Source organism: Vibrio aestuarianus, assembly GCF_028858425.1.
Taxonomy (GTDB): Bacteria; Pseudomonadota; Gammaproteobacteria; order Enterobacterales; family Vibrionaceae; genus Vibrio; species Vibrio aestuarianus.
On sequence record NZ_JAKNYQ010000002.1, the window covers coordinates 173014 to 230684 of the forward strand.

52 protein-coding genes (2 of these 52 only partly in view) are annotated in these 57671 nt (G+C 42.7%); 27 read left to right on the top strand and 25 right to left on the bottom strand.

Annotated elements, in window-relative coordinates:
• From MCT08_RS14460 to deoD, 3 genes are all read right to left on the bottom strand, one after another.
• Window positions 1-834, bottom strand: the 5' portion of a protein-coding gene (locus MCT08_RS14460; RefSeq protein ID WP_053311650.1) for a hypothetical protein. It extends 654 nt beyond the left edge of the window; only the first 834 of its 1488 coding nucleotides appear in the window; its start codon is at window positions 832-834; its stop codon lies beyond the left edge, outside the window.
• A 151-nt stretch (window positions 835-985) separates the two neighbouring features.
• A complete protein-coding gene (locus MCT08_RS14465) occupies window positions 986-2455 on the bottom strand; it encodes a lactate dehydrogenase (protein WP_053311651.1) in 1470 nt (489 codons plus the stop codon).
• A gap of 65 nt (window positions 2456-2520) precedes the next feature.
• Entirely contained in the window at window positions 2521-3231 is a 711-nt protein-coding gene (gene deoD, locus MCT08_RS14470; protein ID WP_053311652.1) for a purine-nucleoside phosphorylase, read from the bottom strand.
• Window positions 3232-3550: 319 nt separating this feature from the next.
• On the opposite strand from deoD, the gene MCT08_RS14475 reads away from it, so the two are divergent.
• The 4 genes from MCT08_RS14475 to MCT08_RS14490 are packed head-to-tail and all read left to right on the top strand — an operon-like array spanning window position 3551 to window position 7664.
• Window positions 3551-4504, top strand: a complete 954-nt coding sequence (locus MCT08_RS14475) for a YbgA family protein (protein ID WP_053311653.1) — start codon at window positions 3551-3553, stop codon at window positions 4502-4504.
• A gap of 3 nt (window positions 4505-4507) precedes the next feature.
• Complete coding sequence (locus MCT08_RS14480) at window positions 4508-5308, top strand: MerR family transcriptional regulator (RefSeq protein WP_053311654.1); 801 nt, start codon at window positions 4508-4510, stop codon at window positions 5306-5308.
• Between the two features lie 17 nt (window positions 5309-5325).
• Window positions 5326-6738, top strand: a complete 1413-nt coding sequence (gene phrB / locus MCT08_RS14485; RefSeq protein ID WP_274678731.1) for a deoxyribodipyrimidine photo-lyase — start codon at window positions 5326-5328, stop codon at window positions 6736-6738.
• 5 nt (window positions 6739-6743) lie between these two features.
• Window positions 6744-7664: a L,D-transpeptidase family protein gene (locus MCT08_RS14490; protein WP_274678732.1), complete on the top strand. Its 921-nt coding sequence runs from the start codon at window positions 6744-6746 to the stop codon at window positions 7662-7664.
• A gap of 172 nt (window positions 7665-7836) precedes the next feature.
• On the opposite strand, the gene MCT08_RS14495 is transcribed toward MCT08_RS14490, so the two are convergent.
• Window positions 7837-8103: an Lpp/OprI family alanine-zipper lipoprotein gene (locus MCT08_RS14495; protein WP_053311657.1), complete on the bottom strand. Its 267-nt coding sequence runs from the start codon at window positions 8101-8103 to the stop codon at window positions 7837-7839.
• 372 nt (window positions 8104-8475) lie between these two features.
• Here MCT08_RS14495 and MCT08_RS14500 point away from each other — a divergent pair, with 372 nt between their 5' ends.
• The 6 genes from MCT08_RS14500 to pstB all read left to right on the top strand — a co-directional run bounded on the left by MCT08_RS14500 (window position 8476) and on the right by pstB (window position 14295).
• The gene (locus MCT08_RS14500; RefSeq protein ID WP_168524438.1) at window positions 8476-9822 is read left to right on the top strand and encodes a DEAD/DEAH box helicase; all 1347 of its coding nucleotides are present in this window, start codon (window positions 8476-8478) and stop codon (window positions 9820-9822) included.
• Between the two features lie 168 nt (window positions 9823-9990).
• Entirely contained in the window at window positions 9991-10428 is a 438-nt protein-coding gene (gene tnpA / locus MCT08_RS14505; protein WP_168521467.1) for an IS200/IS605 family transposase, read from the top strand.
• Between the two features lie 361 nt (window positions 10429-10789).
• Window positions 10790-11611 carry a phosphate ABC transporter substrate-binding protein gene (locus MCT08_RS14510; RefSeq protein WP_168524439.1) on the top strand — a complete coding sequence of 274 codons (822 nt, stop codon included), beginning with the start codon at window positions 10790-10792 and terminating at the stop codon, window positions 11609-11611.
• A gap of 90 nt (window positions 11612-11701) precedes the next feature.
• Window positions 11702-12634 (top strand): phosphate ABC transporter permease subunit PstC, encoded by a 933-nt coding sequence (gene pstC / locus MCT08_RS14515; RefSeq protein ID WP_053311660.1) that lies wholly within the window; start codon window positions 11702-11704, stop codon window positions 12632-12634.
• Between the two features lie 5 nt (window positions 12635-12639).
• Window positions 12640-13503, top strand: a complete 864-nt coding sequence (gene pstA, locus MCT08_RS14520) for a phosphate ABC transporter permease PstA (RefSeq protein ID WP_053311734.1) — start codon at window positions 12640-12642, stop codon at window positions 13501-13503.
• Window positions 13504-13545: 42 nt separating this feature from the next.
• On the top strand, window positions 13546-14295 hold the full coding sequence (gene pstB / locus MCT08_RS14525) for a phosphate ABC transporter ATP-binding protein PstB (protein WP_053311661.1): 750 nt from the start codon (window positions 13546-13548) through the stop codon (window positions 14293-14295).
• A 50-nt stretch (window positions 14296-14345) separates the two neighbouring features.
• Here the strand turns inward: pstB and MCT08_RS14530 are convergent, their stop codons facing one another.
• From MCT08_RS14530 to MCT08_RS14545, 4 genes are all read right to left on the bottom strand, one after another.
• The gene (locus tag MCT08_RS14530) at window positions 14346-15446 is read right to left on the bottom strand and encodes a GGDEF domain-containing protein (protein ID WP_274679072.1); all 1101 of its coding nucleotides are present in this window, start codon (window positions 15444-15446) and stop codon (window positions 14346-14348) included.
• The gene (locus MCT08_RS14535) at window positions 15446-15910 is read right to left on the bottom strand and encodes a putative pterin-binding protein (RefSeq protein WP_171375549.1); all 465 of its coding nucleotides are present in this window, start codon (window positions 15908-15910) and stop codon (window positions 15446-15448) included. Before MCT08_RS14535 ends, MCT08_RS14530 begins: the two co-directional genes overlap by 1 nt.
• 191 nt (window positions 15911-16101) lie before the next feature.
• Window positions 16102-17478 (bottom strand): YjiH family protein, encoded by a 1377-nt coding sequence (locus MCT08_RS14540; protein ID WP_053311663.1) that lies wholly within the window; start codon window positions 17476-17478, stop codon window positions 16102-16104.
• Between the two features lie 210 nt (window positions 17479-17688).
• A complete protein-coding gene (locus MCT08_RS14545) occupies window positions 17689-18375 on the bottom strand; it encodes a YoaK family protein (RefSeq protein ID WP_053311664.1) in 687 nt (228 codons plus the stop codon).
• A gap of 311 nt (window positions 18376-18686) precedes the next feature.
• On the opposite strand from MCT08_RS14545, the gene MCT08_RS14550 reads away from it, so the two are divergent.
• The gene (locus tag MCT08_RS14550; protein WP_053311665.1) at window positions 18687-18986 is read left to right on the top strand and encodes an isoamylase early set domain-containing protein; all 300 of its coding nucleotides are present in this window, start codon (window positions 18687-18689) and stop codon (window positions 18984-18986) included.
• Window positions 18987-19174: 188 nt separating this feature from the next.
• On the top strand, window positions 19175-20485 hold the full coding sequence (gene shyA, locus MCT08_RS14555) for a peptidoglycan DD-endopeptidase ShyA (RefSeq protein WP_274678733.1): 1311 nt from the start codon (window positions 19175-19177) through the stop codon (window positions 20483-20485).
• 49 nt (window positions 20486-20534) lie between these two features.
• Here shyA and MCT08_RS14560 read toward each other — a convergent pair whose 3' ends face one another.
• Both MCT08_RS14560 and MCT08_RS14565 read right to left on the bottom strand, forming a co-directional pair.
• On the bottom strand, window positions 20535-22367 hold the full coding sequence (locus MCT08_RS14560) for a putative bifunctional diguanylate cyclase/phosphodiesterase (RefSeq protein WP_172533295.1): 1833 nt from the start codon (window positions 22365-22367) through the stop codon (window positions 20535-20537).
• 170 nt (window positions 22368-22537) lie between these two features.
• The gene (locus tag MCT08_RS14565) at window positions 22538-23425 is read right to left on the bottom strand and encodes a LysR family transcriptional regulator (RefSeq protein ID WP_274678734.1); all 888 of its coding nucleotides are present in this window, start codon (window positions 23423-23425) and stop codon (window positions 22538-22540) included.
• A gap of 134 nt (window positions 23426-23559) precedes the next feature.
• On the opposite strand from MCT08_RS14565, the gene MCT08_RS14570 reads away from it, so the two are divergent.
• From MCT08_RS14570 to MCT08_RS14580, 3 genes are all read left to right on the top strand, one after another.
• Window positions 23560-24756, top strand: coding sequence for a multidrug effflux MFS transporter (locus tag MCT08_RS14570; RefSeq protein WP_261918547.1), 1197 nt, complete (start codon window positions 23560-23562; stop codon window positions 24754-24756).
• Between the two features lie 76 nt (window positions 24757-24832).
• The gene (locus MCT08_RS14575; protein ID WP_053311670.1) at window positions 24833-25183 is read left to right on the top strand and encodes a hypothetical protein; all 351 of its coding nucleotides are present in this window, start codon (window positions 24833-24835) and stop codon (window positions 25181-25183) included.
• Window positions 25184-25286: 103 nt separating this feature from the next.
• Window positions 25287-25424 (top strand): hypothetical protein, encoded by a 138-nt coding sequence (locus tag MCT08_RS14580; protein WP_168524445.1) that lies wholly within the window; start codon window positions 25287-25289, stop codon window positions 25422-25424.
• A 106-nt stretch (window positions 25425-25530) separates the two neighbouring features.
• On the opposite strand, the gene MCT08_RS14585 is transcribed toward MCT08_RS14580, so the two are convergent.
• Both MCT08_RS14585 and MCT08_RS14590 read right to left on the bottom strand, forming a co-directional pair.
• On the bottom strand, window positions 25531-26151 hold the full coding sequence (locus tag MCT08_RS14585; RefSeq protein ID WP_171980648.1) for a glutaredoxin: 621 nt from the start codon (window positions 26149-26151) through the stop codon (window positions 25531-25533).
• 59 nt (window positions 26152-26210) lie between these two features.
• On the bottom strand, window positions 26211-27095 hold the full coding sequence (locus MCT08_RS14590; RefSeq protein WP_053311736.1) for a DMT family transporter: 885 nt from the start codon (window positions 27093-27095) through the stop codon (window positions 26211-26213).
• Between the two features lie 489 nt (window positions 27096-27584).
• Here MCT08_RS14590 and MCT08_RS14595 point away from each other — a divergent pair, with 489 nt between their 5' ends.
• The gene (locus tag MCT08_RS14595; RefSeq protein WP_274678735.1) at window positions 27585-28199 is read left to right on the top strand and encodes a fumarylacetoacetate hydrolase family protein; all 615 of its coding nucleotides are present in this window, start codon (window positions 27585-27587) and stop codon (window positions 28197-28199) included.
• 52 nt (window positions 28200-28251) lie between these two features.
• Here the strand turns inward: MCT08_RS14595 and MCT08_RS14600 are convergent, their stop codons facing one another.
• Both MCT08_RS14600 and MCT08_RS14605 read right to left on the bottom strand, forming a co-directional pair.
• Complete coding sequence (locus MCT08_RS14600; RefSeq protein ID WP_274678736.1) at window positions 28252-28572, bottom strand: AzlD domain-containing protein; 321 nt, start codon at window positions 28570-28572, stop codon at window positions 28252-28254.
• Window positions 28569-29300 (bottom strand): AzlC family ABC transporter permease, encoded by a 732-nt coding sequence (locus MCT08_RS14605; protein ID WP_274678737.1) that lies wholly within the window; start codon window positions 29298-29300, stop codon window positions 28569-28571. Before MCT08_RS14605 ends, MCT08_RS14600 begins: the two co-directional genes overlap by 4 nt.
• Before the next feature lie 229 nt (window positions 29301-29529).
• Between MCT08_RS14605 and MCT08_RS14610 the strand changes: the two genes are divergently transcribed.
• Window positions 29530-30165: a LysE family translocator gene (locus MCT08_RS14610; protein ID WP_274678738.1), complete on the top strand. Its 636-nt coding sequence runs from the start codon at window positions 29530-29532 to the stop codon at window positions 30163-30165.
• A 59-nt stretch (window positions 30166-30224) separates the two neighbouring features.
• Here MCT08_RS14610 and MCT08_RS14615 read toward each other — a convergent pair whose 3' ends face one another.
• The 5 genes from MCT08_RS14615 to MCT08_RS14635 all read right to left on the bottom strand — a co-directional run bounded on the left by MCT08_RS14615 (window position 30225) and on the right by MCT08_RS14635 (window position 35358).
• Window positions 30225-31928: a phospho-sugar mutase gene (locus MCT08_RS14615; RefSeq protein WP_274678739.1), complete on the bottom strand. Its 1704-nt coding sequence runs from the start codon at window positions 31926-31928 to the stop codon at window positions 30225-30227.
• Window positions 31929-32045: 117 nt separating this feature from the next.
• Window positions 32046-32927, bottom strand: coding sequence for an amino acid ABC transporter permease (locus MCT08_RS14620; protein WP_171980656.1), 882 nt, complete (start codon window positions 32925-32927; stop codon window positions 32046-32048).
• 48 nt (window positions 32928-32975) lie between these two features.
• Window positions 32976-33818 carry a transporter substrate-binding domain-containing protein gene (locus MCT08_RS14625; protein ID WP_172533288.1) on the bottom strand — a complete coding sequence of 281 codons (843 nt, stop codon included), beginning with the start codon at window positions 33816-33818 and terminating at the stop codon, window positions 32976-32978.
• A gap of 20 nt (window positions 33819-33838) precedes the next feature.
• On the bottom strand, window positions 33839-34639 hold the full coding sequence (locus MCT08_RS14630; protein ID WP_168780539.1) for an amino acid ABC transporter permease: 801 nt from the start codon (window positions 34637-34639) through the stop codon (window positions 33839-33841).
• The gene (locus MCT08_RS14635) at window positions 34639-35358 is read right to left on the bottom strand and encodes an amino acid ABC transporter ATP-binding protein (protein WP_274678740.1); all 720 of its coding nucleotides are present in this window, start codon (window positions 35356-35358) and stop codon (window positions 34639-34641) included. Before MCT08_RS14635 ends, MCT08_RS14630 begins: the two co-directional genes overlap by 1 nt.
• Window positions 35359-35657: 299 nt before the next feature.
• Between MCT08_RS14635 and aroG the strand changes: the two genes are divergently transcribed.
• A complete protein-coding gene (aroG, locus tag MCT08_RS14640; RefSeq protein ID WP_274678741.1) occupies window positions 35658-36710 on the top strand; it encodes a 3-deoxy-7-phosphoheptulonate synthase AroG in 1053 nt (350 codons plus the stop codon).
• Window positions 36711-36963: 253 nt separating this feature from the next.
• Here aroG and MCT08_RS14645 read toward each other — a convergent pair whose 3' ends face one another.
• From MCT08_RS14645 to MCT08_RS14660, 4 genes are all read right to left on the bottom strand, one after another.
• A complete protein-coding gene (locus tag MCT08_RS14645) occupies window positions 36964-38829 on the bottom strand; it encodes a coiled-coil domain-containing protein (RefSeq protein WP_274678742.1) in 1866 nt (621 codons plus the stop codon).
• A gap of 318 nt (window positions 38830-39147) precedes the next feature.
• Window positions 39148-40479 (bottom strand): MATE family efflux transporter, encoded by a 1332-nt coding sequence (locus MCT08_RS14650; protein WP_168780519.1) that lies wholly within the window; start codon window positions 40477-40479, stop codon window positions 39148-39150.
• Between the two features lie 20 nt (window positions 40480-40499).
• Window positions 40500-42428, bottom strand: coding sequence for a monovalent cation:proton antiporter-2 (CPA2) family protein (locus MCT08_RS14655; protein ID WP_274673134.1), 1929 nt, complete (start codon window positions 42426-42428; stop codon window positions 40500-40502).
• On the bottom strand, window positions 42425-43045 hold the full coding sequence (locus tag MCT08_RS14660; RefSeq protein ID WP_053311685.1) for an NAD(P)H-dependent oxidoreductase: 621 nt from the start codon (window positions 43043-43045) through the stop codon (window positions 42425-42427). Before MCT08_RS14660 ends, MCT08_RS14655 begins: the two co-directional genes overlap by 4 nt.
• A gap of 460 nt (window positions 43046-43505) precedes the next feature.
• On the opposite strand from MCT08_RS14660, the gene MCT08_RS14665 reads away from it, so the two are divergent.
• Complete coding sequence (locus tag MCT08_RS14665; RefSeq protein WP_053311686.1) at window positions 43506-44744, top strand: carbohydrate porin; 1239 nt, start codon at window positions 43506-43508, stop codon at window positions 44742-44744.
• A 133-nt stretch (window positions 44745-44877) separates the two neighbouring features.
• Here MCT08_RS14665 and MCT08_RS14670 read toward each other — a convergent pair whose 3' ends face one another.
• On the bottom strand, window positions 44878-46155 hold the full coding sequence (locus tag MCT08_RS14670; protein WP_274678743.1) for a cytosine deaminase: 1278 nt from the start codon (window positions 46153-46155) through the stop codon (window positions 44878-44880).
• Between the two features lie 9 nt (window positions 46156-46164).
• Entirely contained in the window at window positions 46165-47403 is a 1239-nt protein-coding gene (gene codB / locus MCT08_RS14675; protein WP_274678744.1) for a cytosine permease, read from the bottom strand.
• Window positions 47404-47878: 475 nt separating this feature from the next.
• Between codB and MCT08_RS14680 the strand changes: the two genes are divergently transcribed.
• The 8 genes from MCT08_RS14680 to MCT08_RS14715 all read left to right on the top strand — a co-directional run.
• Window positions 47879-48886 carry a LacI family DNA-binding transcriptional regulator gene (locus MCT08_RS14680; protein ID WP_171375540.1) on the top strand — a complete coding sequence of 336 codons (1008 nt, stop codon included), beginning with the start codon at window positions 47879-47881 and terminating at the stop codon, window positions 48884-48886.
• Between the two features lie 30 nt (window positions 48887-48916).
• On the top strand, window positions 48917-50161 hold the full coding sequence (locus tag MCT08_RS14685; RefSeq protein WP_176312295.1) for an ABC transporter substrate-binding protein: 1245 nt from the start codon (window positions 48917-48919) through the stop codon (window positions 50159-50161).
• A gap of 101 nt (window positions 50162-50262) precedes the next feature.
• Window positions 50263-51249, top strand: coding sequence for a carbohydrate ABC transporter permease (locus MCT08_RS14690; RefSeq protein ID WP_053311690.1), 987 nt, complete (start codon window positions 50263-50265; stop codon window positions 51247-51249).
• A gap of 4 nt (window positions 51250-51253) precedes the next feature.
• Window positions 51254-52120, top strand: a complete 867-nt coding sequence (locus MCT08_RS14695) for a carbohydrate ABC transporter permease (RefSeq protein WP_053311691.1) — start codon at window positions 51254-51256, stop codon at window positions 52118-52120.
• 78 nt (window positions 52121-52198) lie between these two features.
• Window positions 52199-53293, top strand: a complete 1095-nt coding sequence (locus MCT08_RS14700) for an ABC transporter ATP-binding protein (RefSeq protein WP_176313230.1) — start codon at window positions 52199-52201, stop codon at window positions 53291-53293.
• Between the two features lie 14 nt (window positions 53294-53307).
• Complete coding sequence (locus tag MCT08_RS14705; protein ID WP_274678745.1) at window positions 53308-55893, top strand: glycoside hydrolase family 3 protein; 2586 nt, start codon at window positions 53308-53310, stop codon at window positions 55891-55893.
• 56 nt (window positions 55894-55949) lie between these two features.
• Entirely contained in the window at window positions 55950-56966 is a 1017-nt protein-coding gene (locus MCT08_RS14710) for a substrate-binding domain-containing protein (protein WP_171822935.1), read from the top strand.
• A gap of 119 nt (window positions 56967-57085) precedes the next feature.
• Window positions 57086-57671: the 5' portion of a threonine aldolase family protein gene (locus MCT08_RS14715; RefSeq protein WP_274678746.1), read on the top strand. It continues 491 nt past the right edge of the window; only the first 586 of its 1077 coding nucleotides appear in the window; its start codon is at window positions 57086-57088; its stop codon lies off the right edge, out of view.

Sequence of the window (57671 nt, forward strand, 5' to 3'; positions counted from 1 at the left end):
AGAGGCTGACACTTCGGCTTGGATAAGAAGTTCTGTGGCTTGCTCGGGGTTTTTCCTAAGCAGTTCAAGGCGTGCTCTGCTGATAAACGAGTGAGCTTTCATCCACACCAGATTATGTTGTACGGCCAGTTCGTGCGCCTTGTAGGTGGCGTTTTCAGCATCTTCAATTCGCTCAAGACCAAGCATCGCTAGTCCACGAAAATCCCAGACTTCTGCTTGCCATGTTTTGTTCGAATTCCCTTTTAGAACTTCTTCGGCGCCATCAAGCACCGTTAACATATCAACATATTGGTTGAGTAAGTAGAGATCCCAAGCCCATAAAATTCGCGCTTTACCCTCAAGCCAGCCAATGCGCGCATTGTTCGCCACTTTTACGGCTAATTCATGAGTTGAACAGGCAAGCTTATATTCATTGGTGATGCGCCAGACATTACCCAGTCCAATCAAGCACTCAATTTGGATCTCAATTTCATCCACTAACGCTGATTGTTCTAGAGCGTTAATCCAATATTGTTGGGCGGTGTAGTACTTAGCTTGCCCCCATAAATTGAGAGCGTGAAGGTGAAGAATTTCAGGCAGGTGGTCATCAGTATCAAGGCTATTCTGCCTAACCAGCGCTTCTTTGATGTACTTTAAACCATTGCGATAGTCCATGGCATTCCAAGCGCAACGTGACATCACGATAAGAGATTGGATAACGCCTTCGGGAAAAATGATCTGTTGAGCACGCAATAAACATTGCTCCGCAACAATCAATACCTTCTCAGGCTCAGCTTCAATGCGGGCTTTAAGCTGTTCTAATTCTATCTCGAGAAGATACTGACTCTTATCCAAACTGGCTGATCCTTAAGAGTAAAAAGCTTTAATCACAGTTTCATTATATGAAGCTGTCACCAAATCGCACTATTTACTTATCGCAAATCTGTTACTTTAGCTACCGGCTCAGCAATAATTGGTGCTACTTCACAGTCTGTGATGGACAAATTTATGATAGCAGCTCTTTTAATGTGAGAGGATGTTTAGTCAGCCCCAGATTCTGTGCGGCAGTAAACCCATGTTTATCTTGGTAGCACAGATTGTGCCAAGCTCGGAATATATCCAGCATGGGTTGTAAGCCTCCGGGGCGAAGTTTACGCCTAGGCTCATTGATAAAGGTTTCGAACAGCAATTGGAATCGTTGCTGATAAAATTCAGTTTGTTTAATGGAAGCCTTAGATAGCCAAGCTTCTGGCTCGGGGGTGTCTCCGGCCAAATAGCAGACGCCTTTGGAGGCTGATGATTGATTGGTTATTGCCCAGCGGTCTCGCCACCACCCCATATGCACAATATCGATTTTGCCAAAGGGTATCCCATTCTGCCATTGGTGATCTTCTTCAACATACATTAAGTCAACATTTTGACGCTTTATTCTCGACAGACAAACACTCAATGCCGCAGATCGCAACACAGGATCTTGAGGCATATAAATAGATACGCGTTTATCTATGGCACACATGTCTAAAATGTGCAGAAAATGAGCATATGAAGTGTAGGGAGGGCGGATCAGTGCTCCTTTGGATGGATAGTTAAACACTGTCAAGTTTCCCATAGGGTCTTCGACATTGCCGCGCGCTAAAATAGTTTGATATTTTTGATCAATACGTTCTCGCAATAGTGGAGAAGGTTGCGGCGTCGGCATGTTAGCTTCAGATGAGTGCTCTCGAGATACAAACCGAGCTGGGTATTCATAAGGGTTGTGATCAAGCGAGCCCTCGGGCTCTTCTTTCGCTGAATAATTGACATGTTGGCAAAGGATATAACCGGAGTTTGCCTCGCCAGTGGCAAACCATAGCACCCCATTATTGCTGTTCGGTTGCAACGGGATGTAGTGAGATGCTAGCTCATAGTGGGTCGCATGGTTAACCCAGCGCGCATCGATCATCGCCAGTTTTCGACGACAACGGCTCGCAATGTGATCAACATGGTCGTAGAAGGTTTTGGGGTTAATAGCCAGCTTGCGGCAGATTTCACGAACCGAATAGCTCATGAAAAGTAAACCGAGTAGTGTCTCTTGGAAAGCCAGTTTTTTATTGGCTCCTGACCATTTATCGACGAAGGTTGAATGACACTCCTTGCAACGATAACGTTGACGGTCACCACTGTAGCCAAAGGCATGGTAGAGATGTTTATGGGTATGAACTGATAGGCCTGTATTGACACAGTCAGGGTTACGGCAGGCAGGCAAACCGTCGCTATGAAGTTGTCTTAAACGGTGTAACTCATTTAGCACTTCACGGTTGTTAAGTAAGGGGGGGAAAGCTCCACATTCACGACAAACCATCGTTGGACGTTTCGGGTTCACGTGTTGCAGGACATACCGTTCTGCTGCGCTCAAGCCAAAGTTGTCACACGCCAATGTTTTACAAAAGTTGAGTTGTAAACCATCTGCGTCCTTGGGTAGTTGGTCGTTAGACACGATCGCCCCCTCGGGGTAATTTAGGGCTGCCAAGTTGTCTTGGCAGCACAATACTGCAAATTAAATTAGATATTGATGGCGGTCTCTAGAGCGACTTTCATCATATCGTTGAATGAAGTTTGACGATCTTCTGAGCTTAATTTTTCACCACGAATGATATGGTCAGAAACCGTTAGAATGGTCAGTGCCTTTGCACCAAGATCAGCGGCTACGCCATAGATACCAGCCGCTTCCATATCAACGCCCAAAATGCCAAGTTTGTTCATTTTCTCGAACAAATCACCTTCAGGTGTGTAGAACAAATCAGCAGAGAATACGTTGCCAACTTTGACTGGAACCTTTTGCTCACGTGCTTGGTTTACTGCTGCTTCAAGAAGGCCATAGTCAGCAATCGCTGCAAAATCGTGGTTATTGAAACGGATACGGTTTACTTTTGAATCGGTAGAAGCACCCATGCCAATCACGATGTCCATCAGGTTGACGTCATCACGAACCGCGCCACAGCTACCAACACGAATAATGTTTTTTACACCATATTCAGAGATAAGCTCATGAACGTAAATAGAGCATGATGGAATACCCATACCATGGCCCATTACCGATACTTTTTTACCTTTATAAGTTCCTGTGTAACCAAACATATTACGTACATCACAGACTTGTTTAGCGTCATCTAGAAATGTTTCAGCGATGTATTTTGCACGTAGTGGATCGCCCGGCATTAGGACTGTTTCAGCGAAATCACCAGCTTGTGCATTAATGTGTGGGGTTGCCATAGTTATTACTCCAAGGTTTCTGAGTTAGTGCTCATCAGTGGTAATCAATGATATTACCAATTCTGTTGAATTTGTCATTTTTCGTTGAGGCAATACTAGCCTTACAAAATAAGGCTCCTTGAGAACTTGGTCACAAAATGGGTTCTTATCATCTTATTCAATCCCATTGATAACCAAAAATGTTGAAAGTGCTAAGGCAATCGATTTGAGTAAACGTTTTCTTTATTTGTACAATATTTTTTTTTGTATAGTTTAATTTTATTGTGCTATAAGTTATACAAGAAATGTTTTTGTATACCTATTATCTATGAGGGTGGCTATGAGTAATTCAGAAATTCGTATCGGTATCAGTGCTTGTGTACTTGGCGAGAATGTACGTTTTGATTCCGGTCACAAAGCAAGCGTATTTGTCACGCAAGAGCTGTCGAGTTATTTCTCTTTTGTACCAGTATGTCCAGAAGTGGGGATTGGCTTGAGTGTCCCGCGACCAACGATTCGTCTTGTCTCTAATGAAGAACGGGTTGCCCTGGTTGAAACCAAAGACGCGAGCAAAGACTATACCCAAAGTATGTATGAATTTTCAGAGCGAAAAGTTGATGAGCTTGAACCGATGAATTTATGTGGTTATATCGTCTGTGCAAAATCGCCGACTTGCGGTATGGAACGAGTAAAAGTGTACAAACATCAACGGGCTGACAAAGAAGGGGTTGGGCTATATACCGAGACTTTAATGCGCAAGATGCCGTGGTTACCCGTTGAAGAAGATGGACGCTTACATGACCCCGTGTTGAGAGAGAATTTCATCACTCGTGTTTATTGTTTGCATGACTTTTATCAATCGATGGGTGAACAGGCTACACCCGGCAAGGTTGTCGCATTTCATTCTCGCTACAAGCTCACTTTAATGGCGCATCACCCTGAGTCATACAAAGAGTTAGGTCGTTTAGTGGCCAATATTAAACAGTATCAACCTCAAGACTTTATTAATGAATACCGCTTGGGTTTGATGGAAGCGCTCAAAAACAGAGCCAGCCGCAAAAATAACACCAATGTTCTTATGCACCTTCAAGGTTATTTCAAACGTTCTTTAACTAAAGAACAAAAGGCGGAATTGGCACAAGTAATTGATGATTACCGCACGGGTCTGTTGCCGTTGTTAGCGCCACTGACTTTACTCAAGCATTACCTGAAAATGTACCCAGATGGATATCTAGAGCAGCAGCATTACTTTGAACCTTATCCGCAACAATTAAGACTACGTTATGGACTGTAAACGATGACAGCAAAACTTTACGCAATTAGAGAAGTTGCCGATATTACAGGGGTTAAGCCCGTTACGTTACGAGCGTGGCAGCGGCGCTATCACCTCATTCAGCCGAAACGAACCGAAAAAGGGCATCGTCTTTATTCTGAGGAGAACATCGCGACTATCCGAGTTATTCAAGGTTGGCTTGCGAAAGGCGTTTCTATTGGCAAAGTCAGTGCACTGCTTGAAGGAAGTGAAAATCTTCACCAAGATCTGCCGAGCGAGCAAGTTGAGCTACAAGAACAAGAAACCCTTTTGCAGGCATTAGTAGAACTCAATAAAGGTAAAGCCGAATCGACTATTGCGACGGTATTAAAAGAGTACCCGCTGGATATTGTTGAGCAGCAGTTTGTATTCCCAATGATCGATGCGCTTGAACGAGTAAAAGGCCCATTACGCACCTTACATAAAGGGTTGTTTCAATCACTAATGATCAGCAAATTAAGTTCAATTATTGAGTCAGAAAATAAAGCAGCGACTAAAGGTAAGTGCTTGTGTGTCAGTCTTGATCCTATGTCCAGTATTTTGGCTTGGTTGTGGTTTGTGAGTAAGTCTGAAGCGGGCTATAACGTGACGGTGTTAGACGGTGTTGAAGATATCACCGCTCTGGTTGGTCATGAGGCTTTACCCTCTTACCAACACATTGCAGTTTTCGCAAATCGCTCTTTGCCTGATCACCAAATCAACGCGTTAGAAAAATTACAGCAGCAGTTAGCTAATAAGCTATCTCTGTCTGAAGTGATCTGTCGTTTACACACTTCTCTTACGTAAAAGTTCAAGGATGTAGCATGAAACTAATATGGTTGCGGCGTGATTTGCGTGCCGTTGATAATACGGCGTTGAACTATGCCATCAATTCAGGTGAGCCTGTGATTGCAGTATTTGTCGCGACACCAACGCAGTGGCAAAAACATCATATGGCCCCTATGCAGGCAGATTTTATCTACCGCCGTTTATTTGAACTTCAACGCGAACTGGAAGTACTGAACATTCCGTTGCTTTATCGTGAAGTGGGCAACTATACGCAGGCGTCGCAAACTGTGGTTGATCTCGCACAGCAGCTAAACGTTGATGAGGTTGTGGTCAATCGGGATTACGAAATCAACGAATTGGCACGTGATTTAAGCGCGAGAACGTTATGCGGGCAAAGCGATATTAATTGGAGTGAATTTGATGATAAGTGCATTCTGGCTCCGCGTAGTGTTATTAATAAACAAGGCGAGCACTTCAAAGTATTTACTCCTTTTAAGCGTGCTTGGTTATCACAGGTGACAATTCCCCAAATTGTTTCAGCTAAGCCGGCTGCGCGTCATGCCAACCCAAAGCAATATGCCAAGGAGTTGTGGGGAGATCAGTGCGTATTTTCTTTTACGCGTATTAGCAGTGAGCACTGGGCTGTGGATTTTGATTCCATACGTGGGCAATTAAGACAATTTTGTCGTGATAGAGTCGAGAATTATCAGCAAGAGCGTGATTTCCCTGCTAGGGAGTCGACGAGTTCTCTTTCTCCCTACCTCGCGATTGGTGCTCTTTCTGCACGTCAATGTATGGCGAGATTATACGCTGAGTCGTACAGCGGTGTATTATCTGAAGGTGCTCAAACTTGGCTTAGTGAACTGGTATGGCGTGAATTTTATCAACATCTCATTGTGTTCAGACCGGATTTGTGTAAAAGCAAAGATTTCGTAGTGTGGGGACCACAGCTTGAATGGTGGGATGATCCCGCAGCATTTGAACGTTGGAAGTTGGGGCAAACCGGATTTCCAATCGTTGACGCAGCGATGCGCCAACTAAACCAAACTGGTTGGATGCACAACCGATTAAGAATGGTTGTTGCAAGCTTTTTAACCAAGGATTTACACATTGATTGGCGACTGGGTGAGCGCTACTTTATGCAAATGCTTGTTGATGGCGATTATGCAGCAAACAATGGTGGCTGGCAGTGGTGTGCTTCAACGGGATGCGATGGCCAACCTTACTTTCGGATTTTTAATCCAACCAGTCAAGGTGAGCGATTTGATCCACAAGGAGCGTTTATTCGTCACTGGGTGCCAGAACTTGCGTCGTTGAGCAATCAGCTTATTCATACTCCGTGGAAGTCACCTGCTGTCAACTCATTGTCATATCCAGCGCCAATGGTTGATCACAAAGTAGAAAGAGAGATAACCTTGAGACTTTATAAAGAAGCTAAGGATAACTGATCACCATGTTACGTAAGCTACTTATGTTTTGTTGCTGTTGGGGGTTAAACTCTGCGCTATTTGCTGCGTCTTATGACTTTCCTGCCGATGGCAGCAGTTTAGTTGGGCGCACTCAATACCATGTGGTTGAGAAAGGTGAAACGTTAGCTGAAATTGCCAAACAATACGATATTGGCTTTTTGTCTTTAATGGCTGCGAATAAAGGGGTTGATCCTTTCTTGCCACAGCAAGATTTTGTGTTAACCATTCCGTCACAAATTATTTTGCCACATGTCCCTTATGAAGGGATAGTGATCAACTTAGCTGAACTGCGTTTGTATTATTTTGAGCCTGACATTCGCAAGGTACACATTTTTCCTGTCGGTATTGGTCGAATTGGCCGTGATACACCAGAGATGGAAACCTCTATTAGTCAAAAACGCCCAAACCCAACATGGACGCCACCTCAATCGATACGCAAAGAATATCAAGAAAAAGGTATAGAGCTTCCTACCGTAGTACCAGCTGGTCCCGATAATCCCCTAGGTGAGTATGCACTACGTTTGGCATATGGTGCTGGTGACTACCTCATTCACGGCACCAATAAAGATTTTGGTATCGGTTTGCGGGTGAGTTCAGGGTGCATCCGTATGGATCCAAAGGATATTGAATGGCTTTTTAATCAAGTACAACGTGGTGAAAAAGTTCGAGTGATTGACGAACCAATAAAGGTGGCGTTAGAGCCCGATCGCAGTGTTTTTCTTGAAGCTCATGAACCATTAACCCGTAGCAATGGTAGTAAAAAGGCGTTAGTTATCCCACAAGAACTCAGTTGGTGGTTAGAGGAGTTTGGTCAGTCAGATGCAAAGGCAAGAGCAGTAATACTGGCACAAAATGGCGTGCCGGTTGAGATTGTAGCGCCAGATTTCTCTGAGGTTACCTATTAAAATATAGCAGCGGTGTTGGCTACGTTCGCTCACTCCAACCACATAGTTTATCTATGCTCATGGGGATGTACTCACTTGCTGTCTACCTGCAACTTCAAGTTGTTTGGGGTAGTAATAAGGCCTGCTTTGAGACAGGCCTTTTGATAACAATGTAATCACTTAGTCAACGTGATTATTTAGTGTATGACTGAGCAATGTTATCGATACGCTCATTAGCACGAGCCGCTTCTTCTTGCGCCGCTGCGGAAGCATCAGCAGCTTGGTTTACTTTAGAAGCGAGCATAGATTGTTCGCTCTGTAGTGCTGAGATTTGGTCACTTAGCTCACTAACTTTGTTAGTAAGTTCGTCCATTTTAGCCATTTCTTCTTCAGGGCCAGATGCACAACCAGCAAGTAGAAGTACAGAAGACGCTGCCGCTGCAATTAACATTTTGTTCATTATGAACTCCTTGTTTGTAAGATAATTACCTATAACGCCCTATACTTTTCTAAAACATCATATAGTGACGTATTCAATTGTAGACGCAATTTTAACGTTCACACAGTAGGTGAACGTCAAAATAATCCAAGAATTTCAATTTGGTGCTGGTTAATGAAAGCAATGTCTCATAATTAAGAGCGTTTTATCTATTTGATTGGCATTTAAATTATTGGAGCCCCCTTGCAACGGTTGCTGATTGAGTATCGTTGCTACGTTATCGGATGCTGATTATTTTTATGTGATCTCTATCTATTTAAGCACCTTTCGCGCTATCATATTGTGTTTTCATTTTGACCTCTTGCCCACAATATTGCGGCAATCATACAATTTTTGGAGAATCCTTTGCAGTTTAAAGATTTAGGCTTAGATAATCGTTTGTTGAAGACACTTAAACATTATGACTTTAAGCAGGCGACAGAGATCCAACAAAAAGCGATACCAGTCGCTATTATGGGTAAAGACTTGTTGGCATCCTCTAAGACTGGTTCAGGCAAAACGTTAGCCTTCGTTTTACCTATGCTGCATAAATCTCTGAAGACAAAAGCATTGTCTGCCAAAGACCCTAGAGCGCTTATTCTTGCACCTACTCGAGAGTTGGCCAAACAAGTTTATGGTGAACTGCGTACCATGTTGAGTGGTTTAAGCTATGAAGCTGCGCTAATTGTTGGTGGTGAAAACTTCAATGATCAAGTTAAAGCTTTGCGCCGTTATCCACGCTTTATCGTTGCGACTCCAGGACGCTTAGCCGACCACCTAGAGCATCGTTCTTTGCGTTTGGATGGTTTGGATACGCTGATCTTAGATGAAGCTGACCGCATGCTTGATCTCGGTTTTTCACCTGAGTTACGTCGCATTCACAATGCGGCCAACCATCGTCGTCGCCAAACATTAATGTTCTCTGCAACACTAGATCATGGCCAAGTTAATGATTTCGGTACTGAACTTCTCAAAGAGCCGAAGCGTATTTCAATTGGTGTTGCCAATGAAGAGCATAAAGATATCACCCAAAAGTTTTATCTGTGTGATCACTTAGATCATAAAGAAGCGTTGCTAGAGCGAGCGTTAGAAGAAGCGGAGTACCGTCAGGTGATTATCTTCACCGCGACGCGTGCTGACACCGATCGTCTAACTGAAAAACTGAACGAACAGAAACTGAAAGCCATCGCTTTAAGTGGTAACTTGAATCAAACGCAACGTAATACCATCATGAGCCAGTTTGAACGTGCTGTGTTCAAAATTTTGGTGACAACAGATGTGGCTTCGCGCGGGTTAGATATTGCTAACGTGACTCATGTTATCAACTTTGATATGCCAAAACACACAGAGGAATACGTGCACCGTGTTGGTCGTACGGGGCGTGCGGGCAATAAAGGTGATGCTATTTCATTAGTGGGTCCTAAAGATTGGGATAGCTTCAAACGTGTCGAAGCATTCTTACAACAAGATATTGAATTTTCAGTGTTTGAAGGACTTAAAGGTAAATTTACAGGTTTAAAACCGCGTAAACCTGCTTTCAAGAAAAATCATTCTGCGAAGAGTAAAACTGCGAAACCAAAAGCGAAGCAAACGGACAAGAAGCCGATTAAACGTGATAAAACATTTTATCAAAATGTGGCGGTCGGTGATGCGGTATTTGTACCGAAAAAGAAAGTGGCACCTAAAGTCGACGATGAGTAATTTGCCGTCAGCAATGTTTAAAAAACCGCCGTTGTGGCGGTTTTTTTGTTGTCATCCCTAAACCACCGCCTTGGGCGGTGGTGATTGAACCTTGGGGCTATTGCCCGAATGAGTGCCCATGCTAGAAGTAAACCTCTTATTCACCATAAGTAAGAGGAAACTAAAAACATGGGCGATTATAGAAGTTCATCACATGTATATTGGCGTTGTAAATACCACATAGTTTGGACACCGAAATACAGATTTAAGATCTTGAAAGGGAATGTAGGTAAAGAGCTTTATCGCTCAATCTATATTTTGTGCAATATGAAAGATTGTGAAGTCTTGGAATTAAATGTTCAGCCGGATCACATTCACTTGGTTGTGATAGTTCCACCAAAAGTTTCGATATCAACGTTGATGGGAGTATTGAAAGGGCGTTCAGCAATCCGCTTGTTTAACAAGTTCCCACATATAAGAAAGAAACTGTGGGGTAATCATTTTTGGGCAAGGGGATACTTTGTTGACACAGTTGGTGTGAATGAAGAAATCATCAGGCGTTACGTAAGGCACCAAGACAAGAAAGATCAAGAATATGAGGCGCAGTTAGAGTTGAAGATAAACTAGCAGCGCAGGGATGCCCCCTTATAGGGGGCTATAAACCAAAGCCGCCTTCTAAGAAGGCGGATTTTTACATTTTATGAATATGTTAGCTATCTACATCATTGAGTGTTTATCGCGGTGTTGTACTTGTTTTTTATGAGTTCTCTATCGTTGGTTTTGTTTTATCTTTTTGTTTTATAATAATTATTTTTTTCGTGGACTGATTGTAATCAGTCGAAACGCTCAATGTTATCCTTACCTTTAAGGAAATATTTCACTCTGTCATCTAGTTTTCAACTAAGTGAAACACAACTGTCATATTTAAGTCCTAAAGTGAGCTTCGTTCAAGACACAACGGCAATAAAGCCTCTTAAGGAAATTTGTGATGAAAAAGACAGTAATCGGTGCAATCGCTCTTCTAGGTGCATTAGCAGTTAACCCAGTTTTCGCAAAAGAAACAATTTCTGCAGTTGGTTCTAGTAGCGTTACTCCACTGATGGAAGTTTTCTCTGAAACATACATGAAGAAAAACTCGGACGTATTTATTGAAGTTCAAGGCCCTGGTTCTTCTGCAGGTATCAAAGCGGCAAAAAATGGCAGTGCTGACATCGGCATGTCTTCACGTAGCCTAAAAGAGTCAGAAAAAGATGCGTCACTGGTTGAAGAAGTTGTCGCTCGTGACGGTATCGCCGTCGTTGTTCACCCAAGCAACAAAGTGAAAGGCCTGACCGCAGAGCAAGTTTCTGAGATTTACAAAGGTGAAATCAGCAACTGGAAACAAGTTGGTGGTGAAGACAAGCCTATTGTCGCAATTACTCGTGATACGGCATCGGGTACTCGTGGTGCTTTCGAAGACATTATGTCACTGAAGAAAAAAATCTCAGGTAAAACTGTTTCGGCCATTTCTCAACGCGCACAAGTTGCCAATGGTAACGGTGGTTTGAAAACCATGGTGGCATCTAACCCTTACGCTATTGGCTACATCTCTTTAGGCACGGTAGATGGTTCCGTTCATGCGCTAGCGGTTGATGGAACACCGGCTTCTGTAGAAAATGTGAAGAACGGCTCTTATAAAGTCGCTCGTCCCTTCCTTGTGCTGTACAAAAAAGGCCAACCCTCTGCAGAAACACAAAAATTCTTAGATTGGATGCTTACAGCAGAAGCTCAGCAGTTGGTTGAAGGCCACCATTACATTTCAATCAACTAATTAAACTATATTTCTAAGTTTGCTCAGCCCGCTGATTAGGGCTGGGCCTTTTCTATCCACTTCGATTAGTCGAGTCGTGAGATTGATAATATGACCATCGCAACTAATAGTGAAAAGCTTATGAACAGAGTCTCTGCGCAAGCATCAAAACGCACATTACGTGCGAAAAAGCGTGTTGACTGGAAGGAACGAATCTTCCACGGCTTATTTTTAACCAGTGCCATTATCGGTATTGTTTCTCTTGCCATCATTGCTTATTTTATTTTCCGCGAAAGTATTCCAGCTTTCCAAGAAGTGGGTGTTACAGGCATTGTCCTCGGACAAGATTGGCTACCGCCAGCCCTCTATGGTGTAGCAACGATGATTGTTGCTTCAGTGGTATCAACGTTCGGCGCAGTTATTGTTGGTGTGCCGGTTGGTGTCCTGACCGCTATTTTTATCGCGGAGGTCGCTCCCAAGCGTCTTGCTGATATTATTCGTCCTGCGGTTGAATTATTAGCTGGTATTCCATCAGTGGTTTACGGCTTCTTTGGCCTTGTCATTATCGTTCCACTGATCCAAAACGTATTTCAAGTTCCTGCAGGTAATACTATTTTGGCCGGTATTATCGTACTCGGTGTGATGATTTTACCTACGGTGATTACGGTCTCTGAAACCTCTATTCGAGCGGTACCAAGAGCGTATAAAGAGGGGTCATTAGCCTTAGGTGCCTCAAGTATTTTTACTATATTTAAGTTACTCGTTCCGGCTGCTCGTTCAGGCATTATGACGGGTGTCATTTTAGGGATTGGTCGTGCTTTAGGTGAAACGATGGCGATTATTATGGTGATGGGTAACGCACCAGCGATGCCGGAAGGTATTTTAGATTCGGCTCGTACGCTAACTGCAAATATTGCGATTGAAATGTCATACGCCAGTGGTGTGCATGCCAATGCGTTATACGCAACGGGGGTAGTGTTACTGGTTTTCATCATGATGCTTAATGCAGCACTACTCTACTTAAACCGTGAGAAAGCGAGATAATGACGATGGATACAGTAAAACTAAAACGCGCTCGCCAGTTAAAAGACAACCTACTGCAATTTTGTATCTGGATGGCGGCTGCACTAACCGTCGGTTTTTTATTTTGGATCATTTGGTACATTCTTTCAAACGGGTTACAGCATGTAGACTGGAACTTTATATCGGATGATTACACGCGTACTGGTGAAGAACACGGTATTTTCCCGATGATCGTCTCAACCATATACATGGTTATTGCATCGATTTCCGTTGCTGCGCCACTGGGTATCATGACGGCAATTTATCTGACGGAATACGCTAAAGTTGGCAGCCGTCTTGTTAAAGTTATCCGCTTTTGTACCGAGTCTCTTGCGGGGATTCCATCTATTATCTTTGGTTTGTTCGGGATGACATTCTTTGTGGTTATCTTGGGTTTAGGGTTCTCAATTTTGTCGGGTGCGCTAACGCTGAGTATTTTGATCTTGCCAGTGATCATCCGTACCACCGAAGAAGCTCTAATGGCGGTACCGCAAACCTTTCGTGAAGGCTCATATGGGCTTGGAGCATCTAAGATTTACACCATCTGGCGTCTTATTTTGCCAAGTGCAATGCCAGGTATTCTAACTTCCGTCATCCTGAGTATTGGTCGTGTGATTGGTGAGTCTGCCCCTGTATTTCTAACCGCTGGTATGGTGGCTCGTGTTCCTGATTCATTGCTAGATTCAGGACGTACTTTAACGGTTCACCTTTATAAGCTGACGACTGAGCTATTCACCATAGAAGAATGGAACCAAGCCTACGGGACAGCAACAGTATTGATAGTGGTCGTGTTATTGATCAACACGGTAACGAAGCTGATCGCCAAGCGATTTAACACTGCTTCTTATTAAGCAACGTGCTTAACACGATTAACCGAATTTAGAGACAGCATAATGAACAAATTTAATATTGAAAATTTAGATCTTTTTTACGGTGAAAACCAAGCACTGAAAGCGATTAATTTGCCAATCCCTACACGTCAAGTCACCGCTTTGATTGGTCCTTCAGGTTGTGGTAAATCCACGCTATTGCGCTGTTTGAACCGCATGAACGACTTAATTGAAGGCGTCAAAATCACCGGTAAGTTGGCAATGGATGGTCAGGATATCTACGGCAATATTGATGTGTCTGATCTGCGTATCAAAGTTGGTATGGTCTTCCAAAAGCCAAACCCATTCCCGATGAGTATCTATGAAAATGTTGCTTATGGCCTTCGTGCTCAAGGAATCAAAGATAAAAAGCATATTGATGATGTTGTTGAGCGTTCGCTGCGTGGTGCTGCATTATGGGATGAAGTGAAAGATCGATTAAAGTCTCACGCTTTTGGCCTCTCTGGTGGTCAACAGCAACGTTTGTGTATAGCTCGTACGATTGCGATGGAACCAGATGTTATTTTAATGGATGAACCTACTTCAGCGCTGGATCCGATTGCGACGCATAAAATTGAAGAATTAATGGAAGAATTAAAGAAAAATTACACGATCGTTATTGTCACTCACTCCATGCAGCAAGCGCGTCGTATTTCAGACCGCACCGCTTTTTTCCTCATGGGAGAATTAGTTGAACACAATGACACACAAGTGATTTTCAATAATCCACAAGATGATAGAACCATGGGTTACGTTAATGGTGACTTTGGTTAATCGTCTATAAAGAACTCATTATAACTATAAAGCGATGGTAACTTTGCCCCTCATATTGAGGGGCTTTTTTGTAGAAACTTCATTGCATACATATTTTTGTCTGCAATATGTATTAACTGGTTAATATTGCTTGAATCTTTAGGGAAAGAAGCAATACCAATGCTGGTAGAAAGCCTACCCACAGTACCATTTTCAAGGAAAAAATCTTCGTGGAAGCATTCTTTGATATGACGCTGCATAATGCTCAATTCAGTCTCGTCTACGCTGTTGATAACGATAGCAAACTCATCGCCTCCCATGCGGAATACGGAATACTCGAAAGTGGGGATCGAATATTCCAAGCGAAAAGCGACTTGCTGCAACACGCTGTCACCTACTTTATGGCCATTTTGATCATTGATTTCTTTGAAGCCGTTTAAATCAAGCAGAAAGAGAGAAAAGGGCTGTTGTGATGAAATATGATTCAGCGCTTCAAACATGGCTAAGCGATTAGCAAGCCCAGTTAAAGGGTCGGTTAACGCTTGTTTTCTATGCGCTAAAGCCTCTTTATGAAAAATATAGCTGACCAAGCCAATACAACCGAATGTCAAAAACATCAGTAAAAACTGAATTTGGGTTAGCAAGCGGGCCTGTGCTTTTTGTTCCTGATAAAGGGGGCTTTGTAACCGAAAACTTTCGTTTACATAGCCAATAATTCGGTCATAAATGGCTCTAGCACGTATTTCAAATTGGGCTAATGTTGGTTGGTCTTTAGCGGCTAATAGGTAATTTTCTAGAATTTTAAAATCATCAAAATTGCTTTTAAAAAAGTGTTGTCCGTCATCTAAATTAATGAAACTGTCGCCTTCATTACTATTTAAGATTAAGTCAAAGCGGCTCCAAGTCAGCTCATACTGCAACCAAATATGATCCATTTTTTCTTTTGACTCTAAAGCGTAAGGCGCTGAAGCGATCAGCTCTGAATATTCTTTAGCCAGTTGGAAAAGATACCATGTTGTGTAATTTTTCTGTTCAGTATAAGAGCTGGCTAAAGTCCGAGTGGTCGAAAGTATGTACAAATTGGCAATGATTAAGGCCGCGGACAACACGATTAGCAGTGTTTTTGCCCGAGATAAGAAGGGATGTAAAATTTTATCATTTTCAGAGTTCATCATTTGCCGATAATCGTTATTTTTTCGAGTTGCCAAACCATATGTGTGTAATAGACCTCATTGTTGATTTGTGGATATTTATCCAAATTATAGACTAACCAAAACGGTCCCTTATTTCTGACTTTCATTTCGTAACCATTCATATAGTAAGCAATAATGGGCTCATAGCGGCTTAAGTCTTCAATTGATATATTGGCTGCATAATCGTTGATCGCGAAAAATGAAACTGAAGATACGTGTCCGACTTTCAGGTAGTTCAGTAAATCAACAATTTTAAAACCGGTAAAAGTATTGGCTTGTGGGTACCAAGGTAGCTGAGTCGTAAAGGTATCTTTAGGTAAAGCTTCTGCAAGTTCTGAGAGTGAGTATGTCACCACCTGTTTATTCGGCAGTGTGATTGTTAAGTGCGAAGCGTGAGCCAAAAAGCTAAAACACAAAAGTGGTAGGGTGGCTATCCATTTCATCATCAATGACCTAATTTATATTATCTTTATTATTGCTATATCCTCTAAAAGTATAAGGTGAGATTTTAATCAATGACATCACTTTTTATTTATATTTTTATTAATTCAATGAGTTCAAACTTTAGTTTAGATCAAAAAAATCCCCACATAAGTGAGGATTTTTCGATGGATGTACTGCAACTCAATCTAGATTAAAAAATCAGATGCGCGACACCAGCAATGACCGGTAAGGTAATAAGCGTGCGTAGAATGAAGATAATGAACAATTCCAATACGTTGACAGGAATGCGGCTACCAAGCATTAATGCACCTACTTCAGACATGTAGATCAACTGGGTAACAGACATTGCAGCGATAACAAAGCGTGTCATTTCATTATCAATAGAAGAAGCCAAAATCGCAGGGATAAACATATCGGCAAAACCTACGACAATCGTTTGTGATGCTTGAACCGCTTCTGGTACGCCTAATAATTCTAAGAATGGGATAAATGGTTGTCCTAAAATCGAGAATACAGACGTGTACTCAGCAATGACTAGCGCGATAGTTCCTAAGCCCATAACAACTGGAAGTACACCAAAAACCATGTCCATTGCGTTACGAATGCCTTCGCCAAATACAGACTTGGCTGATTTTACTTGGCTTGCTTTCGCTAATGCTAGTTCCATGCCCCATGAAAATGATGTGTGCCCACAGGGAACTGCATCGGCGTCTTTTTCTGGTTTGCTACCGTCAATATAAGTGTCTTTTTTCAAACTAAGTGGCGGCAGGCGAGGAATGATGATGGCTGCAACGAAACCAGCTAAACAGATCGTGCCATAAAAAGGTAAGAATAGGTGTTCCAGTTTTACCTGAGCAATTACAACCAGGCTAAAAGTGATAGACACCGCTGAGAAGGTGGTACCAACAATGGCAGCTTCACGTTGGGTATAGAATTTATTTTCGTATTGTTTACTGGTTAGCAAAATACCGACACTACCATCACCTAACCAAGAGGCCATACAGTCGATCGCACTGCGTCCTGGTAAGTTGAATATTGGACGCATTACTTTACTCAGCAAGCTACCAAACAGTTCTAATAAGCCGAAATTAAGTAGCAAAGGTAATAGTAAACCGGCAAAAATGAAGACTGAAAATAGTGTCGGCAATAGGCCTTCGAGTACCAGACCACCAGTGTTTTCTTCCCAGATTGCTTCAGGACCAATTTGGAAATAAGTCATAACCACCGCAATACCGCCGAACACGCGTACCGCCAGCCACAGTAAGGATGGGTTAAATAGGCTATCTAGGAAGGCACTTTTGGTTATAAATGTCGGTTTGAAAAGTTTGCATACAATCGATGCTACAGACATAAAGGCGATGATGATAGTAACCAATGGCACTAAATAGTCACCCAAAATAGCTTGAATAGACTTCGCTAGGACTGCGACAGGAATAGTTAGGTCACCCTCGTAGCTGATAGGTGCCATAAATAGAAATAGACCAATCAAAGAAGGGATGAAGAACATCCAAAAGTTGCCTTGCTTATTTTGCGTTGGCGATTCTAAAGTTTGAGCATTATCTTGCATTATGTTTCTCGTGTTACCGCTAGTCAATTTATGCCAACTCCCTGGCATATTAATTCACTAAACATCCCTATTTAAGCATTGTCGGCAAGAGTATCTAGCTTTGTTTTTCTTTGCAATACTATTCATTGTATTGGGCTAAATATTCATTATTTTAATGTTGTTGCATAGCTAGGAATTGGTTGTTTGTTTTGTTAATGTTACATTGTTTGATTAATTGTTGCCATTGGTTTTGGGTTTAATCACGCTTTTTATAAATAGATAAAACCAATAAACCAGTGCTAGAGCAAAGGCAAAGTAGGCGGGGATCAATAGTGCATTTAAGCTATAGACAGTATAGAAACGAGCGCCGAGTAGCCCTCCGAGTAAGAAGCCAAAAACAATAAACAAGAACAATTTTGCTTTTCTGTAATCGAAAGGCTGGCCGCGAAAACGCGCACCAATCATGATACCCAGGTCAGTAATAATCCCTGTCATATGTGTAGTGCGTACAATCGCACCGCTGAAGGTGGTGATCATCGCATTCTGTAAGCCACATGCTGCGGAAGCAAAATAATGGCCCGCTAATGAACCATGGTTCAATGCATAAAGTGCGGCAAAGAGCAATGAGCCCTCAATGCATAAGGCGACACCATAGCGTCGGCCTAATTTTAATGCGGTACTTTCAATAAAAACACCACTGAGTGTGGCGCCCATCATAAAGCTGACAACGATCATTAATAAATGAAGAGATTGGTCATTAAAAGTTTCAAGCCCAGTACCAAGTAGTGTGATGGTTCCGGATAAATGTGAGATAGATTGATGCTGAAAACCGAGTAAACCAATGGCGTTGACTGTCCCTGCAAGTGCTGCGAGTAAAAAAGCTCCATATTCTACCCAGCGTGGAAGTTTTGAAATCAAGGTAACGCCCTCAAGTTGAAGTGGCGTAGTATAACGTGAGGGCGTTAAATTCAGCAGTAAAAATCTAAATTTGATGTTGATCTTTTAGAGCGAAATAAAGAGCAGGCAATGACAGAGATACCGAAAATCAGTCAGAAGCGACGGATAACCAGCCTCAATGAATAGTGCTATAGCAGTGTGGTGAATCAACAGAAAGTTATCCTTTAATAAATAAAAAATTAATCAGATTGCAATTCGGTATTGTAGATGTGAGTCTATTTTCTTATGATTCCTCTTTGTAGGATGTTTTTTATACTGAGATGGAGTTTGAGATGATCAATAAACGTTTTTTTAAAACAAAACAGGAAGTCGAAGTGACTTTCGAAGTGGATGCGGCTGATGTGTCGTCGACAGTCGCTATTGTGGCGGATTTTCTTGATTGGCAACCAGAGCCGATGAAGAAAGTGGCGAAAAGTAACTGTTTTAAATTCAAAACACGTTTGCCTAAAGATGCCGAGTTTCAATTTCGTTATCTGTTAGATGACCAAAAATGGGTGAATGATCCTCAGGCTGATCAATATATTGCTAATGGTTTTGGAGAGGACAACAGCCTAGTATCGACATATCAATAAGTTATCATTTTTGTTGCGATGGCATTTAAGTAATAACAAATAAGTAAGTAGTTGCTTACGCGTCAATGTATACTTAATCGAAGGCACCTCGGTGCCTTTTTTAATCACTGAATGCAATGTGATAGGTGACTTTTACAGCAGAAAGTCTTAATCTTGGAGCACTTTTGACTTAATCAACAGGGTAGATAGTGCTTCCTCGTTCTCTTCTTATGCGATTTTCTGAGCTTTCAATGCGCAAGAAAACCTCAGTGGTAGGTTTGCCCATTATAGCTGCTGCCATCACGATTTCTTCTTCTATTTCGGATACTTCACAGCAACGTAGTATTGAGCTGTCAATTCCAGAAACCCAAATTGTCAGATCGATTTTGTCGGATGCGGTAGACGTTAAAAATCTACCAGATTATGAATATGAGATTCGCTCAGGTGATAATTTAAGTACCATATTCAATCAACTCGGTTTCAAATATCAAGATTTGATGAAAATCATGGAAACCGATTTAAACTACTTAGCACTAGATACCCTCAAACCTGGGAATATTCTAAGGTTTTGGAAAGCGCAAAATGGAGTTGCTCTTTCCAAAATGGAGTTGGAATTTAGTTTGGTTGAACGTGCGGTGTATTCACGTCTCGATGACGGTAGCTACGAGTTTAAGAATGTTACCATTCCTGGTGTTTGGAAAGAATTTGCCATGGTCGGTGAAATTCAAGGTAGTTTTTCTCAGTCGGTCAATTCGCTCGGGTTAGGTAGTGCTGAGATTGAACAAATGGTTTCTCTGTTAAAAGATAAGCTGAATTTTACGCGGGATCTGCGAGCTGGTGACAAATTTGAAGTCGTTCAATCTCGTCAGTTTGTTGATGATAAGCTAACGGGTAATAATGAAATTCAAGCGGTCAAGATTTTCACTCGTGGTAAGAATGTCACGGCTTACTTGCACCGCGATGGTCAGTATTACGATGAAAATGGGGATAGTCTACAGCGCGCGTTTCAGCGTTACCCAACGAAAAACCACCGAATTACCTCTAATTTTGATGCACATCGCTTACACCCTGTAACCAAGCGTGTTTCACCGCATAACGGTACCGATTTTGGTGTTCCCGTTGGTACTCCGGTATTTTCTACGGGTGATGGTACGGTGATCATGACTCGTAAACACCCCTATGCTGGAAATTATGTGGTTATCCAGCACGGTAGTACTTACAAAACGCGTTACCTTCATCTGAGCAAAATTTTAGTTCGCAAAGGGCAAAAAATAACGCGTGGTCAGAAAATTGGTTTGTCTGGAAAGTCAGGACGCGTTACAGGTCCTCATCTTCACTATGAGTTGATGGTGCGTGATCGTGCTGTCAATGCGATGACAGCGAATATCCCGATGGCTAATTCGGTTCCTAAGAAAGAAATGGCGGGTTTCATCGCGAGACGCAATGAATTAGATGAGATGTTGTTAAAGCAAGAACGTAGATACGCAGCGAATGATACACCAGTAAACGTCGGCTCTTAATCCACGGTTTGCATCCATAAAACCTCTTATCGAATACGTGAGAGGTTTTTTATGCCCGGCGTGCTTGTTTGATATTGTCCCAGTGGCTGACGATGGAATGCGGTGTCTCTGGCCGAGAAAAATAATAACCCTGAATTTGATCACACCCCATCGCATACAGTTTTTCGAGCGCTTCTTGGCTTTCAACCCCCTCAGCAATCAAATCAACTTGCAGCTGATTAGCGAGCTGTACAATAAGCCAGACCACTCGTTCTGAAGTTTCATTGCACAACATATTTCTAATGAACGTTGCATCAATTTTAATACAATCAATAGGGTAGCTATGGATATAGTTGAGGCTTGAGTAACCCGTACCAAAGTCGTCTAGAGCGATGGTAAAGCCGACAAACCTTAATTTATCTAAGATATCCAGTACTTCGCTAGTTTGAGAAAGCAGCACGGTTTCAGTGAGCTCGATAGTAAATTCATTTGGCTCAAAACCAAATTGAGCAATAGTTTTCATTAGGTGGTCGATATAACGGTTTGAATTTGACAATTCATAAGCGGAACAATTAAGGCCAAGTTTTACCTTATAACCGAGACCTTTTTCGAGCTCGAGTTTTGCGATACAAGCGAGTTCAACAATTTTTTTACCGAGATCAACAATAAGCCCTGATTGCTCGGCAGCTTCAATAAACTCTAAAGGAGAAATCGAACCAAGTGTTTCACTATTCCAGCGAGCAAGGACTTCAAAATAGTCCCACTCATCATGTGCTCGCCTGACAATGGGCTGTGTAACAACGAATATTTCACTATCACAACCGGGCGCTTTATCCAGTTCATAGCGTAAGGCATCAATGATCTGTGTGCGGCGGTGATATTGTACACTGAGAACACTGTCGTAGCACCTGATGTGTTCTCCTCGCACTTGTTTACAATCTTTCAGTGCCAAGCTTGCATTTAATATCAATTGATCTGAACTGATATTTTCTTGGTGTTTTTTGGCAATACCAATACTAAGGCTCATCTTTATCCGATGTGATGTATCGACGTAGCCGCTTTCAATGCTGCTTATTATGTTTCGACAAATGGCCAGTGGGTCTTTGGAGAAGGTAATGAAGGCAAATTCATCACCAGCAATACGAAAGGCTAAATTTTTTTCAGGAATATGTTCTAGTATTGTATTTGCAACAAATTTAATGACTTGGTCACCGATGTAATGTCCATATAAATCATTGATAGATTTAAAGTTATCAATATCTAAGTACGCTAAAGTAAACGGTTCATTGACGGTTTCGATCAAACGCTCTAATTTGTCTGAGAGATAACTGCGGTTCATTAAGTTTGTTAGGTTATCGTGAGATACTTCGTGGCTGAGCTGGTTAACAAGGCTATCTGAACGTTCACTGAGCCACTTATTACGTAGGCTGTGTACCACCATACTGGCAATAATGCTGTGATACTTTACGATAGGGTGTTCATCGTCAACTGGCGAGCAGAAAGTAGACACTAGGATGCCTAACACTTCTCCATTTTTAGCACGTAGTGGGATACCGATGTAAGACTCAATATGATTTTCACGAAGAAAATTATCATCGGGGAAAATTTTAGCCACTTGTGAAGGGTATAAGCAGTATTCTTGCTTCGATTTACCCACTTGTTCGCAAGGAGTGTTCTTCAGTTGATAGCATGTATCGTTGATAAGCCGGTTTTCACAGGCATAAGATAAGGTATGGGCTTTGTGATGCAGTTTATCCAGTTCGATAATGCATGTACAAAAACTTTGAAAATGGGTATGCAGTACCAAAGTTGCTCTATCGAATAGCTCGTTATTATCAAGTGCCAATAGCTCGTTTATGGTATCCAGACTAACTGCATCTCTAGCCAATGATGTCTTAGTCATAATGTTGCACTCAGTTTATTTTAATAATATGCACTTAGTTACTATGGTGCAGGTTAGTCTATTTTTCCAGCAACTTTGGTTACGACTTTAGGTGTAGAAAGTGAAAGTGGCGTTCATTCAACCGCTTAGACAAAATAATTTTTTGTGACTAATGGGTTGCAAAATATTGGCTATAGAGTGAGTTGAGGCGGCAGCTTTTCTTTTAAATAATTGAGGAATAACTGAGTTCTGGTATGCTGATAATCAAGCTTCGGATAATAAGCGTAAACAGTGGCTTGATCGATCATTACATCAGGTAATATTCGAACTAAAGTTCCAGAGCTGAGTTCTTCTTTGATCATCACGTTGTTGGTAACAATGACTCCCATGCCATTTTTACCTGCATAAAACAGTGCTTCTGGATTGGTCGTTGCGAAATTGCCTGACAAAGAAAGACGTTGGCCGGTGGATGTTTTCAGTTCCCGCGACGTATATTCTCCCCATATCAGAATGTTATGTTGTTCGAGTTGATCCGCATTTTTGGGCATTCCATATTTCTCAATATATTGAGGGGATGCGTAAAACCCAGCTTTGTGTTCAAACAATGGGGTAGCTTTGAAGCTTAACGAGTTGAGCTGCTCTATTTCACGGCTGATAAATAAATCTAAATGTAATTCAGGAAGTTGGCCTGGTGTAGTGGTGGTAAGTTGAATGCGAATGTCTGGGTAGCGTTGTAGGAATTCATCCAAATATTGCATGAGAAACTTAGAGCCGACCGAAAGCGTTGCGCCAATTTTTAATAAGCCTGCGGGGGTTTGATTGACCGAACGGGTTTCATCGACCACAGACTGCCAACTGTCTAACTGTGCTTTAGCGCGTTGGTAAAATAATACACCAGCTTCAGTTTGAGTGACGGAACGTGTGGTTCGTTTAAGCAGTTGTACGCCAATCCTTTCTTCTAACAAATGTACACGTTTGCTGACGGCTGAGCTGGTAGTATTGAGTTTACGAGCGGCGCCGTTAAAACTGCCATCTTCCACCACTCTAATATAAGTTTTAACACTTTGTATCCAATCCATATTTACCTCATTAATTCCCAAAGGGAACCAATCCATTTCCTGAAAGCTAAATTATCATGTATGAGTTGCCAATATATACTGAAAACCTTTCGTAATACCACTTTTGCCACTGATAAAGGCCAACTCACTTACCTATGAATAGCGCTGGTAGCACATCATTTAAGAAAACCCCCATGTTACTTGCGATGATGATCATTGCGACGGGACAAGTCGGGGTGAGTATTTATTTGCCTTCATTGCCACTCATCAGTCGAGATTTGATGGTAGATCAAGCTGCAGTGCAACTATTGGTGACCTTGTTTTTGCTTGGGTTTGGTGCCTCTCAACTCTTTTACGGACCGTTATCTGATGCAGTAGGAAGGCGGCCTACTTTCATTTTAGGGCAAGGTATTTACCTAGTTGGCACTGTGCTCTGTGTTTGCTTTTCTGATAACTTCACTATGTTAGAAGCCGGACGTTTATTACAAGGTCTTGGGGCTGGTAGTGCTTCAGTTCTTGGGCGTAGCGTATTACGAGATAGTTACGACGGCTCACAACTGACCAAGGCGTTGTCTTATATCGCGATCACCGCTTCAGTGATGCCGATCATCGCCCCAGTGATGGGCGGATGGATAGCATTTCACTTAAGTTGGCATGCCGTTTTTGTCTTCGTGTTGGCTTATATTTGCGCTATTTTTATTTTAGGGTTGTGGGTACTACCTGAAACATTACCGTATTCTAAGCGTAGATTTGAACCGAGCAAAATTTGCCATAATTATTTGCTATTGATTAAAAACCCACAGGTATTGAGTAGTGCCAGCTACAACTGGATTAGTTATTTATCGAGCTTAGTAACGTTATCTGTTTTACCTTTCTTGTTACAGAATCAACTTGGCTTAACGGCTGCTGAGTATGGCACTGTGATGATTGTTCCCTCGGCTGGGTTGATGATCGGCAGTGTTTTGGTTAATTTACTTAATGGTCGTTTTTCTTCTCGGCAATTACTGATGTTAGCGATAATACTGATGTCATTTGCTGGAGCGTGGTTGTTAGCCACACCGTTGAGTGTATTTAATTTAGTTTGGGCGTTTACTTGGTTGACCATTGCCCAAGGTATTTCTTTTCCTTTATCAACCAGCATGCTGCTTGCTCCACATAAAACGCAAGCAGGCTCGGTTTCTGCTTTGTCGGGCTCAGTTCAAATGTGTTTGGCTGGGTTACTCGGTGGGCATCTTGTTAAAGTTTGGGTGACTAATCAGCCAGCTTTAGGCATCTTCTATTTGGCCACGGGGTCGTTGATGTTACTGGTTCTATTGTCATCCCAGCGTCACTTGCAAACCGAGTTCGCCTAATTTTTCTAGGCTTACTCATCCATATTGATCTGGTTTAGATATATAATCTCCAATACGTTAACCGATGGAAATGAGAATGCATCAAGAAGAATTTCAGGCACTAGTCAAAGAACTGTGTGAACAGAAAACGTTACCTCAAGCATTAGAAGTACTAAAAACCAATGAAGATCAAGAGATTGCTGAGGCTGCGCAGTCATTAACTGGGCAATTTGCTTTGGCGGAAGTTGATGGTGAACAACGAATTTACCATGTGATCATTCAAGAAAATGAGCAAGGTGAAGAGGAAGAGTTTGTTGAGCACATCATGAATGAAGGTGACGATGTGATCAAATTTATTGCGTGGTTTTTTGATGCGATGTTTGAGGTCAAACAAAAAGAGACTTATTTGTCGGCTGGCAAGACTTACAAGCAACCCAAACGTAGTTGATTGAAATTTAATTACTTAAAAGTGTGATATTTGTCTTGTTTTATTGGTTTTTATAGCTACAATCTGCCTCAGTTAAGTAATTAAATTACATTTGAGGTGATTCATGGGTTATGAATTAGGTGGAGCTTACGTTGGACAAATCATTGCTAAAAAAGCAATGTATGACTCAATGAATGGTAAGCCACAAGCAAAGAAAAAGTCTTTCATTAAGGCGTTGGTTAAGAAGTTTAGCCACAAATAAACGATGACGAATTAAAAGCCCCAGCCTATCACTAGGCTGGGGCTTTACTTTATCTATTCAATGTAAACTGAGACTGTTGAGATACTAATGATTGTCTAGGGTAGTGTTATCGATTAGCGGTTACCTTTCCAAGGTCGAGCACATTATCAGGCACGGTATCCAATTTTTTTTCTTTCAGCCAACTTTCCAACTTATCGCACCCACCAATATAACGATCATCCAACCAGATCTGTGGGACAGTCACAGGCGTTTTAGGACCAATAATTGCTTTGACTTCAGGGATCATTCGATACAAAGCGGCACTTTCTTTAACGACATCATGGTAGGTATATTCAATACCAGCCTCATCGAGCAACTTTTTCGCTTTAATACAGTATGGGCATGTTGCTTTACCATAAACAATATTGCCTTTTAAATTATCACGCTGAGCCCACTCGTTGATCACAGCTTGAACTAAGACTCCACGGTTCAAAGCTTCACCCTGGCTAACAACTTTTCCCTCTATCACTAGAATCGGTGCATGCCATGCCCCTAATTTGAGCGGCTCCCACCAGTGAGAAAGCCAATCCTTCACTTCAAGTTCAACAGCAACATCCACCAATTCGTTGTTAAAGGTGTCAGTTAGAATATCTTTGGTTAGCGTGCACTCTCCACAAGGGATATTGACTTTAAATGGTCCCCAACTGCCAGCCCAACGGTATAACGTGATTTTAATGGGTTCCGCCATTGTATTTTCCTCAACAATCTTCGCTTAAAGAATAGGAAAGGCTTATCACACCTTTTATTTCAGCGTGATGATTTTTTTGTTTCCCAGCGAGTAATAAAGGCAACCGAAGCAATGATGATAGCTGCGCCTAGCCATAAACGTCCTGGTGGTGCCCAACCAAATACAACCCAACCAGCCAGCACATTTAATGGCAATTTTGCGTGATCAAACGGTTGAACAAAAGAAGCATCGGCAACGGCATAGGCTTTGACAATAGCCCATTGAGCTAATGCTGTCATTGCACCGGCGAAAAGTAATATTAGCCATAATGTATTGCCTTCTGGAGTTTGCCATTCCGGTAGTGCTAATAAAAGGTTAAAGGGTGTTATAAGCACTAACAAGTAAACGACCATGGTTGAAGGTGAATCTTCAGAAGAGAGTTTTTTTACCATTAATGAGTAACAAGCCCAGAAAAAAGCAGCCCCCACAGGGAGTAGTGAAGCCCAATTAAAATTATCAGCCCAAGGCTCTAGAATGATCATCGCGCCAATAAAGCCAGTTAGTGTTGCTCCCCAACGAGCCATCCCCACTTTTTCTTTTAAAAAGAGCCCAGAGCCAATGGTGGCGAAGAGCGGCGATGTCATTAATAGGGCAATACCTTGCCAAATAGGTACAGGATAGGCGAGGGCCCATAACCAAAGCTGAATACCGATAACGGATAAAAACACACGGAAAATATGTAACCCCAAATGTTGGGTACGGAGTGAGCGACGAATGCCGAGTGTTGATAAATAAGGCAAGATCACTACCAGTGCAATAGCGTATTGGATGAGTGCAACAGTGGTGGATGACAGACCATAATTGATACTGGCGACTTGAGCGAGGCTATTAACTATCGCAAAAGCGAGTCCGGCAAGCAGCATCCAGCTTGCTCCTTGGAGTGGGTGATGGTGTTTTAGGCTCATATAAATCGTACAGACATGAAAAGTGGTTGAATCATACTGATTTATCATGATTAAACCAATCAAGGATTTCTCTTTGTTACTTGAGGCTATAGCGTTAGTTGCTTAGAAATTGAATGATCTGGTTTATAAATGGGAGAGGTGTTTGTATCAAAAAAAACCTCCCATAGGGAGGTCAAAGAACATGAATTTGCCAGTGTTCTGCCTAACACTGAAAAGAAGCACAAACGCTGCCGTGCATTTGTATTTTATAGATAGCAGATGGCGTGCCAGTTTTTAACTGTTTGAAAAATAATAATATTTTTTTATCCGTCTCGAAGAGTGAACTAAGGTAGTGCGATATGTGTTATTGTGGTGCAAGAATGGATAGTCGCGATTGGCTCGCTTTGAGTTGAAGATCTTACTTTTGATATTTGAATCATCAAATTTATTTCCTAGTTAGGAATATCGGTTAAACTCTGCGCTCATCTCATTCATATCAAGGAAGATTGTATGTATTCAGTCCGTTTGGGTGACCAACGAATCTCCCCTTCAAAAGTACTGTGTATTGGTCGTAATTATGTTGAGCACATTAGAGAGCTCAACAACGCTATACCAGAGCAAATGGTAGTATTTAACAAGCCGAATACCAGCATTACCACCACCTTGACTTCTTTCCATCAAGAATCATTGCATTATGAAACGGAAATTTGTTTTTTAGTTGAAAACGGAAAGTATTCAGCGGTTGGTTTGGGTTTGGATCTCACAAAGCGCGAATTGCAATCAAAGCTTAAAGCGAAAGGATTGCCATGGGAGAGAGCAAAAGCGTTTGATGGCTCAGCAGTATTCAGTCGATTTGTTCCGCTTGATGGTATCGACATCAATAGTTTGCAGTTAGAGCTATTCATCAACTGCGTTCGAGTTCAGTGCGGTGGTGTCAATCAGATGCTTTATTCACCGACCACTATTTTAGAAGAGCTCAAATCCTATACTTCGTTGCGTGATGGCGATGTGATCATGACCGGCACTCCTCAAGGTGTAGGGGAAGTACACCGTGGTGATGTATTTTTAGGACGTTTAAAATCCGCTCAAGAAACTCTTATAGAAATTGAATGGTTAGCTGAATAATGGTGCGAGTGGAGATTCCAACCAAGTCTTATTTAGGCGTTAACCACGACTATTAATGAGTGAAAATTATCAAATTAAGTACCAGAAATACCACCATGCTAGCGACCGTGGTTAGAAGCACATTCTTGGTTTTCCAAGCAATCAATCCCGCGAGTGCTGCTGCCCATAAATAAGGATTGTGCGCATTAATCCATAAATCGGTCTCTGGCATAAATACGATGGGCGCCCATATGGCAGTCAATACCGCAAGGCTTGAATAGCTAAGTAAACGTTGAATAGCAGGACTGAGTAGCAGTGGCAGCTTGGGCTCTAAAAACAGGTAGCGACTGGTAAATACAAGCGCGGTCATCGCAAGAATAGAAAGCATAATCATGATGATTTCCCTCTGCGAGGTTCAAGCGCAAGTTCAGTTACATAACCCGCGCACATAGCTCCAATACTGGCAAACATAAGGCTGCCGTTCACGTTGCACATTTTTAATGCAACAGAAAGTATCAAAGCGGTTAGCACTGCCATGAACACTGGTAAGGTTTTCACGTTGGGGATCACAATGGCAATGAAGGTTGCAGCAACCGCAAATTCTAATCCAAGTTCGTTTAAGGAGGGAATATAGCTGCCTGCAATAATACCGGCTAGGGTGGCTAGGTTCCAAATGAGGTAAAAGCTAAGTCCTGCTCCTAATGCGTACCAGCGGTTAAACTGCTTTTCGTCATGCTGCCCGCAAATCGCGAACAGTTCATCAGTAAGCAAAAAACCTAAAATTATGCGCCAGCGCATAGGGAGTAGGCTAATTTTGCTGCGCATCGATACGCTGTACAAAAAATGGCGAGACGTTATGAAAAATGTGGTGATTAGCATGGTGAACAACCCAGCCCTCGCTTTGAACATGCCGGTAGCCACTAACTGCGCAGAGCCTGCAAACAAAATCGCAGACAAGGCTTGGCTTTCAAATGGAGATAAGCCAGTTTCTATAGCAAATGAGCCGGCAAGTAATCCCCATGGTAAGACGGCAATACTTAGTGGCAGCATGGCAAGTGTCCCTTGCCAGAAACAATATCCCTTAGAGGTTGGGTGTTGATTATCCAAAATCACGGTACTCATCAAAAATCCTTATTCATACTAGTGAACATATCAAGCTACGAAATTTGATCAAGTGATTGTATTACATGATGAATCTACGAGGATAGAAAACAGCGCTGTAGTGTTACTCTTCGTTCAGTTTGTGTGAAATAATAATCTAACAATGTCGTTTAAAGTGGTTTTTGGTGGTGGTAATAATGAAATTGTTGCTATAAAATCCGCCGCTTCTTGTTTTTAATAAAATCTCATCATGATCGATATTTCCATCTTGCCTGTTTATCTTACGGCAGTGATTGCCCTATTGCTGCTTCCTGGACCAGATATGTTGCTGATCGCCAGTTCAAGTATGAGCTACGGGCGACGTGTAGGCATTTTTGCAAGTTTAGGTAATGCTACTTCGGGCATCATTCTGACGCTACTTGCCGCGTTGGGGGTATCTGCGTTAATCGCCATGAGTCCTTTAGCGTTAAACGTATTGCATTTTTTAGGTGGTGCGTACCTGCTAAAAATGGGCTGGGATTGCTTGCGTGCAACCCCGGAAGATATGCCTGATCTTGATAACGACCATAAAATGGCGGCTCAGTTCTACCAACGTGCTTTGGTTAGTAACTTACTCAACCCCAAGGCACTGGTATTCTTTGTCATGTTTTTACCGCAGTTTGTCTCAAGCAATATTGGTGCAACCTCGGGTGAACAAATGTTCGCGTTAGGACTGTTACTGAATATTCTTGGCTTGACGTTTAATTTTTTATTGGTCGCATTGGCCGGAACGTTTGGACGTTCCTTGCTAGAAAATGAGAAGTTTCGAACTAATCAGCACAAGTTCATGGGCGTTGTTTTTGTGTTACTTGCTTGTTGGATGCTCAGCTCTTTTATCGCTAAGTAGTCAAATTGCCAGTGAAAGCGGCATAACCGCTTTCACTACTGCGCAATATCAATGGTTTTTTACAAACTGCGTTGATGCTCGGCAATCAACATTGCCATTTGTTCATCTGCCTTTCGCTGAGCAGAGGCGAAATCTTCATCTCCTTCAAAAGTGCCGACCACTTCGTAGTAACATTTTAGTTTCGGCTCAGTTCCAGAAGGGCGAACGATCACTCGCGCCCCACCTTCTAGATGATAGGTGAGCACATCGCTAGCGGGTAAGTTGATCACTTCGTTTACTCCGCTGCTGATATAGCGAATCGATGATTTTAGATCTTCAATTACCAACACTTTGCGCCCTGCAATTTCTGTCGGAGGTTGTGCGCGAAGTTTATCCCCCACCGGCGGCGAATTTGGATCTAATTTGATGCTGCGCTGTGCATTGACGTACAAACCATGTTGGCGATAGATCGCTTCTAATTGATCCCAAATGGTCTCGCCTTGGCTGTAGAGCTCTGCGGCTAATTGAGCAAAAGCGACCAATGCCGACAGGCCATCTTTATCCCAAACAGTACTACCGATGGTGTAGCCTAAGGCTTCCTCATAAGCGAATAAGAATTGATGATCATCATTTTGTTCTTGCATGGCCACATTGGTTAACCATTTAAAACCCGTCAGCGTTTGGAAGTATTTCGCCCCCATTGATTGAGCGATTTCTCCAAGTAAACTGGATGAAACAATGGTGTTACCGACTAATTGTTTTTTAGCTTCACTTTTCGATAATAAGTAGTGCCCAAATAAGATGCCAACTTGGTCACCAGTCAACATTTGATAAGTGCCATCGGCTTTTCTTACGCTAACGGCAAATCGGTCAGCATCAGGGTCGTTAGCACAAGCGAGCTCGGCACATTGCGCATGAGCAAGCGCGGTAACCATATCCATTGCCCCTAATTCTTCAGGGTTAGGGAAGTTGACGGTCGGGAATCGGCCATTAGGTTCGCGCTGTTCTTTTACACTACTGACGCGAGTGAAACCTGCATCATGGAGTAACGTTTCTGCCATTTCAGCTCCGACCCCATGCATCGCTGTGTAAGTGATGGCGATGCTTTTGGGATCAGAATGATGGTTAAGCAGTGGATTTTTGTTGATTGTCTGGCGATACGTTTGGTAATAATCGTCAGTCAGCCATTCCAGTCGCCCTTTTTTATGAGCTTCTTCTAGGGGCATTAGAGAAACCGCTCGCGTTGCTGCTAGGTCAATTTCCGAGGCAATACCGCCATCATGAGGTGGAATAATTTGCGCGCCATTTTCCCAATACACTTTGAACCCATTGTATTCTGGCGGGTTGTGGCTGGCAGTCACCACCACGGCAGCGGCTGCGTTAAAATGTTTAACGCCAAATGCTACTACGGGGGTAGGGGCGACTTTATAAGTAAGGTAAACCTTAATGCCCAATGCGGTCAGTACAGAAGCGGTATCATGCGCAAATTGTTGTGAATCTGGTCGTCCATCATAACCGATCACTACCCCGCGGCTTTTCGCATCAGCTATTTTTTGAATTAAGTAGTGCCCTAAGCCCGTTGCGGTTTCTTGAATGACAAGGCGGTTCATGCGATTAGGCCCACATCCCACTTTGCCACGTAAACCTGCGGTACCAAATTCAAGGCGTGATTGAAAGCGCTCTTTAATGGCATCAAGTTGCTGCTCATCAATTAATGATTGAAGCTCTTTACGCGTTTTAGGATCGGGATCTTTTTCTAACCACTCGGCAACGTATTCCATCATGATTCTTACCTGCTTAATGTCGATTGATATAGATTTTAACTGATATTCATTCTCAATTATGGGGTCGCAATCGCTAAATATTCAAGAATTAAATGTCAGTTGCCGATCTTAAACGCATCAAAGGTGGCGCAAACTGTGTCTCTCAAGGCGCTTAAATAGCAATGACAGGGTTAGGCATATGGCTAGGTAAAAGCTACCCACCAGCAACCAAATTTCAAAAATCAACCCTGATGAATTGGCCATTTCAGTGCCAACAAACGTCATTTCTTGGATAGAAATAAGCGAGACAATAGAAGAATCTTTCACCAGCGAAATAGCTTGTCCTGCTAATGCTGGCGTAATGGCACTGAGCACTTGCGGAGCAATGATATAGCGATATTTGACCCAAGGAGAAAGTCCGAGAGAATGCGATGCTTCCCATTGACCTTGCGCAATACCTGCCAGTCCGGAACGGACTACTTCAGCAATGTAAGCCGAAGAGAGTAGGCCAATACATAAAATGCCAGAAAGTAAGTTTTCCCATAAATGAGCAGGGCCAAACAGTAGTTGTTGAATGGTATTAATTTGCCCATGGTGATCACGCAGTAAAGTGTCTAACCCAAGCAAAGGGATCAACTGGTTGGAGATGAAAAAGTAGAAGATAAAGACAAATACTAATGGCGGGATATTACGCACCAACTGCACAAAGGCATTAGCGGGCAGTTTAAACAAAGGATTATTTGCGTGACGAGCCACACCGAGTAGCGTGCCAAGTACTAGGGCAAGCAACATGCCCCAAATGCTCAAGCGTAAAGTAGCAGCAAGCCCTTGAAAGAAATAGGGCGTACTGCCGTCTGCTTTTGGTGTGAATATCAGAGCAAAAGCATCGTTCCAGCGCCAGTGGTAGTTCACACCAACATCTGCGCGGTAGGTCAACCACAGCGCGAAGCAGGTAAATAACACCAGTAATAAGTAATCTAGCTTATTGAGCGATAGGCGTGACACCTTGGGTGGGCTCATCGTTTTAGTGGTCAATGCTGTCGTTGTATTCACATTTGTTCCCTAGCATCATTGCCCTGAAGCAATTTGCTTTTGCCAATCTAGCGTTGAGAACCAATATTCATAACGCTCACTGAGCCAACCATCGGCAGTGCGAGCTTCAATCCATTGATCAAAAAAGACTCTTTTATCGTTTTCACCCAGACGAACAGCAAAAGCTTCATTGCCTTTTGATAAACGTTCGCTAAAAGGAATAAACAGTTTATCACTGTGTTTGACCGTTTCATGTTCTGGTTTAGGGCTAGAGGCAATCACTGCGTGAGCATTACCATTGAGCACTTCTTGGAACGCTTGCGCATCGTCATCGAATTGCAGAACTTTTGCTTTGGGAAAGGTTTCACGTGCGACTTGCACTGTAAACGCGCCGCGGCGAGCCGCAATTTTCACTTTGCGAGAGTTAAAGTCATCAAAAGTTGAAAAGCCAGTCGCGAGTGCTTTGCTTGCCGCAAGTTGTACCCCTGAGTGAGAATAAGGGGCGCTAAATAGTACGCTTTTTGAACGTTCAGGTGTGACAGACATACCACCAATGATTACATCAAATTTTTTGGCCAAAAGTGCGGGGATAATTCCATCCCACGCTGTCGGTACAAATTCAACTTTCCAACCTGAGTCCGCAGCTAAGCGTTTAGCGACATCAATTTCAAAACCGATCAATTCACCTTGCTTATCGCGCATTGCCCAAGGTACAAACGTCGACATGCCTACACGTAGCGTGCCTCGTTCGTTGATTTTATCTAGGTTAGGCGTGTCACTTGCGGTCGCTGGTAGTGAGACGGCCAATCCCAATAGTGCACTGAATGCAATACTCAAAAAGCCTCGTTTTCGCCAGCTTATTTTTCCATATGGTTGCATGCTATTTCCCTTCTTCTGGTTCATTTTTGAGAGCGCCACTGAGCGCCCAGTTTATGTTCTAGCCAAGCTGAAAGCCCCGATAAAGAAAGCGTTAACAGCAAATAAATACCCGCGACGGTAAACCAAATTTCAAATGGCATAGCGGTTTCAGACACGATGTTTCTACCTTGTGTGGTGAGGTCGAAAATCGCCATTACACTGACTATTGAAGAGTTTTTAATTAACGACACTACTTCATTGGTCAACGGAGGTAATGTACGTTGAAGTAGTTGCGGGAGGATCACATCGTAGTAAGTATAAAAGCGCGATAACCCGAGTGATTGAGACGCCTCAAACTGACCTTTGGCAATACTGTTTAATCCACCACGAAACACTTCAGCGGTGTACGCGCCTTGAAACAAGGACAAAGCAACAACAGCAGTGGAAAAGCGATCCAGCCCAATAACGGGACCAAACACAAAGTAAAGCAGATAAATTTGAACCAGCAAAGGTGTGTTACGGATAAGCTCGATATAACCATTCGCTAATAGCCGTCCAACGATAGAGTTTGAGAGCTTTAATAGTGCTGTCGTAAGCCCAATCACCAGTGTTAAAAACAGACTGATGGCAGAGATTTGTAAGGTAACCACTAAGCCCTCGATAAGCTCTGCAGGCCACCATTCACCATCTTCATAAAATGCAATGTAGTCAGGAACACGCTCCCACTGCCATTGGTAGCCCATCGCTTGAGCCCCAGAGTTGAGTAACCACATCATACCTAACAACAGTAGTACCATTTGTGCAGCAGCAGACAGCACAGGTTTGATCATGACTTTTATCATCAGTGACTGAGGATTTGTTTGAGAAACTGTTGTGTTCTAGGGTGTTTAGGTTGGCTAAACAGCACCTCTGGTGTCGCAATTTCCAAGATTTCTCCTTCATCCATAAAGATAACGCGATCTGCCACTTTGCGCGCAAAGCCCATTTCATGAGTCACGCACATCATGGTGATACCATCTTGAGCGAGATCGACCATGACATCCAACACTTCTTGAATGGTTTCAGGATCAAGCGCAGAAGTGGGTTCGTCAAACAGTAAAATCTCTGGCTGCATGCACAGTGAGCGAGCAATAGCGACGCGTTGTTGTTGGCCGCCAGACAGTTGCACCGGGTACTTATCGGCTTGCTCAACAATATTGACGCGCTCTAGAAAATGCAGTGCGCGTTCCCTTGCTGCGGATTTTGAGAGTTTCAAGGTGCGAATAGGAGCAAGTGTCAAGTTTTCGATAACAGTTAAATGCGGAAACAGATTGAAATGTTGAAAAACCATACCGATTTTCCCTGCTGATAATGAAGCGTTTGATTGAGCTGAGCGCAGTGTAATACTGCCCTCAGTAATGGCTTCTAGCCGGTTTACAGTCCGGATTAACGTTGATTTTCCAGAGCCGGAGGGACCACAAACGACTAATATTTCACCACGTTGGACTTGCAGCGTAATATCTTTTAAAGCGTGAAAATCGTTATACCATTTATTGACGTTACTAAATTCGATCACGTTCATTGTTGAACTTCTATTTTTATTTGTTATTCATCTACCTTAGCAATATCAACAAGATATTGCACTCTTGAGACAGCATAAAGCAAAAAATCTGACAACAGTATTCCATGTAACGAATTTTTTACATGATGCTTGTTTTGTAAAAAATACAATAATATTGCCTTTTGATGAAAATAATGATTGAAGTTGAGGTTTTTAGTGGATAAGTTACAAGGGAAGGCCGAAAGCAAGGCTGCAAATTAGATTCGCCATCGCTGTTCATATGGCAGGCAGTAGAAAGAATAGAAAGGAAGAAGTAAGCAATGTTCCAGACCGATGATGTAAAAATTAAAAGAGTTAAAGAGTTATTACCCCCTGTTGCCGTTTTAGAAAAGTTTCCAGCGACAGAAATTGCTTCTTCAACCACATTTCAAGCACGTGAAGCGATCCATAACATTCTGCAAGATAAAGATGATCGCCTATTGGTTATTATTGGTCCATGTTCAATTCATGACCCTGAGGCGGCGGTTGAATATGGTAAGCGACTGAAAGTATTGCGTGACGAGTTGGGTGATCGCCTTGAAATCGTGATGCGCGTATATTTTGAAAAGCCACGTACCACGGTGGGTTGGAAAGGTTTAATTAACGACCCTTACCTAAATGATACCTATAAAATCAATGATGGTTTACGCATGGGGCGTAAATTGTTGCTTGATTTAACGGATATGGGCATGCCAACAGCCAGTGAATTTTTGGATATGATTACCCCTCAATATGTGGCCGACCTTATCAGCTGGGGCGCTATTGGTGCTCGTACAACAGAATCTCAGGTTCACCGAGAGCTAGCTTCTGGACTTTCTTGCCCAGTTGGCTTTAAAAATGGTACGGATGGCAATATAAAAATCGCTTCCGATGCGATCCGCTCTGCCAGTGCTTCACACCATTTTTTGTCAGTGACGAAGTTTGGCCACTCTGCCATTATTCAAACTGCGGGTAATCCAGATTGCCACATTATTTTGCGTGGTGGTAAAGAGCCAAATTATAGTGCACAACACGTAGGTGTGATTAAGCAAGAGCTTGAAGCGTCGGGTTTACCACAAAAAGTGATGATCGATTTCAGCCACGCAAACAGCTCGAAAGACTACAATCGTCAAATGGTGGTGGCACAAGATGTGAGTGAACAGCTTGCTAATGGTGAACACGCTATTTTTGGGGTGATGATTGAATCTCATCTTGTGGAAGGTCGTCAAGATTTAGTCGATGGTTGCGCTGCAACGTACGGGCAATCGATTACTGATGCGTGTATTGGTTGGGATGATACAGAAGCCGTTCTTCGTCAGTTAGCTGATGCAGTTCGAGCACGTCGCTCACGATAATTACTAACCATTCTATATTAATGAGGCTCCCATTATTGGGAGCCTTTTATATTGTATGAGACCAGCCTTATTAACAGTGGGTTCATCTGTTATTTTTATAGAAGGAAAATAAGTCGATATACCCTTCCTATTTGAAGTTGCAGCAGTGTTGGTTACGTTTGGTCACCCCAATCACATAGTTTATCTATGCTCATGGGGGTGAACTCACTTGCCGCCTACCTGCAACTTCAAGTTGTTTGGGTATAGTTCACTGCTAAGCTTGTGGTTCGGTAGTCAATGTGAACGTTATTTCCCCCTTATTTTTTATGGTTACTTTTTCACGGTAATACCTGAGTATTTCTTGATGAGGATCATCTTCATATTCCATCTCATATTTTAAATCGCTTATCTTTTCATCTGGTAAAAATTTAAATAAATTAGCTATCACACAGTTAGGAAAGTTCTTGGAGGTTTCTCCGAAACCATCTGGTGGTACGTTTGGTAATGATTCTAATAATACCATCTGATCTTCAGTATTTGCAGTCTCTATGGGCTCGGGGAAATTCGTTGTAGCTGGAGGAGCAAATTCTTCTACCTTAATTTTGGCTACATAAAGACGATTATCATATATAACTGACTCTTGAAACGTGCCTTCTTTAGGATTTGCTGTTATGAAATGCTTACTCATTGGTGATTTCACCATATTTATCTTAACTAATGGCTTTTGCGTCTTTAACGTAAAGCATTTAAGTGTTTCTAGCATCATTACTGGTGGTTGGTGTCGAGTGGCTGAGTTTTGTAATGATGCATCCAACTCCTCTTCAAGTTTAGCTCCCTCTTCTGATAGTTTAGCTTTCTCTTCTTGTGATGTTACCTTTTCTCGTGATGTTGCTTCCACCCTCATACGAAGATCTTTAAGCTTATCGTGCTGATGACTGCTGGATTTGGCCGTAGTCGTCTTTGTTTGCTGAGTTAAATCAGCTGCAGTACCCTTGAGTTCTGCTTTATCATCCTTGAGTTCTGCTTTATCATCCTTGAGTTCTGCTTTATCATCCTTGAGTTCTGCTTTATTCTCTATGTATAGACTTATTTTCTTCTCTGTATTACCTTCCGTTAGTTTGAGTGCTTTGTTCAAAAGTTGTTGATAATGTTTGTAGTTGGATAATGTGCGGTATTCACTTTTTAAGTGTTCCAATCGATTCCTTGATGATGATAACTCCTTCTCAGCTTCATCGATTTTCCTAGAATATTTCGCTAATTGATGTTCATCCTCTCTTCTTCCAGTATTAAATGAATATTTCGACCTACGATTCTCTAACCTTTTTATCTCATTCTCTTGTGCAGTAATAGTTTTATTAAGTGTCTGTTGTCGTTGAATTACATTGTCGATGTTATCACCTATCTTAGCGAGCTGTGTATCAGCATATTTTGATAACCATTCTCTGGCATTTTTTGGGTTCCATTTTGTTATTTCTGTTTCTTTTTTATAATCGGTAATAACAGGAAATTCTGTATCTTGACCTGCGCTCATGCGTATTTTTTTAATACATTTTTCTATCTTTGTGACCGCCGATGATGTAGTGAATTCTTTTCTTCGGACCTCTTGTTCAGCAATTTCACTTATTTCCCTCATCTCAGATACGTGGACTTCCCTAGGAGTCTCTCTGTTAATCTCTGAGTAATATACTGTGTGTTGTTCCCCTGGTTGTACTACATAGAGTGATTTCGCATGACTCCTTATCAAAGCATCACAGTCAATGGGGGTAACACCACTTTTATCAACCATTTTTTCCAGTCCCTTACAGTGAGGATTATGGTCAGCTGGTACACGAGTTGATAGCGCTGCATATGCGTTGAAAGTTGCTATAAAGTCCTCAGGAATGTAGATGTATGCCAGTTTAGTCTCTTCGGTTTCCTGTACTACAAAGGGTTTAATTGGCTTACTCGCAGTTTTGGATGTTGTAGCAACAGATGCTCCTAAATGATTCGTACTTTCTGATTTCGAGCGTACCGCAGGAAAAACTTGTTCATGTTTAGTTTTTTGTCGCACACTGTGTACCATGAGGTCGGGAAGAGTATTTGTTGCTGTTTCTGCGGTTCTTGATTGAATGGCAGCGGATGTGGATGGTGGTGGAAACATGTTCTTTACCTAATGGGTGTAATTTATATGCCACTTGTTTAATTGTAGTTATTGTTTCAATTTATTTTTTAAATTTCCAGCATTAGGATTAATAAAACAGATTAATTCATTTTTTTTCCTTGATTTTCATTTTATGTTTTTATTTATGTGATTCTGTGTCTTGTGGTTAATTTAATGAAGAATAGTGCTATACCCTTCCTATTTGAAGTTGCAGCGGTGTTGGTTACGTTCGATCACATCAATCACATAGTTTATCTATGCTCATGGGGATTCTTTCACTTGCCGCCTACCTGCAACTTCAAGTTGTTTGGGTATATTTTAAATAGACAGTATCTTTCTTTCGATTTGACGTAGTGCGTGACGATATAAAAACCATGCTGAAAAACCGGCGAGAATATTACCGATTAATGCCCCGACAAATAAGCCATGAATAGCTGCCATTTGTGCTCCTACCCATAAACAAGGTAAGAAAAAGGCGAATAAACGTAAGGCGGAAATGGTCAAAGCGACATAAGATTTAGCCAATGCATTGGAAACAGACACCATCAGCATACATACCCCCAACGGACCCAAACTAATGGGGATAACCATCAAATGCCAATGTAGGATTGATTCGACGTTCTCTTCACTGGTCATTAATGCAGCTAAGAAACTGGAAGATAAGTAGGTGAGTACGGCGATAATTAATTGGAAGCCGAGAATAAATTGGCAAGCGATAGTGACTAGCTTTCTGATGTCTTGCAGTTGATTAGCGCCCAGTAAACGTCCAACCATCGGCGGCATTGACATGGTTAAGGCTAAAACGGAAACCATGGAGAAGAACTCAAAACGAGAGCCTAGAGCCCATGCAGCCACTGCCGCTGTACCAAAACTGGCTAACAATTTTGTTGCTAGCATTGAAGATAAGGGAGGAAGTAACTGGCTTATCATTGCTGGGCCCATGATATGGCTGATAGAACGAATACTGCTTGCTACATTGAGATCTTGCCAATCAAAGAGCATCCACTGTTTCTTTGATACTTTAGGTGCAACGACCAAAACGCCAACTCCAAACGCAACAATTGTTGCCAGCGCTGCCCCTTGAATCCCCAAATCGAAGGTAAAAATAAAGAGTGGATCTAAAATGAGGTTAAGGACGCTCGTAACCATCATCATGCTGCCTGGCAGCATGGTATTACCATTGGCACGGCACAAGCTGTATAAGAAATAGAGCACCGCGCCAACCCAAGCACTAACAATCCAGTAAATCCAGTAGCTGTCAATGATAGGGTATACCGATTCTGGAGCGCTGAGCAGAGCTAAAATTGGATGACGGAGCAGATAGATAATCATGCCAAACAGAGCTACGCCGACACTGCCCATCACCATCACGAGCCCGCCCAATTGCTTAGCATAGCGGATCTGGTTAGCGCCGATGGCGCGCGCAATCACTGCGGTAGTTGCAATGCCGAGACCAACCTGGATACCGATGATGATCATTTGAATCGGTAAGGTAAAGCCTTGCGCTGCCAGTGGTAGTACCCCCAATTGGCCGATAAAGGCACTGTCAATAAGTTGAAAACTCATTAAGGATAATACCCCAAACAGCATTGGCCACGTCATTTGAAATAACTGGCGCGCCAAGGCGTTGGATTGGCTGTTGTTTGTCATCGAATTTTTTTGTAGTTTGCTCACTGGTTTTTCGGCTCTTCTAATTCAGAGGCATAGTCTTTAGGTGGTGGAGTCCACCCTCGTTCGGATAAGGAATGCTGATCACTGCGGTCAGAATTCATGGCATTGGCTAGTCTTTTTTCTAATTGCATAAAGAGTTTACGATAATTATTATCGAACCGATCCTCGCCCGATTCTGAACTCCAAGCATTATATAGTTCGTCAGATTGTTCTCGTTCAATGCGTTTATAGGCTGATTTTTGTTGCTCAACGGTAAAAGGGTGTAAACCTAAGCTACGCAACGCTTGTGCGCCCACTTCAAGAGCTGAATGATAGGTTTCTGATTCAATATGATCCGCGCCTGCTTGCCTAAGCAGGTAGCCATGGCCTCTATCAAATGCGCGTGCCAAAATCGTCACTTGAGGATAAGTGTGTTTAACATATTTGACTAATTCAATGCTGCTTTCTCGGTTATCTATCGCCACAACTAATAAAGAGGCCTCTTCAATGCCGGCGGTATGCAAGAGATCGGGTCTTGTTGCGTCACCAAAGAAAGCTTGAGTTTCAATTTTCCGCATGGTTTCAACTTGGTCAGCTTGGTGGTCTAGCGCCACGGTGCGTACCCCATTGGCCACCAGTATGCGGTTAACAATTTGTCCAAAGCGGCCGATGCCCGCAATGATTACCGTTCCTTTTTCTTCAATCACATCGGCTTCGCGATCATTAAGCACATGCTGATAACGAGGGATGATCACTTTATCGAATAAGATAAATAGCCCTGGTGTCAGGAACATCGATAAGGCCACCACTAAGGATAGTATTTGCGCCATTTCAGGGGCGATCACATGGCTCTGTACCGAAAAGCTTAATAGCACGAAACCAAACTCTCCCGCTTGAGCCAAACTGAGGGCAAACAACCAGCGATTGACCCCTTTGATACGAAAAACAAAACCAAGGCTAAATAAAATGGCGGCTTTTAATATCATAGTGGCCAGAGTGAGGCCAATGACCAAGGAGAAGTCACCAAACAGAATATGAAAATTAATTCCTGCCCCTACGGTAATAAAGAATAGACCAAGTAATAATCCTTTGAATGGGTCAATGTTCGACTCTAACTCGTGACGAAACTCACTGTTGGCTAATACCACACCCGCCAGAAAGGTGCCTAAAGCTGGCGACAAACCGATCAAACTCATTAAAGCGGCAATCCCAATTACGAGCATCAGTGCAGCAGCGGTAAATATTTCTCTTAAACCGGAACTGGCGACGAAGCGAAACAGTGGGCGACTCAAGTAGTGACCACCGATCACGAGAATAGCAATTGATAAGGTGATGACAATGCCATAACCCCAGCCAGGAAGTCCTGCGACTAAACTCAATTCTTGATGTGTTTCAGCCATATGTGCGGCTGCTTGTTGCGCTTTTTCGACTAATTCAGGCATCGCCAATAAGGGAATAAACGCGAGCATTGGGATAACAGCAATGTCTTGCATCAACAGTACTGAAAAAGCGCTACTGCCACCTTCTGTTTTTCCAAGGTTTTTTTCATTAAAGGTTTGTAAAACGATAGCGGTGGAAGAGAGGGAGAAAATAAGACCTATCGTGAGTGATAATTCCCAAGAGAGCTGGAATTGTAAGCTAATCGCGGCAACCGCTAGAGTGGTTATAGCCACTTGTAACCCACCAAGTCCAAGCAGGCGATGGCGCATATTCCACAGCATTTTGGGCTCAAGTTCTAAACCGACTAAAAACAGCATCATCACCACTCCGAATTCAGCAAAGTGTTGAATGGTTGTTGTTTCTTCACCCACTAAGCCGATAATCGGTCCAATCACTACCCCAGCGATTAAATAGCCGAGTACCGAACCTAATCCAAAACGTTTCGCCAGAGGAACTGCAATAACAGCGGCAGCGAGATAAATAAACGCTTGGAGGAAGTAACTGGTCATGCAGTATCTCCATTATTGAGAGAAGTTAAATAAAGGTTCATATTGGCCAGATGGCGAACTTTCTTAAGGTTAATACGGTTATCGACCAATGCATGAAGCAGTATTGTCCACTCATTGAGATGTTGTTGGACACGATGATCTTCTTCTGCGGTTCGTGCACCAAACAGTGAAAATGGCGGTAAGTAAACCATACCTGTTAAGTTTGCCATTTGTTCTAACGGTTGTAACAACTCGCGAATCGTAAAATGGTTATAGCCATCCGCGTTATAGGCTGACTCCTTCCCCCCAGCAGAGAGAGCGCACATAAAAACCTTACCGTTTAGTGCAGTGCCTTCTTGCCCATAAGCAAAACCATATTCTAGCACTAAGTCTTGCCACTCTTTCAGCAATGCCGGTGTTGAATACCAGTACAACGGGAATTGGAAAATGATGACATCATGATCCAATAAACGTTGTTGCTCTTTATTAATATTAATATCAAAAGTTGGGTATTCAAAATAGAGGTCGACAGCGGTGACGCCTGCTATATTTTGCGCCGCTTTGAACATGGGAAGATTGACCTCGGAGCGGCTCTGAGAAGGATGCGCATATAAAACGAGAACTTTTTGTGTAGCCATTATTGCTCCTTGCATTGCAACTATGCCTGCAAAATAAACCGTACTTTTAAAGATAAACAGTACCTTAAAAGCGCGTAAGGAGCGAGTTTGTTAGTGCCGCCATTGTTTTGTCCTTAATTGCTTATCCGCTTTGAAGCATGGTTATTACTATTGATGATGAAAAATATCATCAATATGAAAATATTCATTACCAGTAACAAGAATTGATACGTCAGTGGACGAATTATCGTGATAAAAGTCAGCTATTCCCATGAAATGAAACCGTTTTCAAAATGGTTTGAACTTATATTGTCAATATATCTTTATGATATTTATAACTAATTTTTTAAATTCGACCCCGGCTAAATTTCATAACCTGTCGCGTAAACTGGCGCTGTGAAGCGAATCTTAATTTTCACTTGTTTCATTTTTTAAACTGGTTGCAGAACAAAAACAAACACAGTGATTAATAGGATTTAACATGAAAAATTATAAGCTTCTACCTCTGTCCCTCGCAGTGGCTGCCGTACTCTCTTCTGCTCCATCATTGGCTAATGATCCAATGCCTAATCCCGAAGTGTTGGAGCAAGATCAGCAACCGCTTGTTTTGACACCAGACATTAAAGTACCTGCTGGTATCGTGTTCTCTGGTTATGCTCGCTACGGTGCTGCTTACCAAAATGGAGACGCCAAATTGGTTGAAACTAATGGCCGTTTAAATGGTAACTCAACCGGTCGTTTAGGTAACGAGGGTAATGGTGGTGAGTTCCAATTTGGTAAAGGATTTGTCAGTGATAGCGGCGCGATTTGGGACGTCGTAGTGATGTTTAACCACTGGGGCGATGATGTTGGTGTACCAAAAGCTTACGCGGGTGGGACCAACATTTTTGAAAGCCAGCCAGAGCTTTACGTATGGGCAGGTCGTGATTTTCATCAACGCCCAGCTACGGGGTTGAATGACTATTTCTGGATGATGCACGATGGTCAAGGCGGTGGTTTTTATAACCTTGATTTAGGAAGCGTCAAGCTAGACGCCAGCGTAGTGAGCGCAACAGGCGCAGGACCTAATGATCATCAAGACGGTAATTATGCACTGACCACCAAATGGCATGGTATTAACTTCTCAGATTCAACCAATTTAAGCCTTTATGCCAACTACGGTTTTGATGATAACTCTGACCCAGATGCGAAAAAGCTGAACGCTTTTCAAGTTGCGGGAGAATTAAATTTTGGCAGCGATCGTTTCATTGTTCGCTACTCTGACAACGCAAAAGACAGTGTATTTTGGAAAACCGCAGATCAATCAGCGTTGTTGGTTAGCTTTGATGGTAATAAAGCGATGGGAGACAATGCTGCAATTGAATACCTAGCCGCCTATCAAGCGTATGAAGATGGTGAATACAAACAGTATGATCGCACTAACTACAACGTGGTGGTTCGCCCGATGTATTTCTGGGATGATGTCAATTCAACATGGTTAGAAGCGGGTTACGATGTGGTCGATTTTGACAACATCGATGCTACGAACTCTTCTTGGAAGGTGACGCTATCGCAAAATATTTCCTTTGGTAAAGGCGCTGGTGCTCGACCTATGTTGCGTTTCTACGCAACCGTCGGTGATGCAGATAACGAAGCCGTTATTGACAAAGATGGCTTATTTAAAACGGCAACTAACCCAGATACTGTCACGATTGGTGCAATGTGGGAGGCATGGTGGTAAACCTGTTGTAAATAATTTACTGTCCATTTTATTTAACCGCTTTTTTGCAATATGAAAGGCGAACCTTAACCTCAGCAATACACTTATGCTTTTGGGCCACCTCGGTGGCCCGTTTTTTTTTCAGAAATAGGGGCTAACGCTGAAACGTTACTGCTTCAGTTTTTTCTAGGTGAATACGTGTGCTAGCTGGTTGCGTTTCGGCAATCACTTTACCATGACGAATTGAATAGCGAACGGCAACTTGGCGGCGCAAAGCATCGAAGCCATTTTCGGCAGGAAGGATCAGCAAACTACCTGCCTTACCGAGCTGAATGCCATAATTATCTTGGATATTTAAAGTTCGTGCTGATTTGGTACTAATCAAATCCAAACTATTATTAATTTGCTCATACCCCATGATTTGACAGACATGTAACCCCATGTGCAGTACTTGCAACATGTTTGCAGTACCAAGCGGGTACCAAGGATCAAATACATCGTCATGACCAAAACAAACATTGATATCTGCTGCCAACATCTCTTTAACGCGCGTAATACCACGACGTTTTGGATAGTCATCAAAGCGGCCTTGTAAGTGAATATTAACCAATGGATTAGCAACAAAGTTAATACCAGACATTTTCAACAAACGGAATAAGCGCGAAGCATATGCACCATTATAAGAGTGCATTGCTGTGGTATGGCTTGCGGTGACTTTCTCGCCCATTTGAAATTTGTGCGCCAGTGCCGCAACCGTTTCGACAAAACGTGACTGTTCATCATCAATTTCATCGCAATGCACATCAATCAGACGATCATATTTTTGTGCCAGTTCAAAGACGTAGTGTAGTGATTCCACGCCGTACTCACGGGTAAATTCAAAGTGTGGGATCGCACCAATGACGTCAGCGCCGAGTTTTACAGCTTCTTCTAGCAGCGCTTTACCATTGGGGTAAGAAAGAATCCCTTCTTGTGGAAAAGCAACGATTTGTATGTCTACCCAAGGTTTCATTTCTTCACGCACTTCAAGCATTGCTTTCAGTGCCACTAATGTTGGGTCAGAAACATCAACATGGGTGCGTACATGTTGTACACCATTGGCAATTTGCCATTTCAATGTCTGTTTTGCACGTACTTTCACGTCTTCAACTGAAAGCAACTCTTTACGTTCAGCCCAACGTTCAATACCTTCAAATAAAGTGCCTGAAATATTCCAGTGTGGTTCACCAGCGGTTTGGGTGGTATCTAAATGAATGTGTGGTTCACAAAATGGTGCCACTGCTAAACCACCTTCGGCATCTAGCACTGTACCTTCAAATGCTAAATCGACATCATTGGCAGTAATGGTGTTAAACAGACCATCTTCAATCAGGATCTGATGTACCCCTTGCGTGTGCTGTAATGCAACGTTTTTGATTAATAACGTATTCATGAAAAATCCTTAAGCAGCCTGTTCGACAAGTACTTTTTTATTAATGATTGGATTAAGAATAAGGTAGCTAATAGCACCACCTAGGACAGCATTAAGTGGTACAACGCCAGCAATATAGTGACCAGCCGCTACACCAATGATCACTGCTATAATGCCTGCCCAGTTGACGGTTTGGAATTTGATACTTGCAAATTTTTGGTAACGTTTACGATTCGAAAAGTAATCAGCAATAATAACGCCACCAACCGGAGGTATTGCTAAAGATAAGAAAGTTAACCAACCAACGAAGTTATTATATAGCCATAGAGCACATAATGTACCAATGACCCCATTTGCCATCGAAATGTATTTACTTGGTAGGCCGGTAATATTAGAGAATCCAAGACCAGAGGCGTAGAGTGCGTTGTCATTGGTTGTCCAAATATTCAAACCAAGAACAATAATAGCGGGTAGCAGTAATCCTTGTGCCATCATGACTTCTGAAATATCAGATTGCCCGGTAACGGAAGCGCCCGCAGCACCAAAAATAAACATCAAAGAGTTGCCAATAAAGAAAGCTGTCATGGTGATGAGTACCGCGCCGATTGGCTTTTTCCCAAAACGGACGAAATCGGCCGTTAGGGTTCCCGCACTAATAAATGACCCCACAACCATTGCGAGGGCAATTGAAAAATCCAGAGGTTGTTCTGGTTGTATTTTTTGCAGTTCTGTTATTCCTCCTATGCTATCGACAGCGGTAAATACGGAATAGCCGCCAAGAATAGCAATAGCAGGTACAGCGATGGCTGATAATACCATCAGTGCTGAAATGCCAAAGTAGACGGTAACCGTCATTAATAAACCAGAAATGATGATGAGTATGTTGGTATCTATCCCCGTCGCCTTTTGTACCGGAATGGCAAACATTGCCACACCAACGCCAAACCAACCGACTTGTGTGCCACCAAGCAATAGAGAAGGAAGCCAAGAGCCTTTTGATCCAAAAGAAAATCGAGCAAGAAGATGAGTAGAGAGACCAGTTGAAGCGCCAATGTAACCAAGAAGAGAAGTATAGATACCGAGAAGAAGATTACCAATCAGAACAGCGAGGAAAAAATCGTGATAGGAGAGGCCAGTCCCGAGCGAACCACCAGTCCACATACTAGCGGAGAAGAAGGTCAGTCCTAGCATCACCATCGTGAGCGAAATAACCCCTTTTCTTGCCGTTAATGGCACTGGGCCAAGACTGTAGTTATTGTCTGCCGCCATTTTTACCTCCATATTTATCGTTTAGTTAGATTCCACCGCATGCCGAATTTTAGGCAAACGTCGCGCATCATATAGAGATAAAACAAGCTGTCAATGTTGATTTTTTAATGAAAACGTTTTCTATTTATTTTTGTTATTTTTTGTCTTTTAAAACAGATTGTTAGTTTTTTTGTTTGAACATGTTTTTTAGTCTTTATGCGGCGTGATGATGAGGTTTTTGTTTTTTATTGCCACATTATAAAATAAATCAAAGTGATATCTGAGCTTAATGATTGGTTGATGCAAAAGTATTTGTACCATGAAACAGTTTCATGGCTCATCGTGAAACTGCTGTCACTTTCAATATTTAGATAATTGTCATTTTTATGCCTGTTTTGCTGTGACTTTACTCACGCTAAAGCAAGGTGGGATCTCTAATAATTGCTCCATGAAAGCGGTTTCGTGTTTTTTCTATCAATAATGAACTGGAGCAAATGTGGCGACGATAAAAGATGTGTCTGAACATGCGGGTGTGTCGCAAGCAACGGTGTCGCGAGTCATCAATGGTACGAGCCGCGTCAGCCACGACAAAAAACTCAAAGTTGAAAAAGCAATTAAAGATCTCGGCTATCGCCCGAATTCTATTGCTCAAGCTTTAGCTTCTAGCCGCACAGGAAGTATCGGTGTGATTGTGCCAGAGCTAGGTGGCCCGTTTTATTCCAGTATTTTGCATAATATTGAAGAGCAACTGCGTAAGTTTGGTTATCACGTTGTGGTTACTGCTGGTTCCAACACCGAGCAAGGTCAGAAAGAATCGGTACAATTTTTAATAGGTCGCCGTGTCGATGCCCTTATTCTTCATACGCAGAACCTGACCGATGATTACTTGATTGAATTGGATCAACAGGGCATCAATCTGGTGTTGGTCAATCGCTTTATTCCTGAAATAGCGTGCAGTTGTATTGATATTGATAACGAGTTGGGCGGTTTTTTAGCGACACAACATTTGCTCAATCAAGGTCATAAACGCATTGCTTGCATTACAGGACCATTAGAGAAATCGGATGCCCGTGGCCGTTTGCAAGGCTATCGTAAAGCATTAGAGGAGGCCGGGCTTGAGTATGATGAAGCGCTGGTTTCTGAGGCTGGTTTTACCGAAGAGTCAGGTGTGAAAGCTATGCGTAAATTGCTGATGCGTCAGTGTGAATTTAGCGCCGTGTTTGCATCCAATGATCATATGGCATTCGGTGCCTTTGAAGAGTTGCGTCGCGTTGGAATGCAAATTCCCAATGATATTTCATTGGTCGGCTTTGACAATATTTTGTTTGCTCGCTATCTGACACCGGCTTTAACCACCGTTAATTTTCCCCTTGAACAAATGAGCTTAGAAGCGGTTCAGCTCGTTATTCAAAAACTGCACAAGAGCAAACGTGACGTAGACTTCAAGTTATCACCTTCATTGGTGGTGCGAGAGTCAGTCAAAAATGTAATTAGTACCCTATAAACCTAACAATAAAGATATTAAGGATGAATCATGAAATTTAAGACCTTAGCGCTGTCCAGCGCCGTGGCTCTAGGACTTGCTTCACTTGCACACGCTGCCGATACCAATATTCGTTTTGACGGTTTTCCAGACTTTGATAGTAGTTTGAAAGTGCTGCTCCCCGATTTTGAGCAGAAGACTGGCATCAAAGTGGATTATTTAATGAATAACCACGGTGACCATCACACCAAATTAACCACTAACTTAGCAACAGGGTCAGGAGCCGGTGATGTCATCGTTGTGGATGTCGAAAAAATCGGTCCTTTCGTTGCTTCTGGTGGCTTGGTTAACTTGTCTGAAAAATATGGGGCAGACAAGTTCCAAGAAAGTTTTGCACCTTACGCGTGGACACAAGGTAAAGGTGCAGATGGCAATATGTACGGTATTCCGGTCGACCTTGGCCCTGGTGTTATGTATTACCGCACCGATGTGTTTGAAAAAGCAGGTGTTGATATTAATGAAGCGATCAAAGATTGGGATTCTTATATCAAGGCTGGTGAAGCGCTGAAAAAGCAAAATGTTCAGTTGATTGCATCAGCCGCTGACGTGGCACAAGCAATCATCTTTACCACAGTGCCAGAAGGTGAGGGGTTGTACTTTGATAAAGACGGTAACTCTGTAGTCACATCTGATCGTTTCGTTCATGCCTTTGAAGTGGCCAAGGAGATTCGTGACAAAGGGTTAGATGGGCGCATTTTGGCATGGTCAAACGAATGGTATGAGGGTTTCCGCAACGGCACTTTTGCGACTCAACTTTCCGGTGCATGGTTACTTGGTCATTTGAAAAATTGGATTGCTCCAGATACATCGGGCAAATGGGCAGTTTCACACTTACCTGATGGTATTTACGGCAGTTGGGGCGGTTCATTTCTTTCTATTCCTACTCAGTCGAAGCACCAAGACGAAGCATGGAAGTTGATTGAATACATGACAACTCAGCGTGATGTTCAACTAAAAGCGTTTGAAACTATTGCAGCTTTCCCATCAAACATTACGACTTATGATGACCCAATGTTCAACCAAGATATTGAATTTCTTGGTGGGCAAAAAGCACGTCTATTGTTTGCTGATGTAGCGAAAAACATCAAACCTGTTTCGCCCGCAAAAGGTGACCATGTGGCTCGTTCTATCATCTTAGAAAACGCACTGATGGAAGTGTTGGATGAAGGCAAAGACATTAAAACAGCGCTTAAAGATGCAGAACGTCTTATTAAGCGTCGCACACGTAATATGTAATTACTCATTGTGAGTTAAAAGAACCACCAGCAAAACTGGTGGTTCATCAAAGCAAGTTAATAGAGACATGATTTCATGTCTCTAGGTAAGAGGTCGTTACTATGAATCAAGCTACGAGCAACGCCATGGAAACATCATCTGCGCACAGTTTTTTTTCTCGCCTGAGTTTGAAAGCGCTTACACCGTATGGATTCCTATTGCCGTTTTTGATTATTTTTTCTGTTTTTGGAGTGTTTCCACTCCTATTTTCGGTGTATTTGTCTTTTCATGAATGGAACCCTGTCGAAGGGGTTGCTGCCATGAGTTACGTTGGGTTTGAGAACTATGAAATTGCATTAACCGACCCCTGGTTATGGCGCTCACTAAGCAATACATTATGGCTTGCGATCACCTCAGGTGTAGCGCAGCATTTAGTGGCTATTCCTGTGGCGTATATTTTGGTGTCATTAGGTGATCGTCTGCGTCATTGGTTAACGTCAGCCTATTTCTTACCGTTCATTACCTCAACGGTGGCGGCTTCACTCATTTTCTTCAATATGTATTCGCCTAATTCTGGCATCATCAACCAAAGCCTGGTGGCACTAGCCGATAGCTCGCTACTTGGTTGGGCCTTTTCATGGGTCAATGACTATCAACCCATTCGCTGGTTAGATGATGCAACCATGATAAAACCTTCTATTGCTATCATGGTGTTCTGGAAATATACCGGTTTCAACATCGTACTTTACACTACCGGTTTGATGACAATTCCTAAAGATATCTTAGAAGCGGCACGTATGGATGGTGCCAACGCCTTCCGCCGTTTCTGGAACATCTCCCTGCCTATGATTCGCCCATTTGTATTCTTTGCCGTCACCATGACCATTATCGGTAACTTACAGCTGTTTGAAGAACCGTTTGTATTAACCCGTGGTACGGGTGGTGTGGGTCAAGCTGGTTTAACGATTTCAATGTATCTCTACAAAGTGGGTTGGGAATGGTTAGAAATGGGTACAGCTTCAGCGATTTCATGGTTGTTATTTGCATTGATTGCTATGTGTACCGCTGTTCAATTTTTCTTCTTTGGTAAGAAAGGGTTAGGGGAGTAATACCATGTCGATTCACGCTTTAAAACCAAGCGATCGCAGTATCGAAATTATCACCAAAATTGCGATGGCTATGCTGGCCGTGGTGTTGATTGTGTCAGCGTTAATTACGGTCTTCCCATTTCTATGGTCGGCACTGCTTTCTACCCGCGACCGTACCGAAATTTTTGGTTCGGGTATTAGTTTTGCTATTGGGGATAGCTTAGCGATCAATTATGCGAAGCTTTTGGAGATCATGCCATTTTGGCAGGCGATGTTTAACTCTATCTACATTGCATTTTTAGGGACCACCATCTCATTACTGTTTTGTAGCATGGGAGGATACGCGTTCGCGGTATTCAAATTCAAAGGTAAAAACGCCCTGTTCGGTATGTTGGTGGCTTCAATGATGATCCCACCAGTATTGAGCTTGATCCCTTACTTTATGATCGTCAAATTCTTGGGTTTGATGGATAACCACATGGCGGTTTGGCTTCCGTTTACGACCACTCCGTTTGGGATTTTCTTAATGCGTCAACACGTGATGGCATCCATTCCTAAAGAGTTGTTGGAAGCGGCAAAACTTGATGGCGCGGGAGAGTTTCGTACTTACTGGAGTGTGGTTTTACCCTTGATGAAACCAGCACTTGCCACTTTGGCTATCGTGCAATTTGTTTTCTTTTGGAACAGTTTTATGAACCCGTTAGTGGTACTGACGTCGCCAGAAAATTACGTCATTACTCAAGCACTACGCAGTGTGCAAGGTATTCCGAATACGCCATGGGGCGCTGTAATGCTCGGCACCACTATTTCCATATTGCCACTGGTGACCATTTATCTGTTTGCTTCCAAACAGATGATCAGCGGTCTGACATCCGGCGCAGTAAAAGGTTAATCGGCTTTTAATAGACAATTTAATTGCGTGTGCTGGAGCAGTCTCGCTGAACGAGCAGCACACGAAGGAGAACAAATCATGGCAAAAGTAGAATTTAAGAATATTAAGAAATCATTTGGCAATGTGGATGTTGTGAAGCACTTTGATTTTACGGTTAAGGATGGCGAATTTGTGGTGTTTCTTGGTCCATCTGGTTGTGGTAAATCGACCACACTACGTATGTTGGCGGGTTTAGAGTCGATCACATCGGGTGATATTTACGTTGGCGACAAGCTGATGAATAAAATAGATGCCAAAGACCGTGACCTGGCAATGGTGTTTCAAAGTTACGCGCTATACCCGCACATGAGCGTATATGAGAATATTGCGTTCGCGCTGAAGCTAAAAGGCATGTCAAAAGCAGATATTGATACTGAAGTGCGTAAAGCGACAAAAATGTTGGAATTAGATCCACTACTTGATCGTAAGCCAAAAGAGCTCTCTGGTGGGCAGCGTCAGCGTGTGGCGATGGGGCGTGCCATGGTCCGCACACCGAAAGTCTTCCTGTTTGACGAGCCGCTTTCTAACCTTGATGCGAAATTACGTGGGGTGATGCGTGAGGAGATCAAACAATTGCACCGCGAACTCAAAACCACCACTATTTATGTCACCCATGACCAAATTGAAGCGATGACATTAGCTGATCGTATCGTCATTCTTAAAGATGGCTATGTCGCGCAAGTTGGTACACCGACCGAAGTATTTCAACGCCCTGCGAATAAATTTGTTGCGCAGTTTATCGGCAACCCTTCAATGAACATGTTGGATGCGCAATTAGTTCAACAAAATGGCGAGTGGTTGATCAAACTTGGCGAAACGCTGATCCCATTGCCAGAGCGTTTCAAAGCGCATGCATCAAAAAACCTTGCACTGCATTTTGGCGTTCGTCCAACTGATATTCATCTACGAGCCGAGCAAGTGAATCACGATCGCGTGTTGCCAATTCCGGTCAAAATTAAAGATAAAGAGCTACTGGGTGCGAGCATTTTGCTAAAAACACAAATTGCAGACCAACCTTTGATGGTTGAAACTCAGGCGGCGGAACTGGATGTGAGTGATGTTACGCTTTACCTCGATTTGGATGCAATTCACCTCTTTGATGCCTTGAGTGAAAACTCATTGGCTAGTTTTTAATAGAGGTAAAGGCGATGACAACAATCAGCAAAGCTCCTTATTTTGATACTTGGCCAAAAATTGAATCGGCGATTAAAAGCAACCCTGCCATCGAGCAAGAAGTCGCAAGAATTGTCAGCTTAATGACCCTGGAAGAAAAAATCGGCCAAATGATTCAGCCAGAAATTCGCGATATTACTGCTCAAGAGATCATTCAATACAAAATAGGCACGGTATTGAATGGCGGTGGCTCATGGCCGAACAATAACAAACATGCACCTGTTAGTGAGTGGGTTGCTAAAGCCGATGAATATTGGTTTGCTGCGCAAAAAGCGTTTGCAGGACGCCCATTCAATATTCCCTTTATGTGGGGAACGGACGCGGTTCACGGTCATAATAACGTGTATGGTGCCACTGTATTTCCGCATAATATCGGCCTTGGCTGCGCGCGCGATACCGCTCTTATTCGTAAAATCGGTCGTATTACCGCGATAGAAATTGCAGCAACGGGCATTGATTGGACGTTCGCTCCAACGGTTGCAACGCCACGTGATTTACGTTGGGGCCGCGTATATGAAGGGTATTCGGAAGACCCTGAAGTTACCTATGCTTACGCCAGTGAAATGGTGGTCGGTTTACAAGGTGATGCAACTGATCTGCAAGGTGAGCATCATGTGATCTCGAATGTGAAACATTGGGTTGGTGACGGCGGCACAATCAACGGTGTTGATCGTGGGACTAATATCTACAGTGAAGATTTATTGTGTAATATTCACGCTATGGGCTACTTCAGTGGCTTAAATGCGGGCGCGCAAGTGGTGATGTCTTCTTTTAATACTTGGGATAATGCGGCGAACTACGACCACTCGCCGCAAACACAAAGTGATTACAATTTTAAGATCCACGGTAGTAAGTACTTACTGACAGACGTTCTTAAAGAAAAAATGGGTTTTGATGGATTGGTAGTGACCGACTGGCATGGTCATTCTGAAATCAGCAAATGCACTGACGGCAATGCGACTTACGCGATCAACGCGGGCAATGATATTTTGATGATTCCGATCCGCGAACACTGGCAGTCGGTTTATCATCAAGCGGTAAGCGATGCTAAAAGCGGTGTGATTAGCATGAGCCGCATTGATGATGCTGTTACTCGCATTTTGCGGGTAAAAATGCGTGCTGGATTATGGCATAAACCTCATCCCTCTGTGCGTGCTTTAGCTGGAAATCAATCACTCATTGGCAGTGCAGAACATCGCGCTATTGCGCGTCAAGCAGTACGTCAATCTATGGTGCTTTTGAAAAATAAGGGATCCATTTTGCCACTAAAACGTGGCCGCAAAATATTATTGACGGGCAGTGGTGCTAATGACTTACAAAAACAGTCTGGTGGATGGAATTTAACTTGGCAGGGTGATGAAAACTGCTTAGCGGATTTTCCTGGTGCAACCACGGTGAAAATGGCGTTAGAGGCGGAATTGGGTCAGCAAAATGTATGCTACGATCCAGAACTGACCAGTGAATACCAAGCTGGAGATATCGCGCTAGTGGTGTTTGGTGAGGACCCCTATTCTGAAATGATGGGTGACATTAAAGCGTGGCAATCGTTAGAGTTTTCGACATTAAAACGCAGTTACCGCGCTGACAGTGAAAAAATTAAAGCGCTGCATCAACGTGGTGTGAAAGTCGTCTCGATATTCTTTAGTGGTCGCCCGCTGTTTGTTAATGAAGAAATTGCTTTGTCTGAAGCGTTTGTCGCTGCGTTTCTCCCCGGTAGTGAAGGGCGGGGTATTACTGATGTATTGATCGCGAATGCTGACGGTGAAGCGAACTATGATTTTACCGGTACGTTATCGTTCAGTTGGCCAAATAAAAAGCGCAGTGCGTGCGTAAACCGCATTCCTCGACATATTCCCAATTATGTAGTGCCAGAGTGCGAACAGTCACCATTGGGAGAACACGCTCCGTTATTTGAATATGGCTATGGGCTTGACTACAGTGACAAAAAGCAGACTCGCGATCTGGATAACCTTGATCTGGATATCGACCCAACCGAAGCTAAAACGCGAGCAACGCATGCCGAGCATCTCTATGGCATCATGGCAACCATTGGTGATTATCAGCTTAAGGTTTCAGATGCCGATCATTGGATGGGTACCGATGTTTCGCGCAATAATGTGATGAAACTCAGCACATTAAATACCAGACCATACAACTACCAACAGCAGCAAGATGCGGTTGAGATAGACATGATGGGTGGTGGATCTATGGTCTACGCGCAAACTGGATTAGGGCATGCCGAAGATTTCAGCCATTATGATAATGAGCAAGGCGTGATCAGTTTTGAAATTAAGGTGCTGAACGCGGCGACTGAGCCTATGTATCTGGCTGTGCAACGTTCGGCTGTTCCAGGGCGTATGGGTGACATTGACAATCTGCTAAAAGTGGATGTCAGTGAATATTTCACAGTCGAAAGTGAAACCTTTGTTCATGTCCGTATTCCATGTACGCATTTTTCACAACAAGGGCTAAGTTTTAGCCATCTCGACACGCCCTTCTCATTATTCACACATGGAGAGTGTAAGTTCGTGCTCGCCAACATCTGTTGGGATACGCTATAGATAGAACTATTAATTCCTTCTCGTTGACGAGAAGGAATTACCCTTTAGAGCTTATTATCATGACCAAATCTAAAAAAGCACCGACCGTTTATGATGTTGCTAAACTTGCCAGTGTGTCTGCCAGCTCCGTTTCTCGCTATTTAAATCGCACCACTTATGTATCAGACGAGAAAAGTCAGAATATTGAGCAGGCGATAAAGGCGCTGGGGTATAAACCCAATTACTCTATTCAGCGACAAGAAAATAAACGTTCGATGACCATCGGTGTTTTAGTGCAGCATGCAGAAAGCCCCCATACCAGCCGTATTTTGAACGATATGGAAAAAGTGTTGATGGCGAAGGGTTACTCAATGTTGATAGCAACGGGACAGTGGCAAAAAAAATTAGAAGTTCATGCAATTGAATACCTCACTCGAAGCCATGTTGATGGCATGATCATTGTCACTGGCAGTTTGAAAAGTGAGCAAATACTAAAATATTCAGAATCCATTCCTATTATTGCGGTTGGGCACCATATTGTTGGTAATAACGTTCGCTGTATCAATGTCGACAATGTGCTCGGTGGCTATATAGCAACGTTGCACTTATTGCAGCAAGGGCACGTCAATATTGCGCATATTAAAGGGTTGTCGAATCAACCTGACTCGACCGCTCGCTTCGACGGGTATAAAAAAGCACTGCGAGAAGCGGGTATTAAACCGATGCCCAAGCTGGTTAAGCAAGGTGATTTTAGTTCAGAAACTGGCTATGAAAAAACCGCTGAATTACTGCAATCGAAAATACATTTTTCCGCCATTTTTGCCGCCAACGATCAAACGGCTTATGGAGCCATTAAAGCCTTAACTGATCACGGTTTGAGAGTGCCTGAAGATGTTTCGGTGATAGGGTTTGACGATTTACCGGTATCGCAATACTTTACCCCTGCATTAACGACGTTACGCCAACCTATAGAAGAAATCGGTGCTGTTTGCGCGCACTCAATACTCAATTTACTCAGTGGGGAAAAGCATGATGCGCGGCTGCCGCCGATTGATTTAATTGTTCGAGAATCAACAAAGTCTATCTATCGATAATGAAAAATTTTTATCGATAAAATACTCCGCACTGGGACTGGTTGCGGTGTAGGTTGCGTTCACTATCGTCGATGTTATTGTGGTTAACCGTATTTATGTCAAAAGAATAAGGAAATAAGATGGCCCAAGAATTACGTCAACAGTGTCACACTTTCATTGCTGGCAACCGAGAGCCCAGCCCAGCAGAGCTGTTTGCAAATATGTCGACTTGGTGCTTGGAAAATGACATTGAGCATGATGTGTATGGTGAAGGCTTATTGATTCAGCAGTTCGAACAGCAACTTGCCCAATTATTGGGTTTTGAAGCGGGGCTGTTTGTTATCTCCGGTACCATGACTCAGCCCACTGTGTTGCAGTTAGTGTGCGACCAGAAAAATAATTCTCTGGTTGCTATGCATGAGTCTAGTCATATCTTTCGTCATGAAAGACAGGGTTACCAACTGCAAAATCGTTTTAATATTTTGACGATTGGCGACATGTTTCGTCCATGGACCTTAAAAGATCTTAAACAGTGGCCAGATGATATTGCCGCCGTGCTATACGAGTTGCCCATGCGTGAAATTGGTGGACAATTACCGACTTGGCAGCAATTACAGGAAATCAAAGAGTACTGCCACGAGCAGAAAATACATTTGCATATGGATGGCGCGCGTTTGTGGGAAGCCGCTGCTTATTACCAAAAATCTTACCAAGAAATAGCGCAAG

Excerpts from the sequence above, each read along its gene's own strand:
- deoD (WP_053311652.1), bottom strand. The coding sequence starts at position 3,231 with ATGGCAACCCCACACATTAATGCACAAGCTGGTGATTTCGCTGAAACA.
- MCT08_RS14475 (WP_053311653.1), top strand. The coding sequence starts at position 3,551 with ATGAGTAATTCAGAAATTCGTATCGGTATCAGTGCTTGTGTACTTGGC.
- MCT08_RS14480 (WP_053311654.1), top strand. The coding sequence starts at position 4,508 with ATGACAGCAAAACTTTACGCAATTAGAGAAGTTGCCGATATTACAGGG.
- phrB (WP_274678731.1), top strand. The coding sequence starts at position 5,326 with ATGAAACTAATATGGTTGCGGCGTGATTTGCGTGCCGTTGATAATACG.
- MCT08_RS14490 (WP_274678732.1), top strand. The coding sequence starts at position 6,744 with ATGTTACGTAAGCTACTTATGTTTTGTTGCTGTTGGGGGTTAAACTCT.
- MCT08_RS14495 (WP_053311657.1), bottom strand. The coding sequence starts at position 8,103 with ATGAACAAAATGTTAATTGCAGCGGCAGCGTCTTCTGTACTTCTACTT.
- tnpA (WP_168521467.1), top strand. The coding sequence starts at position 9,991 with ATGGGCGATTATAGAAGTTCATCACATGTATATTGGCGTTGTAAATAC.
- MCT08_RS14510 (WP_168524439.1), top strand. The coding sequence starts at position 10,790 with ATGAAAAAGACAGTAATCGGTGCAATCGCTCTTCTAGGTGCATTAGCA.
- pstC (WP_053311660.1), top strand. The coding sequence starts at position 11,702 with ATGACCATCGCAACTAATAGTGAAAAGCTTATGAACAGAGTCTCTGCG.
- pstA (WP_053311734.1), top strand. The coding sequence starts at position 12,640 with ATGGATACAGTAAAACTAAAACGCGCTCGCCAGTTAAAAGACAACCTA.
- pstB (WP_053311661.1), top strand. The coding sequence starts at position 13,546 with ATGAACAAATTTAATATTGAAAATTTAGATCTTTTTTACGGTGAAAAC.
- MCT08_RS14530 (WP_274679072.1), bottom strand. The coding sequence starts at position 15,446 with ATGAACTCTGAAAATGATAAAATTTTACATCCCTTCTTATCTCGGGCA.
- MCT08_RS14535 (WP_171375549.1), bottom strand. The coding sequence starts at position 15,910 with ATGAAATGGATAGCCACCCTACCACTTTTGTGTTTTAGCTTTTTGGCT.
- MCT08_RS14540 (WP_053311663.1), bottom strand. The coding sequence starts at position 17,478 with ATGCAAGATAATGCTCAAACTTTAGAATCGCCAACGCAAAATAAGCAA.
- MCT08_RS14550 (WP_053311665.1), top strand. The coding sequence starts at position 18,687 with ATGATCAATAAACGTTTTTTTAAAACAAAACAGGAAGTCGAAGTGACT.
- MCT08_RS14560 (WP_172533295.1), bottom strand. The coding sequence starts at position 22,367 with ATGACTAAGACATCATTGGCTAGAGATGCAGTTAGTCTGGATACCATA.
- MCT08_RS14565 (WP_274678734.1), bottom strand. The coding sequence starts at position 23,425 with ATGGATTGGATACAAAGTGTTAAAACTTATATTAGAGTGGTGGAAGAT.
- MCT08_RS14570 (WP_261918547.1), top strand. The coding sequence starts at position 23,560 with ATGAATAGCGCTGGTAGCACATCATTTAAGAAAACCCCCATGTTACTT.
- MCT08_RS14575 (WP_053311670.1), top strand. The coding sequence starts at position 24,833 with ATGCATCAAGAAGAATTTCAGGCACTAGTCAAAGAACTGTGTGAACAG.
- MCT08_RS14580 (WP_168524445.1), top strand. The coding sequence starts at position 25,287 with ATGGGTTATGAATTAGGTGGAGCTTACGTTGGACAAATCATTGCTAAA.
- MCT08_RS14585 (WP_171980648.1), bottom strand. The coding sequence starts at position 26,151 with ATGGCGGAACCCATTAAAATCACGTTATACCGTTGGGCTGGCAGTTGG.
- MCT08_RS14590 (WP_053311736.1), bottom strand. The coding sequence starts at position 27,095 with ATGAGCCTAAAACACCATCACCCACTCCAAGGAGCAAGCTGGATGCTG.
- MCT08_RS14595 (WP_274678735.1), top strand. The coding sequence starts at position 27,585 with ATGTATTCAGTCCGTTTGGGTGACCAACGAATCTCCCCTTCAAAAGTA.
- MCT08_RS14600 (WP_274678736.1), bottom strand. The coding sequence starts at position 28,572 with ATGATTATGCTTTCTATTCTTGCGATGACCGCGCTTGTATTTACCAGT.
- MCT08_RS14605 (WP_274678737.1), bottom strand. The coding sequence starts at position 29,300 with ATGAGTACCGTGATTTTGGATAATCAACACCCAACCTCTAAGGGATAT.
- MCT08_RS14610 (WP_274678738.1), top strand. The coding sequence starts at position 29,530 with ATGATCGATATTTCCATCTTGCCTGTTTATCTTACGGCAGTGATTGCC.
- MCT08_RS14615 (WP_274678739.1), bottom strand. The coding sequence starts at position 31,928 with ATGATGGAATACGTTGCCGAGTGGTTAGAAAAAGATCCCGATCCTAAA.
- MCT08_RS14620 (WP_171980656.1), bottom strand. The coding sequence starts at position 32,927 with ATGAGCCCACCCAAGGTGTCACGCCTATCGCTCAATAAGCTAGATTAC.
- MCT08_RS14625 (WP_172533288.1), bottom strand. The coding sequence starts at position 33,818 with ATGCAACCATATGGAAAAATAAGCTGGCGAAAACGAGGCTTTTTGAGT.
- MCT08_RS14630 (WP_168780539.1), bottom strand. The coding sequence starts at position 34,639 with ATGATAAAAGTCATGATCAAACCTGTGCTGTCTGCTGCTGCACAAATG.
- MCT08_RS14635 (WP_274678740.1), bottom strand. The coding sequence starts at position 35,358 with ATGAACGTGATCGAATTTAGTAACGTCAATAAATGGTATAACGATTTT.
- aroG (WP_274678741.1), top strand. The coding sequence starts at position 35,658 with ATGTTCCAGACCGATGATGTAAAAATTAAAAGAGTTAAAGAGTTATTA.
- MCT08_RS14645 (WP_274678742.1), bottom strand. The coding sequence starts at position 38,829 with ATGTTTCCACCACCATCCACATCCGCTGCCATTCAATCAAGAACCGCA.
- MCT08_RS14650 (WP_168780519.1), bottom strand. The coding sequence starts at position 40,479 with ATGACAAACAACAGCCAATCCAACGCCTTGGCGCGCCAGTTATTTCAA.
- MCT08_RS14655 (WP_274673134.1), bottom strand. The coding sequence starts at position 42,428 with ATGACCAGTTACTTCCTCCAAGCGTTTATTTATCTCGCTGCCGCTGTT.
- MCT08_RS14660 (WP_053311685.1), bottom strand. The coding sequence starts at position 43,045 with ATGGCTACACAAAAAGTTCTCGTTTTATATGCGCATCCTTCTCAGAGC.
- MCT08_RS14665 (WP_053311686.1), top strand. The coding sequence starts at position 43,506 with ATGAAAAATTATAAGCTTCTACCTCTGTCCCTCGCAGTGGCTGCCGTA.
- MCT08_RS14670 (WP_274678743.1), bottom strand. The coding sequence starts at position 46,155 with ATGAATACGTTATTAATCAAAAACGTTGCATTACAGCACACGCAAGGG.
- codB (WP_274678744.1), bottom strand. The coding sequence starts at position 47,403 with ATGGCGGCAGACAATAACTACAGTCTTGGCCCAGTGCCATTAACGGCA.
- MCT08_RS14685 (WP_176312295.1), top strand. The coding sequence starts at position 48,917 with ATGAAATTTAAGACCTTAGCGCTGTCCAGCGCCGTGGCTCTAGGACTT.
- MCT08_RS14690 (WP_053311690.1), top strand. The coding sequence starts at position 50,263 with ATGAATCAAGCTACGAGCAACGCCATGGAAACATCATCTGCGCACAGT.
- MCT08_RS14695 (WP_053311691.1), top strand. The coding sequence starts at position 51,254 with ATGTCGATTCACGCTTTAAAACCAAGCGATCGCAGTATCGAAATTATC.
- MCT08_RS14700 (WP_176313230.1), top strand. The coding sequence starts at position 52,199 with ATGGCAAAAGTAGAATTTAAGAATATTAAGAAATCATTTGGCAATGTG.
- MCT08_RS14705 (WP_274678745.1), top strand. The coding sequence starts at position 53,308 with ATGACAACAATCAGCAAAGCTCCTTATTTTGATACTTGGCCAAAAATT.